This window comes from Pseudoalteromonas rubra, from assembly GCF_005887095.1.
GTDB classification, from domain to species: Bacteria; Pseudomonadota; Gammaproteobacteria; order Enterobacterales; family Alteromonadaceae; genus Pseudoalteromonas; species Pseudoalteromonas rubra_E.
The window spans coordinates 1-57,671 of the sequence record NZ_PNCI01000043.1 but is presented as its reverse complement, the minus strand read 5'-3'; the positions used below and the strand labels follow the sequence as shown (position 1 = coordinate 57,671).

The following is a 57,671-nucleotide window of genomic DNA, read 5'->3' as shown; positions in this document are numbered from 1 at the left end:
AACCAGCGCCAGCTTGTATAACAAACTGGCCGAACTGGGACCTGATGCATTAGTAGAGACACTAAACAAACTGGCCGAAGACAAGCTTAGTGCCGAGCCACAGGATGACGCTCAGGCCAATTACGCCAAAAAGCTGTCCAAAGAAGAAGCCAATATAGACTGGGCAATGGACGCGACACAAATTGAACGTAACATCCGCGCCTTCAATCCCTGGCCAGTTTGCTACACGCAGATGCAAGGCCAAACCGTGAAAATCTGGCAAGCAAGCGTAGTTGCACAGCAAGGCACACCCGGACAGGTGCTTAGTGCCGACAAAACCGGCATCACCATTGCCTGTGGTGAGCAAGCACTGACTATCACACAACTTCAGCCTCAAGGTAAAAAGCCCATGTCGGCACAAGACTTTTTAAATGGCCGAAGCGACTGGGTAACCCCTGGTAGCCAGGTGGGTGCCTGATGGCCAACGTACGCGCGCTCGCCGCGCAAACCCTGTTTCAGGTTGTTGATAAAGGCCAGTCTCTGACGGCCCAACTGCCCTATGCCAGCCGTCAGTTGCCGGTAAAGGATCGCGCCCTGTTACAACAGATCTGTTATGGTGTTTTGCGTTATTTGCCCAGCCTGGAGCACTATTGCCAGCAACTTCTAGAGCAACCGCTTAAAGGCAAGAATCGGGTTTTTCAGTTTTTATTGTATGTCGGTATTTATCAGCTACAACATATGCGAGTGCCCGCTCACGCAGCCGTCGCCGAAACGGTCAATGCGGCCAATAAGCTGCAAGCGCCGGGCCTGAAGGGACTGATCAACGCGGTATTGCGTAACTTTCAGCGCGCTCAGGACACGTTAGAAGCCAGCGCCGACGCCATCCCGGTATGCAAATACAACCACCCGGGCTGGTTTATCAAAAAGCTACAGGCAGCTTACCCGGAGCATTGGGAAGAGATTTTAACCGCTAACCAGCAACAGGCTCCCATGTGGTTACGTGTCAACCAGCGTCAGTCGAGCACCACAGACTATGCCGAACGACTCAATGCTGAAGGCATAGCCCATACCCTGGACTCAGACTTTGTGGATGGCATTTTGCTGACCAAACCTGTGGATGTGCAGCAGCTACCAGACTTTGCTCAGGGTGCCAGCTCAGTACAAGATGCCGCAGCGCAAATGGCAGCCCGTTTACTAGACCCACAAGATGGCGAGCACATTCTGGATGCGTGTGCCGCACCTGGTGGCAAAACCTGCCATATTCTGGAATTGGCCGATGCCAATGTGATTGCTTTAGATGCCGATGGTGAGCGCCTGAAACGTGTCGACGAGAACCTTAACCGTCTGCATCTCAGCGCCCAATGCCTGGAAGCCGATGCCGCAAATCCGGATACCTGGTGGCAGGGCGAGCAATTTGACCGTATTTTGCTAGACGTACCTTGCTCGGCAACCGGTGTGATCCGCCGCCACCCGGACATCAAATGGTTACGTCGTGCAACCGATATCGATGAACTCGCAGCGCTACAGGCCAGCATTTTAGATGCCATATGGCCTCTGCTGAAGCCTGGTGGTACGTTAGTGTATGCAACCTGCTCCGTACTGCCCCAGGAAAATGCTGAGCAAGTTACGGCGTTTTTAACACGTACCCAAGGTGCTCAGCTTATGCCTCTGCATGACCAAGACACGCCGGAAAAACCAGGGCTGCAACTGTTACCAGGCCAGACCGATGGCTTTTATTACGCACGGCTGAAAAAACAATAATAGCGCTAGACTAGCTTATGAAAATCATCATCTTAGGCGCCGGACAAGTCGGCGGTACACTGGCCGAAAACTTGGTCGGCGAACAGAACGAAATTACCGTCGTAGACATTGACGGAGAGAGACTGAGGGAATTGCAGGACAAATATGATCTGCAAGGCGTAACGGGACACAGTGCACATCCAGATGTCCTCAGGCAAGCCGGTGCCGAAGATGCCGATATGGTCATTGCGGTGACCAGCTCGGACGAGGTCAATATGATCGCCTGTCAGGTGGCCTACAGTATTTTTAATACGCCCACCAAAATTGCCCGGATCCGCTCTGAGCAATACCTGAAGTATCGGGAAAAGCTCTTTCATAACGACGACCTGCCGGTTGACCACTATATAGCACCGGAGCAATTGGTTACCCGTTATATTCGTCGTCTGATCGATTACCCAGGTGCATTGCAGGTGCTGCAGTTTGCTGATGGTATGTTATCGCTGGTTGCCGTTAAAGCCTATTATGGTGGCCTGTTGGTTGGCTATGCCCTGTCTGCGCTGAAAGAGCATATTCCCAATGTTGATACTCGGGTGGCAGCGATTTATCGTCAGGGTAAAGCCATCAAACCTTTGGGTACCACAGTGATAGAGGCCGATGATGAAGTATTCTTTATCGCGGCAACCAAGCACATTCGTGCAGTTATGAATGAACTGCAGAAACTCGAACGTTCGTATCGAAAAATTATGATTGCCGGTGGCGGTAATATCGGCGCGGGATTGGCGAGATCGTTGGAGAAAAATCACAGCGTTAAGCTGATTGAGCGTAATCTTGACAGGGCCTCTTCTCTGTCTGAAATGCTCGACAATACGGTGGTGTTCTGTGGAGATGCTTCAGATCAGGAGTTGTTATCCGAAGAGCACATCGAACAGGTCGATGTCTTTATTGCCGTCACCAATGACGATGAAGCGAACATCATGGCTGCCATGCTCGCTAAACGTATGGGTGCCCAGAAAACCATGGTTCTCATTCAGCGAGGTGCTTATGTTGACCTGGTGCAGGGAGGAGAAATCGACATTGCTATCTCACCTCAGCAAGCGACTATTTCGGCTTTGCTCACGCATGTCAGACGTGGTGATATAGTAAACGTTTACTCACTACGTAAGGGTGCTGCTGAGGCCATTGAAGCGGTAGCTCATGGTGACGAAAACACCTCAAAAGTGGTGGGCCGTGCGATTCGGGACATCAAGCTACCAGCGGGCACTACCATTGGCGCTATCGTCCGTGACGACGAAGTACTGATCGCCCACGATGACACCATTATCCTGTCGGGCGATCATGTCATCATGTTCCTGATCGACAAAAAGCAGATTGGCGTGGTTGAAAAGCTCTTCCAGGTCAGCGCACTGTTTGTGTAAGCGGTTAGCTATCTAGCTGGTCTGGCTTTATGCCGATCAGCTAGCTCTCACCTTCATCAGACAAAATCGACAAATCGATCAAATAGTCTTTTAGCACTGCTTTAATGGTCGTATCCGGACCCACAACCTGGATACCTAAAGACACATTACCCTCTGCACTTTCTATAATACGACACACTTTGCCTTTTATCGCGGAGGCATTGTCGTCTTTGCCCTCAATCAGCACTTCACAGTTTTCTGACTCCAGATCGTCGGGCAAATGCTCTTTTTGAATATCAAACATCATGCCTGACAGAGAAATGTCTTTTATCACACCCACTTCATTGTAGTCTGACAACTGTAATATGGCGGGTATAAGGGCAGGTACACGGGTTTGGGCGCGCAGCTGATAAGTTTGTACTTCATGAGGGTAATAAAGAAAAATAAGCCGCGCGGGGTGATTACTAATGGCTTTAATGTTCTCTTTGAAAGCAATGATCTGACCATCGCTGTCTTCTGGCAGGGCCCGGACAATGATTTCCGTTCCTGTCTTCACATAATCTGCCGCCGCGCCGAGTCGCTTAGGGTTGGGATAGTTTAAAATAATATACTGGTCTTCAAGCACCCCGATAAACTCTGTACGGACGCGTTTGCGACTCGCTGGCATCACAATTTCAATATCAATCAAACTGCCTGCCGGGATCTGCGATAAATGCTTCCTGCTCCGCTGCGTTTTACGCCTTAACATCTTGTAACCCTACTAACGACACTGCCCATAGTGTAGCAGTAAAATCCCTTTTAGATAACGGCAAGTACCCTATAAAGGGGCTGCTTTAGTCTTATTGCAAGTATCCTTTCAATAATACAGCAGCATCTCTGAGCGACATCATACGGCTTTGCGCTTCCAGCGTGCTTAACGCCAGGTGCTGCTCATAGTGCTCAGTGAAAAACAGCATAGGTTCGCCATTGCGCTTCGTGATAAAGGTAATCCCGAGCGTCTGCTCATGTGCACTGGGTGTCAGACGACCAGTTTGGTCTTTCATAACCAAAGGTGGCAAAGTACGCGTTTGCCACAAGGCATTCTCGGAGATAATACCAATCACACACTCGCTGACTTCGACACCATCATAGCGCAAAAGTGGTACACTGCCGTGGGCCGACGGAAGACAATGATCATACTGCAAACACCCAGCCCCACTCATATACTGATTTAGCTGAGCCACACAGTTGGTTAAGTCGCTGGCGCCGTCGGTCAGATTTACCTGGCTGACTATCCCTGCTTGTATTGCTTTGTATTTATTTTGATGTGACATGGCAAACATCTCGGCCATTCCTCATAGTTTTGTTATCTGGCAACACCCACCTTCCTGTGTGGGTAGACTATAAAAATAGGGATTTAACCCTGACGATACAAATATGACATCAGCGCTAATGAAAAAATGCATTTTTTGCGTTTTTTGATATATTTTTTTAACCGGAGTTAACCAAAGAAAGGTAGAAATTTACACAGCATCTTCTAACCCTCTGATTTGTAGTCACTCTTATTATTTTAAAGATTATGCATACAGATGAAAAAAGTGCGTTTAATTTACAAATATACCTTTATCAGGTTCTATCAGTTTAGGAGGTCATCAATGTTCGGGTGAGCAAGCGATAGGTATCCAATGCCACCCATGGCTGTATTGTAGCTCGACCATCCAAGGCTCAGCGCCCCCGGCCTCGCGTTCGGCCAGCTAATTTAGATTGGTGCAGAAAGCCATCCGTGGCGGTGTATTCCGGCTCGACCGTCCAAGGCTCGGCGCCCCCGGTCTCGCGTTCGGCCAGCTGCGATATGCCACTGGCATATCGGTCTGACCTCACCCACGCCAGAACGTGGGGGTGAACAGAACCAGTAAGGTGAAGATCTCGAGGCGGCCGAAGACCATAGCGATGGTCAGGATCCATTTAGCAGAATCAGGAATGTCCCCATAATGTGCGGCTACATCGCCCAGGCCCGGACCCAAATTATTCAGACAGGCCGCAGTGGCAGAGAAAGCTGTGATGTTATCCAGTCCGGTACCCAGCAGTGCAATCATGATGATCACAAATACCAATGCATAGGCTGAGAAAAAGCCCCATACCGCTTCGACAACCTTGTCGGGCAACGCTTTACGACCTAACTTAATAGAATAGATAGCACGCGGATGAACCAGGCGATTAAGCTCCCGGATCCCCTGCAGATAGAGTAAAAATACCCGCACTACTTTCATACCGCCGCCCGTGGAGCCCGCACAGCCTCCAATAAAGCTGGAAAAAATCAGCAGAATTGGCAGGAACAAAGGCCAGGCTGCAAAGCTGTCGGTGGCAAAGCCGGCGGTGGTGCTGATAGAGACCGCCTGAAACAAAGCATGATCCAGGGTTTCATCCCCATTGCTGTATACCTGCTTGGACGACAGCACCGCAAAACACAGCACCACCAGCGCCAGCTGAATAAACAAAAAGACTTTGAGTTCAGGATCTCTGAAATAGACTTTGATATTCCGACCCGCCACGGCCGCATAATGCAAAGAGAAGTTAGCCGCAGCAATAAGCAGGAAGAACACACAAATGGCATTGATCATTGGGCTGTCGAAGTAGCCTATCGAGGCGTCATAGGTTGAGAACCCCCCAATGGCGATGGTCGCAAAGGCATGACAAATGGCATCAAACCAGCTCATGCCTGCCCAGGCATACGCCAGCGTACAGGCCAGAGTCAGCGTCACATAGATATACCATAAATGCTTGGCGGTATCGGCAATGCGCGGCGTCATCTTGGAATCCTTGACCGGCCCTGGCGTTTCTGCCCGGTACAGCTGCATGCCACCTACGCCGAGCATAGGCAGTACGGCAACGGCCAGTACAATGATCCCCATACCGCCGAGCCACTGCAGTTGCTGGCGATAGAAAAGCACCGACTTAGGTAAATACTCGATACCTGTCAGGACCGTCGCGCCTGTGGTTGTCAGACCGGAAAACGCCTCAAAGACGGCATCGGCAAACGACAAATTAGGTTCGCTTAAGAAGATCAGCGGCACGGCCGCGAAGGCGCCCAGTACCAGCCAGAACAAAACCACGATCAAAAAGCCCTCTCTGGCTTTCAGATCGCCCTGCTCTTTGCGGTTTGGGTAGTAGGCCATCAGGCCAATCAGGACACTAAAGATAAATGCCAGAACAAACGGCACACCGCCGCCGTCCTTATAGATCAAAGACACCAGCGCCGGTGGCACCATAGTCAGACTAAAGAGCGCAACAAGCTGTCCGAGTATCTTTATAATGGTACGAAATTGCATAGCGCGATTCGCGAGTTATTGTAATTACACCTGATTGTCTAATACATCACTCGGTTAGTAAACCGCGAAACCCCGCTCAGGGCTCTTTGAGGGTCAGAGAGACTGCTCCATGAGTAAGATCATATACTGACGCGATGGCGGCTTTGGCCTCTCTGCTGTCGAGTTCAATTTCCCACTGAATCGTTGCGCCATACTGTTTATCTATACTCAGCACGGTGTACTGGCTACTGAAGTGCTGCTCTATGTTCCCCTGTAGCGCATAGTCAGATTCACCTACCAACTTGCTTGCGGGGATCTTTATTTGAGTAGGTAGCGTATTCAGGGCATTGTTGAGCGTCCCGCCATAGGCTCTCACCAAGCCGCCTGTTCCCAGCTTAATCCCGCCAAAATAACGGGTTGTGACCGCGGTGATCTCACCTAACCCGGAGCCAAGTAGTACGTTCAGCATCGGCTTTCCTGCCGTCCCATTGGGTTCCCCATCGTCTGAAAAGCCCAATACATGGCTGCCGCCCGGCGCTCCCGCTATATGAGCCCAGCAGTTATGTCGCGCATCCGGATACTGCTCGTTAATAGAACGAATAAATGCCTTGGCATCAGCGATTGTCGGGGTATGGGCAATATGCACAATAAAGGTGCTTTTTTTGATTTCTTCGTGATGGGAAATAGAACTGCTGGGAATGGCGTATTCAGACATGAGTATTCAACAAAAACACAGGGAGCACTTGGCTCCCAGTTTAACATAGTTCAGTTTGGTGCAGGGCAAAGCTTAATCCAGCGCCAGATCCCGCGTCATATTTTCCAGATGGTCATCATGAACAATAATATTGTCCTCGATGCGAATGCCGCCAAACGGCTTAAACGCGTCAACCTTGTCCCAGTTTACATACTGTTTGTTGTCGGTCTGTGCCAGGTCGCCCAGCAGTGAGTCAATAAAGTACAGGCCAGGCTCAATGGTAAAGACCTGGTTGGCTTCAATCTTACGCGTACAACGCAGGAATGGATGCCCTTCAGGCGGTGCCTGATGCGTACCCAACTCATCTGCCATAAAGCCACCCATATCGTGAACCTGTAAGCCAAGATGGTGACCCAGACCATGCGGGAAGAAAGTCGAAGTAATGCCCTGCTCCAGGATCCCTTCCACACTCAAACCACGCACAATATCGAAATCGATCAGCACCTGCGCAACGCGCTTGTGGCAATCCAGATGTAGCTCGCCATACAGTTTACCTGGCTGTAATGCCTGCCCCAGTTCAATCTGGTGGGTGTTCATTACCTTGATCAGATCGGCAAACTCGCCTTTGCGCGAAAAGTCGTAGGTACGGGTAATATCCGATGCATAGCCATTAAAATTGGCACCGGCATCGATCAAAAACGACACATGCTGCTGCGGGGCGCGGCGCTCAAAATGGGTGTAATGCAAAATGGCACAGTTCTCGTTCAGTGCCACAATGTTGCCGTACGGCGTGTCGTTTTCCATATGCTCAGTGGCCTGCAGGTAAGCCTGCTGAATCCCATACTCAGACTCTTTGGCATAAAAAGCGTCACGTGCAGCCTTGTGGCCCAACACGGCAAGGCGGTTGGCTTCACGTAAACAGGTCAGTTCATAACTGGTCTTGTAGGCACGGTGAAAGTGTAGGTAGTTCATCACCGGCTCTGGGTTCATCTGCGTAAAGCCCAGAGCCTGCGCCACTTCCAGATATTCGCCAATATACGCCAGACTGGCTTTGTCGTACGGTAAGAACTGCTCAACCTGATCGGGCTGCAGCAGCAGTTGAATATCAAAGTAATCGGCCCAGAAATCGCTCGGCTCATCCGGTACTTTGTGCCAGAAATCCACCGGACGGTAGAAGATCAGCTTAGGCTTGTCTGTGCCATTAACCACCAGCCAGCAGTGCGGATTATCGATGACCGGTAACCACGCTTTGAATTGAGGGTTCACCTTGAACGGATAATACATATCATCCAGAAACTGGCGTTTGGCTTGTCCTGAGTGGATCACGAGTCCATCCAGGTTCTCACGTTCAATAATGGTCTTCGTACGCTGTTGCAGCGTTGCAATATGCTCGGCATACAAGTTTGCTAATTGTTCCATTGGTGTACCCATTTTTATTTAATTCGCTTGTGACTGAGTCTAACATAGCGCTACCGATTTAAAGAAGTAAAGTGGGCTGCGGTCGGCCTCGCTGTTGCGAGACAGACCAACAAATCTGTGTTTACTTACCACCGATCTGCATATCCAGGATCCCGGCCAGGATATTACCATCCCGCCCCAGTTTAGTGTGATAAACCTGGCGGTACGCCATCACATTCTTCACGTAATCACGGGTTTCCCGGTATGGGATCAACTCTATCCATAACTCCGCTGGCATGGCTTCTTGTGGGATCCAACGTTTCACCCGATGAAAGCCAGCATTATAAGAAGCCGTAGCGAGGATCTCATTGCCCTTGTTCTTACCTTTAAGATAATCGAGGTAATCTGTACCAAGGCGAATATTGGTGGCGGGCTTCATCAACTGACGCGTAGATACCCTTGATTTAGCAACATATTTAGCCGTACTCGGCAAAAGCTGCATCAGCCCATATGCATCTGCATGTGAGCGGGCATCCGGGGCAAACGAACTTTCTCTGCGGGCGATCGCAAAACTCCAAGCCAGGTCCACGTCATTGCGCTCACTGTAACGTTCAAACAAATCATCGAACGCCATTGGGAAACGCAGGTCGACATAGTTCCAGGCCTTGATCTGCGCCAGAGTATAAATGGTGCTGTCATACCAGTCGAGCTCGGCCGCCAGTACCGAGGCCGCCAGCTTTTCAGCTGTACTTGAGGTATTGGTCAGATAATTCCACTCACGCCGTGCAGCGGTGAAGCGATCCAATTCATACAGCGCCTTCGCCCGCTTAAACCCGGGCGCCTGCGACACTTTCGCGACGATACTGGGCGGCACATTGAGTGGCTCAGCATTGAGTTGCGCAGGTAAGTCCAATCGCGCAGCAGCAAGGAAACCATAGTAGTCACGTTTTGGTGCAATCTCCTGCCACAAGGCCTGAGCCTTCTCCATCTGATTACGTTTGGCATAACTGTAGCCCAGCCAGTATATTTGCCCGTTACTTAAGTTATCCATACCCGTGAACAACACCGCGATCCCTTCCCAGTCCTGTTCTTTGAGCATGTTACTCATCAGCCACTGGCGTAGCTTCTTATCTTGCATCTCCTTAGGGACTTTATTCAACCAGAACTTCGCCTGCTCATGTCCTTTGGACGCCAGCGCCAAAGCAAAGCGATAGGCCACACTATCGTGCTGCGCCTGAGTAAAGGTAAACATCTCCTGCAACTTGTCCCAGGCCCGCAGTGCCAGCTTAGGATCGCGCCAGATCAAGCGGCGCACACCATACACGGCAATTTCAGCCTCTCTGGCGGTACGCTTCTTGTAGCGGTACAAGCCTGCTGAGGCGCTGGGATCGCGACGCACCTTAAGATACAGATCGGCCAGATAGGCTTCATTGCGCGGCAGCAGGGTTTTCAGATACTTCAGCAAAGAGGCCTGGCCACCCTGCGCTGCGTGGGTGATCCTTTGCCATACCAGGTCTTGTGTCCGATACCCGGCTTTTTGCCATTGACTAAACAGCTTGTCACAGGCTTTTGGCTGTGATTTACCGACCACCCACAAAGGCTCCACCTGATCCAGAATGGCTTTTTCCGGCGCGCCCAGATCAAGTTGAAACTGTAAATAGGTACATTTCAGTTCCGCATTGCTGGTGTCCTGATAATGCTCAATAAACAAGGCTTTTTTGTTGCGCCGCTTAAGGTAGCTCAGCCAGCTCTTGCGTACCATCCAGTCCAGTGGGGTATGATCATATATTGACAAAAAGCGCCCAATCTCTTCCTGATACTTAAGTTTTGGATGACGCTTATAAAAAGTAGCCTCAACATAAGGCTTTAGAGGATGATCGAGTTCTGCAAGCGATCTCTTAAACGCCTGATAGTTACCACTCCAGGCCACCCGCTCCGCATCTTTAAACGCCTGGTGTGAGTCAGCTGCATACCCTAAGTGACTCCAGGCCCCACCACACACCGCAAGGCAAGTGGCAGCTAAACGATTAAACCATAGTTTCATCATGCTTTAACTTTCATTCTCTTCGTTGGCAGTCAATGTTCTGGGGTGTCTAAATTGCTTGAGGAAAAGGCTCACTCCAAAACACCTTCCTTTCTCTGAGTTCCCTGCCCGGGCGCACTATGTGCAGTCTGAACAGCCATATCAATAGCATCAGACTATTATGGCGCAACTTGCCCGTGGCTTAACGTCCGGACGGACAACACCACCCGGAAAATATTCAGCGAATCCACCTTAGCATTGTGCCTAACCCTTTGCAGTAAACCTGCGGTAAATTTTTCATTGCAATTTTCTTTTAAAGACGCCACACTGGATGAAATGACAACTCATCGTACCAGTGTAAAAACACGGGAGAACATGTATGTTAATGAAACGCGAGTCCTTTGTTGTGGATTTCTGCAAAGGCAAAATCGCTGAGTTTAAGTTTTGTATGCCAGGTTCGGTCAACAAATTATCTCAGCAAACCCTGCAAGATTGTCATGCGGCGCTCAAAGAGCTGGCGCAACGCGATGACATCGACGGCCTGATCTTTAGCTCCGACAAAGACCACTTTATTGTTGGCGCAGACATCTTCGAATTCCTGCCTACCTTTGACCGCCCTGAAGCAGAGCTGGTTGAGTGGATCAAAGCGGCCACTGACGTATTTGACGCGTTAGAAGATTTACCTTTCCCTACCTTGTCTGCGGTCAATGGCCTGGCACTGGGTGGCGGCTGTGAGTGGGTACTTGCTACTGATTATCGTATTGCCTCTGACAGCGCCAAGATTGGCCTGCCAGAAGTGAAGCTGGGCATTATGCCGGGCTTTGGTGGTACCGTGCGTCTGCCACGCCTGATTGGTGCAGACAACGCGATGACCTGGATCACCACAGGTAAAGAGAACCGCGCAGCCGATGCCCTGAAAGTAGGCGCCGTGGATGCGGTGGTTGCTCAGGATAAGCTGATGGACGCGGCACTGCGTACCATGGAACAAGCGGCAGCTGGCAAGCTGGACTGGCGTGCTAAACGTCAGGTTAAGCTTGACCCGCTGAAAATGAACCGTGTTGAGCAAGGCATGAGCTTTGCAATGGCTGAAGGCATGGTGATGGCCAAAACTAAAGGTCACTACCCGGCTCCTGTGATGGCGGTTAAAACCATCAAGACTGCTGCCAATATGGGTCGCGATGAAGCCATGGCCGTTGAGAACGCGAGCTTCGCTAAGCTGGCCAAAACCGCTGAAGCGGCGGCACAAACCGGGATCTTCCTGGCCGATCAGTACATTAAAGGTGTTGCCAAGAAACAAGCGAAGCAAAGCCAGACTGACATCAAACAAGCTGCGGTACTGGGCGCGGGCATCATGGGCGGCGGTATTGCTTACCAGTCAGCGTACAAAGGCACGCCGATTGTCATGAAAGACATCAGCCAGGGTGCACTGGACTTAGGTATGGGCGAAGCGGCCAAGCTGCTGGGCAAAAAAGTCGAGCGCGGCCACATGAAGCTGGACAAAATGGTTGGCACACTGGCGCAGATCAAACCAACGCTTAATGACCGTGACCTGGAAGGCAGCGACATCATCGTTGAAGCGGTTGTCGAGAATCCGCAGATCAAGAAAACTGTACTGGCGGGTCTTGAGAAACAATTACCACAAGGCACCATCCTGACTTCAAATACCTCAACCATTCGCATTGATGAACTGGCTGAAGGACTGGAACGCCCAGAGCACTTCTGTGGTATGCACTTCTTTAACCCGGTGCCTAAGATGCCACTGGTTGAAATCATTCGTGGCGCAAAAACTTCGGATGAAACCGTCGCCGCTGTTGTCGACTACGCACTGAAACTGGGCAAGTCGCCGATTGTTGTGAACGACTGCCCAGGCTTCTTCGTGAACCGCGTACTGTTCCCTTACTTTGCCGGTTTCAGCCAGCTCGTCGTGGAAGGTGCTGACTTCACACAAGTCGATAAAGTGATGGAAAATGTCTTCGGCTGGCCGATGGGTCCGGCGTACCTGCTGGACGTTGTTGGGATCGACACAGCCAACCACTGTACCGGCGTGATGGCGGATGGTTTCCCAACCCGCATGGCACGTCAGGAAAAAGATCCGGTTGCCCACCTGGCCAACGCCAATCGCTATGGACAGAAAAACCAGAAAGGCTTCTACCAGTATGCGCCTGATCGCAAAGGCCGCCTGAAGAAGAGCAAAGACGCTGACGCCGTTGCCCTGCTGAGCGAGATTTGTGATGCACCGGCACAGTTTGACAAACAAACCATCATCGAGCGCTGTATGGTACCGATGATCAACGAAGTTCTGCTGTGTCTGCAAGAAGGCATTGTAGCCTCACCACAAGAAGCCGATATGGCGCTGATCTACGGCATTGGCTTCCCACCGTTCCGTGGTGGAGCATTCCGTTATCTGGATCAACTGGGTCTGGCAGAATTCGTGAAAATCGCCGATAAGTACGCACATTTAGGCGAAATCTATCAGGTGTCGGAGCAAACCCGTGAGTGGGCAGCTGCCGGTAAAGTATTCTACAAAGTGGAGGGTCAGTAACATGGAACAGGCAGTAATCGTAGATTGTATTCGTACGCCGATGGGCCGCTCCAAGGGCGGTGTGTTCAAACACAAACGTGCTGAAGACCTCAGTGCCCACCTGATGAAAGGCCTGCTGGATCGCAATCCGGCAGTGGCACCGGATTCTATCGATGACATTTACTGGGGGTGTGTACAACAAACCCTGGAGCAAGGCTTTAACGTAGGTCGTAATGCCGCCCTGCTGGCAGGTATTCCACACACAGTACCAGCAGTCACGGTAAACCGTTTATGTGGTTCATCCATGCAGGCACTGCATGATGCGGCACGTGCAATTATGACTGGCGCTGGCGATACCTATCTGATCGGGGGGGTTGAGCACATGGGCCACGTCCCTATGACGCACGGTAACGACTTCCACCCGGGTCTGTCGACGTCGGTTGCTCAAGCGGCCGGTGTGATGGGTCTGACTGCGGAATATCTGGCCACCCTGCACGGTATTAACCGTGAGCAACAGGATGCCTTTGCAGTGCGCTCACATCAGCGCGCCCACGCAGCCACGGTTGAAGGCCGTTTTGCGCGTGAAATTTTACCAATGGAAGGTCATGACGCCGATGGTGCGCCTGTGCTGGTTGAACACGACGAAGTGATCCGTCCAGAAACCACCATGGAAGGCCTGAGCCAGTTACGCCCTGTATTTAACCCGGCTTCGGGCACAGTGACCGCAGGTACGTCATCGGCTCTGTCGGATGGCGCTTCAGCCATGCTGGTCATGAGTGAGTCGAAGGCTAAAGAACTGGGCCTGCCAATTCGTGCACGCGTTAAGTCGATGGCGGTTGCAGGTTGCGATCCATCTATCATGGGTTACGGTCCGGTTCCTGCCAGCCAGAAGGCACTGAAGCAAGCTGGCCTGAGCATTGAAGACATTGATGTGGCAGAACTGAATGAAGCCTTTGCGGCACAGTCTTTACCGGTACTGAAAGATCTGGGTTTACTGGATGTGGCTGATGAGAAAGTGAACCTCAATGGCGGCGCCATTGCGCTGGGTCACCCGCTGGGCTGTTCAGGCTCACGGATCAGCACCTCTTTGATCCATATTATGGAAGACAAAGGCGCGAAGTATGGCCTGGCGACCATGTGTATCGGTCTGGGCCAGGGCATTGCGACCGTCTTCGAGCGTGTTGAAGACTAAGCTAAACGACATTCCCTAAGATTTAACTTGGTGACCAAGGCAAACTGCTTCGTGTAGCTTGCCTTTTTTCGTGATCGGGTATCTGAACTTGCATATTTATTTGTCACTTCAGGCACGCTAGAATAGGCGCTTTATTTTTAAAGGGTACTGCCATGAACTTTGACAACACTGACCACACTCTCGACGCGATTGGCTTACGGTGCCCTGAGCCCGTGATGATGATCCGTGGCAAGGTGAGGAAAATGCAGGAGGGTGAAACCCTGTTGATCCTGGCAGACGACCCGTCTACCACCCGGGACATTCCCAGTTTCTGCGAGTTTATGGATCACACTCTGGTGGCAAAAGAAGTGGATAGCGTCCCTTATCGCTATCTGGTGAAGAAAGGGAGATAACCGGCAAAGCTGGTGCAACAACCCCACCAGCTATTTTAATTCCCGGACTACACGAGAATTGGACATTCAACGCAAGAGTACCAACCACGATGCCAGGTCGCTAATTCTTGTTGCGGATTACCACCATTGATCGCCGGTGTCGCCTGCTCAGCCAGAACTTGCTTGCCAGAAAGTTGTTTGACTGCTTTTTTATTTAGTTTGATTTTCATTGAATTTCCTTTTTCTTATATTTTTCAACTCGGAATTAACAATAACAAGACAATTCAAAAAGCTCAATATTCGAGCAAAATAAATTACGCAACAAATTTACCTTTCCCGATATTAACTGAAATTGGTATTAATCACGCTGCACTATGATCTGTGGCGTAGCGCCTCTTAAATCCAGTGAAATTCGATACCACCCCTTTCTGTCGGGCATAAATCCAAAGTAGTTGTACACAGTGTCACAATCCGCAATAACCGGTTTACCCAGGCTCACTTTGCCATCATAGCGAAAACCACAGTTATATCCTGGTGTCCATTTCGCATCGGCAACTTTAAATTCGTACACTTTTCCAGGACTCATAAAGCGCACCCGTACACTGTACAACCCCGTCTGAGTCTGTGTTAGCCGATAGACTTCGTCAGCATCCCACAAAGTAAAATCGCCACGTAAATACATCGGCCTGTCCATCACAAGAGACGCATTAGTGCTTGTTGTCGTTTGCCCAGAGTTGCTATCCGCTGGCTGATGTGGGGCCGTCGAACAGGCGCTTAAACCCAATGCCATTACTAATGCAATGATATGCTGTTTCATTGTTAATCCCGATCACAAAAATAAAAGCCAGCACGAATGCTGGCTTGTTTTAAAGATTGGCTGCCTTAGTTTTGTAAGACAGAGATATCCGCCGTGTTGAGAAACAAACGGCTCAGCTGGCTAAGCAGTGCAAGGCGGTTTTGTTTAACCGCTTCATCATCTGCCATGACCATGACATTATCAAAGAAGTTATCGACCGCTTCACGCAGACTTGCCAAACGCGTCAGTGCTTGCTGATAATCACCTTGTGCATAGACTGGAGCCAGTTCGGCAGTCAGTGCAGCCACTTCTTTCGCCAGTTGCTGCTCGGCGGCTTCTGACAACAACGCCGTATTGATTTCAGCGTCGCTGGTCACATTGTTTTTCGCCAATATGTTGTTAACGCGCTTATTTGCTGCGGCCAACGCTTCTGCCTGATCTAACGTTCTGAAGTGGCTTACTGCTTTCACACGGCGGTCAAAATCAACCGGCTGAGAAGGACGACGTGCCAGTACAGCCTGGATCACATCAACAGCGATCCCCTCATCCTGATACCAGGCACGGAAACGGCCCAGCATAAACTCAAACACATCTTCACCAACATTGTCGTTGCTCAGCTTGTCGCCGAACAGTGTACGAGATTTTTCAACCAGCGCATGAATGTCCAGCTCGAGCTCTTTTTCAACCATGATACGCAGTGCACCAATGGCAGCACGGCGCAGTGCAAACGGGTCTTTGTCGCCTTTGGGGATTTGGCCAATGCCAAAGATCCCAACCAGGGTATCAAACTTGTCTGCCAGTGCCACGGCACAACTGATCGGGTTTGACGGCAAGGCATCGCCCGCGAAGCGTGGCATATATTGCTCATTCTGTGCAACAGCGACCTCTTCCGCTTCACCGTCGATGCGCGCATAGTGCATACCCATCACGCCCTGTACATCGGTGAACTCCATGACCATTTCAGTCATCAGATCGGTTTTACTCAACAAGCCAGCGCGTTCAGCCAGTGCTTTATCGGCACCCAATTGCTCAGCAATAAAGCCAGCCAAAGCAGCAATACGCTCAGACTTGTCTTTTAATGTGCCCAGCTGTTTTTGGAACAAGACCGTGCCCAGTGACTCCAGACGACTCTCCAGGGTTTTCTTCTTATCTGTCTCAAAGAAGAACTGTGCATCCGCCAGACGCGGACGAACCACTTTCTCGTTACCTGAAATAACAACGCTCGGATCTTTACTTTCAATGTTTGAAACAAACAGGAACTTGTTGATCAGCTTGCCCGCTTTATCCAGTAGCGGGAAGTATTTCTGATCGTCTTTCATGGTGTAGATCAGCGCTTCCGCAGGGACCGACAGGAATTCTTCCTCAAACGAGGCCACCAAAGTCACTGGCCACTCAACCAATGCCGTCACTTCTTCCAGCAGGTCTTCATCCATCGCCACAACCGCGCCCAGCTTGTCAGCCTCTGCGTTGATCTGTTCACGGATAAGCGCTTTACGCGCTTCGTAGTCGGCAATAACGTACGCCCCTTTGAGGGTCTCAAATGCGTCATCGGCGTGCTTAATGCTCACCCGTTCAGGATGGTGAAAACGGTGACCCTGTAGCTGGTTTGAAATGGTTTTACCTAATACTTCGCCAGATACAACTTCACTGCCAAGTAACGCAGCCACGGTGTGTACCGGGCGGATAAATTGCGTTTTATTAGCGCCCCAGCGCATGGGTTTTGGAATAGGTAATTTGGCCAATGATTTAGCAATGGCATCAGACAACAAAGCGCTTGCCTGCTGACCCGCAACAGTTGCGCGATGTAGCAACCAGGCACCTTTATCGGTTTCCAGTGTCTCGGCTTCTGATACTTCAATACCACAACCACGTGCCCAGCCCATCGCTGCTTTAGTCGGATTACCGTCGGCATCGAACGCGGCTTTCGTTGCCGGACCGCGCTTCTCAACTACTTTGTCCTGTTGCTGGGTTTGCAAGTTCGCGACTTTTAAACCCAGACGACGTGGTGACGCGTACCAGCTAATGTCTTCAAATGCCAGCTCAAGGCCGGTCAGTTCCGCCTGCATATTCTCGGCAAATGATTCTGCCAGCTTGCGTAAGGCTTTTGGTGGTAACTCTTCAGTACCAATTTCAACGAGTAGATTTTCTGTGGTCATGATTAATCCTTACAAAGCGGGAATCCGAGTGCCTCACGGGCCTCATAATAAGCCTGGGCACACGCCTTAGACAGCGCACGCACGCGTAAAATATAACGCTGACGTTCTGTAACAGAAATCGCATGACGCGCATCCAACAGGTTGAAGGCATGCGATGCTTTCATCACCTGCTCGTAAGCTGGTAAAGGTAATCCCGCTTCAATCAGCTTCTGACTTTCCAGTTCACACTGATCAAACTGCTTGAACAGCGCATCCACATCCGCATGTTCAAAGTTGTAGGTCGACTGCTCGACTTCGTTCTGGTGGAACACGTCGCCATAGGTTACACGACCCATAGGACCATCAGTCCAGACTAAGTCATAGATGCTATCCACACCTTGTATATACATTGCAAGCCGCTCTAAACCATAAGTGATTTCGCCCGTAACCGGCGAACACTCCAGGCCACCGACTTGCTGGAAATATGTGAACTGAGTCACTTCCATACCATTGAGCCAGACTTCCCAACCCAGACCCCAGGCTCCCAGAGTTGGTGATTCCCAGTTGTCTTCAACGAAACGCACTTCATGAGTCAGGGTATCGATACCAAGTGCTTCCAGTGATCCCAGATACAGCTCCTGAATGTTTTCAGGTGACGGTTTCAATACCACCTGGAATTGATAGTAGTGCTGCAGGCGGTTTGGGTTTTCACCGTAACGACCATCAGTCGGGCGACGACATGGTTGTACATACGCGCTCGACATTGGCTCAGGGCCAATCGACTTGAGGAAAGTCAGCGGATGAAACGTCCCCGCACCCACTTCCATATCCAGTGGCTGCGCGATCACACAGCCTTGCTGTGCCCAATAGTCCTGTAAAGCCAGGATCAACCCTTGGAAGGTTTTGATATCGTATTTTTGCATAGTTGGCTTATTTTTGTATGGTACATGGAACCCGATTTGCTCAATAAATACCGCAAAGTATCGGGCTAATTATGTCTGAAAATTATGCTCAGTATACCGCGAGCGCCGCGCTGTTTTAAGCGTTATCACTAAAAAAGCGCGTAAAAATACCGCTCACCTGCACTCAAAATTATGTCGGGTTTGAGAAGCTGTGCTTCTCTCCTTTGTCACAATGCTCTTCCCAGAACGCAAAAAAGCCACCCTGTGAGAGGTGGCTTTTTGTCGAGTGTCATGAATTGTGAGAATCTATATCATCAATGATGAGAACTCACACACACACTTGTTTATACATCCAAGTTCACAACACGTAGCGCGTTTTGCTCGATGAAGTCGCGACGAGGCTCAACCTGATCACCCATCAGGGTTGCAAACAATTGGTCGGCCGCAATGGCATCTTCAATAGTCACTCGTAACATACGACGTGCCGTAGGATCCATGGTGGTTTCCCACAACTGATCAGGGTTCATCTCACCCAATCCTTTATAGCGTTGTGTATACAAGCCACGCTTGGACTCTGCAATCAACCAGTCCAGTGATTCTGCGAATGTTTCGACAGGCTGGGTCTTTTCACCCCGCTGTACATAACCACCTTCGCTGATCAGATTCGCTACGGCCTTACCTGTATTCACGATACGCACATAGTCTTTTGAGGTAATGAAGTCATAGTTCAGTGTATATGCTTTATCTACGCCGTGCTGGCGGATATTGACCACTGGATAGTACATATGACGCTCATCATCGTAACTCACTTCAGCGCTGTAGATAGTGGCGTCCTCATCATGATGATCCAGGTCAGCGACAAACGTTTGTATCCATTCCGTCACCTTAGCTTCATCACTCAGTTCTGATTCGCTCAGCTCGTTCTGATACAAGAGACGAGACATCATCGCACGCGGATATTTACGCGTCAGGCGGTCGATGACATTCAGGGTTTTCTGATAATCATGCACCATATTTTCCAAACGATTACCTGAGATGGCCTCTGCACCTTCACTGGAATAGATGCTTGCCCCATCCAGCGCCAGGGTCGTCAGGTAATCTGTCAGTGCGTGATCGTCCTTAATATAACGCTCTTGCTTGCCTTTTTTCACTTTATAAAGTGGTGGCTGTGCAATATACACATAACCACGTTCGATGATCTCAGGCATTTGACGATAGAAGAAGGTCAACAGCAGCGTACGAATGTGCGAGCCGTCGACGTCCGCATCGGTCATGATAATGATACGGTGATAACGGAGCTTTTCTGGATCATATTCATCACGGCCAATACCACAACCCAATGCAGTGATCAGGGTAGCAACTTCCTGAGAAGACAGCATCTTATCGAAACGTGCCTTTTCAACGTTCAGGATTTTACCTTTCAATGGCAAAATAGCCTGGTTCTTACGGTTACGGCCCTGTTTGGCCGATCCGCCCGCTGAGTCACCCTCCACGATGTAGAGTTCAGATTCAGCCGGATCGCGTTCCTGACAGTCTGCCAGTTTGCCCGGTAGGCCCGCCAAGTCCATTGCGCCCTTACGGCGTGTCATTTCACGCGCTTTACGTGCAGCTTCACGAGCACGTGCCGCATCAATAATTTTGCTGACAACTGTTTTAGCATCACCCGGGTTTTCTAGTAGATACTCTGTTAGTTTTTCAGCCATTGCTTGTTCAACTGCGCCTTTCACCTCACTTGAGACAAGCTTGTCTTTAGTCTGAGATGAAAATTTTGGATCAGGTACTTTAACACTCACGACAGCCGTCAAGCCTTCACGCGCATCATCACCTGTCGCATTGCTTGCTGTTTTCGCTTTCTTGTTAAAGCCTTCTTTTTCCATGTAGTTGTTTAGCGTACGAGTCAGGGCACTGCGGAAGCCCGCTAAATGTGTTCCGCCATCGCGTTGAGGAATGTTGTTAGTAAAACAGTAAATATTTTCCTGGAATCCATCATTCCACTGCATGGATACTTCAACACTAATGCCGTCTTCACGTTCTGAAGTGAAATTGAATACATTTTGATGAACAGGCGTTTTTTTACGGTTCAGATATTCAACGAATGCCTGAATACCCCCTTCGTATTTAAAGTGGTCTTGCTTATTTTCTTCACGCTCATCATTAAGAATGATGCTCACACCAGAGTTTAGGAAAGAAAGCTCGCGCAGTCGTTTTGCTAAAATATCGTAATGGAAGTTTGTATCAGAGAAAGTCTCCGCACTTGGCCAGAATCTCAGTTCAGTTCCGCTACTTTCAGCTTCACCAATCACACCCAGTGGCGCATCTGGGACACCCATAGTGTATTTCTGCTGATGCACTTTGCCATCGCGACGGATTGTTAGTTGTAGTTTTTCTGAAAGTGCGTTAACAACAGAGACACCTACGCCGTGTAGGCCACCTGATACCTTATATGAATTATCATCAAATTTACCGCCTGCGTGCAGTACGGTCATGATGACTTCAGCCGCAGACACCCCTTCTTCAGGGTGTAGTTCCGTTGGGATACCACGGCCATTGTCTCGAACTGACACGGAACCATCAGTATGGATGGTAACGAAAATATCGTCACAGTGTCCTGCTAACGCTTCGTCGATGGAGTTATCGACGACTTCGAAGACCATGTGATGTAGTCCAGTACCATCATCAGTGTCCCCGATATACATTCCCGGACGCTTCCTTACCGCATCCAATCCCTTCAGTACTTTAATACTCGATGAATCGTAATTATCAGACATGGTGTATTCCAATTATTTTGTTATTAAGCGGCCATGTTCCACGTGGAACATCTCAACATTTCGTTTCATGGGTTCCACAATGGCCTGGATACTTTCGGAGTTTATTGCAGTAATAAACAGCTGTGACTGACATTCTGCAAGTAAGTGCGCGATGCTGAGCATCGTATCCTGGCTTAGCTCCGAAGGTAAATCGTCGATCAGCAATATGGATTGCTTCTCGGTCTCAGCCTCAATTAAGTTATTTTGTGCAATCTTTAACGCATAAAGAGTTAACTTTAACTGACCCCGAGACAGTATATTTTCAACCCCGTGACCATTAGCATAAAAATTAAAATCGGCTTTATGCGGCCCCTTAGTTGTATAGCCAAGCTTGCTATCCCGCTCCAACTGGGCGTTTAGCACATCAGCCAGATCCCCTTTCCAGCCTGCGTCATAACGCATTTCAAGGCCTTTAAAGATGGGGCTTATATCCCCTATCTTATCAAAAAAATGACGCTCAAACCTACTTATATACGTCTTTCTGAACATATTTATTTGCTCTGCCAGACGTATAAACTCTCGGTCCCAAGTACGTATCTGAAGCTGATACTGAGGCGGCTTAGTTTTGAGTAACGCATTGCGCTGCTTAAGTACCTGATTGAAGTTTTTCCAGACGCTATAAAATTGATGTTCCACGTGGAACACCCCGAGATCTAGAAACTTTCTCCGCTCTTTTGGACCACCAAAAAACAATTCATAGCTTTCCGGTGTAATCACCTGTGTTGGTAATATCTGCGCCAACTCTGCAATTTTTCTACTCGATTGCCCTTGGATCCGTAACTGAGTTTCGCCTTGCAGATCTTTGCTAATGCCAATGGGAATAGACAAGCTATGAAGTTGCTTTTTTCCATGAACGATGCATTTATCCTGCTCATGGCGGATCATAAGCTTGTGTTTGTTGGTTCTGAATGAACGTCCATTGGATAGGAAATAAATGGCTTCAAGCAGACTGGTCTTTCCGCTGCCGTTCTCACCGAGAATAATATTGACCTGATCGCTTGGCGAAAAAGAAAGGGCCTCAATATTACGAAAATTATTGAGGCTAATTTGATTTAAACTCATTTAAGAGTGCACACCTAACTTCTAAAGGCGCATCGGCATAACGACATACATTGCTGAATCGTCGCTTGCCCCTTCAATCAAGGCGCTGCTGTTGGTATCAGCCAATGTAAACTGCACATCTTCCGTTTTAAGCGTATTTAATACATCCAGCAAATATGACACGTTAAAGCCAATTTCCAGGTCATCCCCCTGATACTCAACTTCTACGGTTTCTTCCGCCTGCTCTTGCTCAGGGTTGTTCGCACTGATCTTTAACATGCTATTCGACAGGTTAAGACGAACACCACGAAACTTTTCATTCGACAGTATGGATACACGCTGAAATGCACTGCGCAGCCATTCGCGATTCGCATTCACCAGCTTGTCTCCACCGCGGGGTAACACACGACGATAGTCTGGAAAGCGTCCATCCACCAGCTTACTGGTCAACGTAAACTCTGGATCTAAAATACGAATATGATTACTACCAAATTGAATGGTCAAAGGCTCATCGTCAGCTGGCAACAAACGCATAATCTCTTGAACACCTTTACGCGGGATGATCAACTGACGTTGTGTATTAAGTGATTCCGATAACTGATGTTGCGCTATTGCCAGACGGTGACCATCGGTCGCAACCGTTTTAATTTCACTGTTGTCGACTTCAAAGGACATACCGTTCAGATAGTATCGTACGTCCTGATTGGCCATTGAAAAATGTGTTGCTTCCAGCAATTGGCGTAGTTCCAAGCGCGTGATCTGAAATTCAACCTCACCATCCCACTGTTCAAGATTGGGAAAATCTTCCGCAGCCAAAGTTGTCAGAGAGAAACGGCTTTGGCCACTGGTCAAAAGCAATTGATGCTCCTGACTGCTTAATTGCAGCAAAGAGCCATCCGGCAAACTCTTACAGATATCGAGCAGTTTTTTTGCAGGCAAAGTAATACTCGCGTCTACAACCTGCTCTTCCAACGTGACGTTCGCAACCAGTTCAATCTCTAAGTCAGTGCCAGTCATAGACAACACACCTTCTTTTACCTCAACCAACACGTTGGATAAAATAGGCAGTGTGTGCTTTCGCTCAATGGCACCCGAGACCTGCATCAAGGGTTTTAAAAACTGTTCTCTTGAAATCGTAATTTGCATACTAGGCCCTTAAGACGACAATGTTCTGATCAGGTTTTGATAATCTTCTTTCACTTCGTGACTTTCATCTCGCAGTGCTTTTACTTTACGGCACGCGTGTAGCACGGTTGTGTGATCACGCCCGCCAAAAGCATCACCAATTTCAGGTAAACTGTGATTGGTTAGTTCTTTAGACAACGCCATCGCCACTTGTCTTGGTCGAGCAACCGATCGACTCCGACGCTTAGACAGTAAATCAGATACACGGATCCGATAATACTCGGCGACAGTGCGTTGAATATTATCAATTGTGACAAGCTTATCCTGAAGTGCGAGCAAATCGCGCAGTGCTTCTTTTACGAACTCGATGGAAATAGGCCTGCCGGTAAAGTTCGCATTAGCAATCACCCGGTTCAGTGCCCCTTCCAATTCACGCACGTTAGAGCGTAATTTTTTGGCAATAAAAAAGGCCACTTCATGAGGCAGATTGATATTGCTCTGCTGTGCCTTCTTCATTAGAATCGCAACACGCGTTTCCAATTCGGGTGGCTCAATAGCAATCGTCAGCCCCCAGCCAAAACGAGACTTAAGTCGATCTTCAACCCCTTCAATTTCTTTTGGATATCTGTCCGACGTAAGAATGATCTGCTGATTACCCTCTAATAAGGCATTAAAAGTGTGAAAGAATTCTTCCTGCGACCGCTCTTTATTGGCAAAGAACTGAATATCATCGATCATCAGCGCATCAACACTGCGGTAGTAACGCTTAAATTCTTCAATGGCATTGTTCTGTAGCGCTTTAACCATGTCCTGAACAAAACGCTCAGAATGCATATAAACAATCTTGGCATCAGGCTTTTTGTCTATGATGCCGTTGCCTACCGCATGTAACAGGTGGGTTTTACCTAAACCTGTACCGCCATATATAAAGACGGGATTAAACGCAGAGCCCGGGTTATCCGCAACCTGAGTAGCAGCAGCCTTTGCCAGCTGGTTCGATTTACCCTCAACAAAGTTATCAAAGGTATAGTTTTCTTTGATGTTAGACTTCACCCCAGCAGATTTTGGGGCAGGCTCCACTTTAGTCGAGCTAGAGGTACCCGCAGGGGATGTAGCCGGTTTAGTCACCGTCCCTGCTTGCGTATTCTGACTACTCTCACCTGAGGCCAGCGCATTATTGACCGCGCCAATAGGTTTACTACCTACATCAAATCGCAGTTCAGGCGCTTCGTCACCACAGATCTCTGTGAGCAGCTCGCTGATGCGGTTTAAATACTTTTCTCTCACCCAGTCCAAAACAAATCGATTTGGCGCATAGATGGTCAAGGTATCTTCGGTACTTTCTGCTTGTAGTGGTCGCACCCACATATTGAACTGCTGAGAAGGCAGTTCATCCTGCAAAACATATAAACAACTTTGCCAAACCGACAGATACACGTCGCACTCCGAAATAGTTAATATTCCCGTTCATAAAAACTCAGGATATCGCCAGATTTACCAACAAGGTTATACACAGCTAATCCAAAGGATCGACGGAAATGCTTGTTTATTATCATAAATACATAGGTGGAAGCCGGGTATTATGAGGGGATCTTATCCACAACATCAATATTGACTTTTTTAAAATTCAGGATCTTTCCTAGAAACAAACGCACCTGCTTGTTTTTATTGATATTTTATTTTTCACCCTGTTTACTGATCTTAGCAAAAATACGCCAAGATCTCATCAAAAAAACTCGATCATTTTAAGTTTTCCAGAGGATGTTGCCACTTTTCACCCAGGTCATGTGGAAAACCCAGCATTGATCCGATCTGAGTTGATCACACACATGCACCGATCAGATCCGATCAAAATACACTGCCGGATCGCTTATTTCAGGATTTAGATCCCACTCTATTCTTTATATAGGTATAATGTGGCCTGTTTATTTCGGGGGATAGCAGAGCGAATGACCGTTTTTTGTTATTTCTGGCTAAAATCTATGCTTGATGGCGCGATTATGATTGACTTTCCTACGTTGCGGCATTAATATCTCGCGCTCGCAATGGCACCTGTGCCAGGATCGCGACCTGCATAGGATGTTTTAAACTTTAACCGATCGGATGGATTAGTTATGAAAAGAACTTTTCAACCTAGCGTTCTTAAACGCAAGCGTACTCACGGTTTCCGTGCACGTATGGCAACGAAGAATGGCCGTAAAGTACTAGCGCGTCGTCGTGCTAGAGGCCGTAAAGTACTTTCTGCTTAATATATAAGTGGAAGACTTTAGCTTCAGCAGGGAGTTACGTCTGTTAACTCCCTCGCATTACTCCCGAGTATTTAACGAACCCGCTCGCGCAGCAACTCCCTATTTTACTTTGTTAGCTAAACCCAATGATGTTGGACACCCACGTCTGGGACTCACTGTCGCTAAAAAACGTTGTAAAAAAGCCTGCCAACGTAATCGCATTAAACGCCTTGCCCGTGAAAGCTTTCGTTTAAACCGTCATAAGCTGGATAACATTGATATCGTGTTGATGGTTAAAACCGGTGTTGATGAACAAACAAATGAAGAACTCAGCAAGCAATTGGCAAAATTATGGCGCAAAGTAAACGAGCGTTGTAAACCAGGTGCGCCTAAACCTCCAGCTCATAAACGCCACAATAAAAAGCGCCCGGCGTCTAAACAACGTAATCCCAAACAGTCTTAACATCATAGCAAGTAAACGTATGTTGATTTGACGTGCCTGCACGCTCTAAGTCTGCACAGTGTTTGCCGTGCAACGTACACGCTCACTTGGCACTACAGCACGTTATTCATTTGCATCATAAACCAGCGCAATAGACAATAAATCGAGTTCAACTGACTGTGAATTCGCTAAAATCGCATAGGGCTCAATGGCTATTTTGACCCCGATAAGGTAAAGTTAGCTCACCTTTTAATCGCCAACTTCCCTATTTTTTCGGTGGTTGGTTATCAGTCTGACGGCATCATCATGAATCACTCCCCTTCCACAGTATCATCGCGCCTGGTGCAGCGTTGCAAAACGTGGATCCAGTGGCCATTGTCGCTATGCCAGAGATTGACCAAAACACTGCTATTAGGTGTGATCCGTTTTTATCAGCGCTTTATTAGTCCGCTACTGGGACCACACTGTCGCTTTAATCCAACCTGCTCTCATTATGCAATTCAGGCAATTAATTTACATGGAATTGCAAAAGGGAGTTGGTTAGCGCTTAAACGCATATTAAAATGTCACCCTTTAAGTGCAGGCGGGTCTGATCCCGTGCCTGCTAAATCAACGCAAGATAAACAACACGAGAAATAAGAGCTGTTATGGAATCGCAACGCACGTTTTTATTTATCGGCTTGCTGCTGGTTACCTTTTTACTCTTTACAGAGTGGTCAAAGGAACAAACCGCAGCCAATGCTGATACCAGTGCCGTCACACAACAAGTGGCCGGCCCCGCAAACAATGACCAGGCCGATGTACCGGCTTCCAGTCAGGCTGATGTGCCAATGCAGGCCACTGTGGCTACTCGCTCAGTCATTTCGGTAACCACCGATGTACTGGCAGTAAAAATCGACACCCGAGGTGGTGACATTGTTGAGGCGAAATTGCTACAACACGCCGAAACCCATGGCAGCGACCAGCCTTACCTGTTATTGGGTGAGTTCGAGGGGAAAGAATACTTTGCACAGAGCGGTTTGATTGGCCTGAATGGCCCGGATGCATCAAGCCAGGGTCGCCCGGTCTATCAAAGCGAACAAACCAACTACACATTAAGCGGTGATGAGCTACGTGTGCCGCTGACTTTTGTTGACAGCAAAGGCGTACAGTTCAGCAAAACCTTTGTATTCAAGCCGGGCCAGTATGATGTGGCACTGGAATACGATGTGACAAACCCAACTACTGATCCAGTTCAGGTGCAACTGTATACCCAAATCAAGCGCACGGTTCAGGAAAAAGGCAGCATGGTTGACCAGACTTATCTGGGCGCAGCCTATGGCACCAGTGAAGAGCCTTATGAGAAATACTCTTTCTCTGATATGGCCGATGCTAACCTGAACAAAAATACTCAGGGTGGTTACGTTGCCTTTATCCAGCACTACTTTGTGAGTGCCTGGGTACCAGGTCAGGAAAAGAACAACACCATTTACAGCTCACTGCGCAATAACAACAGCATCATAGGTGTAAAAGGTGAAGCAACTAATATTCAGGCCAATGGCACTGCACAGCTCACCGCCACTTACTACATGGGTCCAAAAGACACTGATGCGCTGGAAGCGCTGCAAAAAGATCTCGACCTGACCGTTGACTACGGTTGGTTATGGTTTATCTCGCAGCCTTTGCTAGAGCTGCTGAAGTTTTTGTACTCTGGTGAAGGATCATTCTTTGGTCTGTTTGACATCAATATTGGTGGGCTGGGCAACTGGGGCTTGGCCATCATTGCTATCACCATTATTGTTAAGTCACTCCTTTACCCACTCACCAAAGCGCAGTATACCTCAATGGCGAAAATGCGTATGCTGCAACCAAAAATGCAGGCACTGAAAGAGCGCTATGGTGATGATCGCCAGAAATTCGGTCAGGCAATGATGGAGATGTACCGCAAGGAAAAAGTAAACCCTATGGGTGGCTGCTTCCCGCTGTTACTACAAATGCCTATCTTCCTGGCACTATTCTATGTATTCCTGGAATCTACAGAGCTGCGCCATGCCGAGTTTATGCTGTGGCTGACTGACCTGTCTTCAAAAGACCCTTACTACGTGCTGCCTATCCTGTTTGGTGCCAGTATGTTCCTGACTCAGAAGCTGCAACCTATGACAGTGACGGATCCTATGCAACAGAAGATGATGACCTGGATGCCGGTTATCTTCTCTGTGTTCTTTATCTGGTTCCCGTCTGGTCTGGTACTGTACTGGCTGGTCTCTAACCTGATCTCAATTGCCCAGATGCTTTATATCTATCGTGGCATGGAGAAAAAGGGCATGAAGGTCCGCGGTTAATACCGAATATAGATAAACAAGAAACGGTCCATCGCGGGCCGTTTTTTTATGTCTGCGATTACCACACAACGGCATATCGGTCTCACAGTCTCAGCTTAACCATTAAAATCAACGTTTTGATAAAATTTGAGGTGGATTTTATGCCACTTTGATAGGCAGGTTGAGGTCCATGTAGCACGCTGCTCAGCATCTTAACAACTTAGCGAGCACTGTATGTTGGAACCCCCTCTGTTAGACGCATTAAACACATCGCACCTCAGCTGGTGGCTGTTACCGCTGGCCTTATTCAGCGGTGTACTGACCAGCTTTACGCCCTGCGTATATCCTCTGCTGCCCATTACCCTGGCTTCACTGACCAGATACCGCACCCAGGCATTGGCACCGCTGCAGTATTGCCTTGGCTTTGCTGCTGTCTATGCCCTGCTGGGTGGCGTTGCCGCTTACAGTGGCAGCCTGTTTGGGGTAGTGGCCTCCAACCCCTGGGTACAAGTTGGTTTTGCCAATCTGCTCATGTATCTGGCCCTGGTCAATAAAGGCTGGCTGACTTTCCCGCGCTTACCGGGCCCTGCATTTCAGAGCTCGCAGGGGGCGCTGCTGATGGGCATGACCAGTGCACTGGTGGCAGCACCTTGCACTTCTCCAGTGCTCGGCGGCTTGCTGCTGTTTGTGGCCACCAGCGGGCAGCCGATATTTGGTGCGCTGCTGTTATTCAGCTTTGCGCTGGGTATGAGCACCCTACTGTTGCTGGCCGGACTGAGCAGTCAATTTGTGACACGTTTGCCTCGCGCTGGCGCCTGGCTCAATCACGTGCCCACTATCAGTGCGCTGTTACTGCTCATCATGGCGCAATATTTTCTTATTCAGGCCGGCAAAAGCTGGCTATAACGCAAGGAGACCATTATGGAGACGATTATGAAGACATACCTCACAGGCATCGTGCTACTGGCACTATCGGCCACGGCCTCGGCAAAACCTTACCCCCCTTTGCAGGCCAGGACAGTGGCCGATCAGCCAATCTCAAGCAGTGGCAAAGTCACTTACCTTAAATTCTGGGCCACCTGGTGCGCCTATTGTGTAGAAGAGATGCCCCTGCTCCAGCAGGCCTTCGAAAACAGCCAGGAAAGTTATCAGGTCATCGCCGTCAATGTGGGCTTTAATCAGACCGTAGAGGGCGTAAAAACCTATTTAAACCGCTATGGCTATCAGTTTCCCACGGTGTTTGATGCAACAGGTAGCATTACCCGCCAGTACCTAGTAACCGGCACACCTCAGCATATTTTGCTTGATGCCAGTGGTACAGAGATTTACCGCAGCGCCCTGTTCACCGATGAGCTCAGACAACACCTGGCGACACTGACAGGAGGCAAACTATGAAGTTACAAAACCCGATCACCCTATTACTGAGCCTGTCTGTACTTTTGCTCAGCCAACAGTCAATCGCAGCCCCGGTTGAGTATATCTTTATTACCCTCTGGGATGAGTACGCGCAGCAAACCCCCTTACCCGAGCCACACCCCAATATCGAGCGCCGCTTCCTTCACCCGGACATCAACATAGATAAACCCAGTGTGGATCAGTTTACTGCGCTTTTCCCTGTCTATGACGGTCTGCAAATAGACACATACAATCAGCTGGCGATCCGCTATGGCGTGAGACAAACCCCTTATCGGCTGGTGGTTGAGGGTAACCAAGTGCGCCAACGGGAGGTGCTAAGCAAGCTCCCAACAGTGGCACACTCAGACCTGCCCGCTCAGGATAAAGCGCTTCAAACCTTGTCCGGACAACCCTTTGATCCCACCCGACCGGGTGCGGGCTTTCGGGTATTGTTCTTCAGCGACAGCCTGTGTCCGTTTCAGCATATCCCGAATTGCGAGCGCAGGATCGCACAGAATAACCGCCTGTCAGCCAATATCGACTACCCTGTGGTGAGCGTGATCAAACCGTTCTATGTGGATCCAACTCAGGTCAGTGCCTATCAACAACGCTTTAACGTTAATCATGAGATCGTTTTTGACAGCCACAATCAGCTGTTCAGGCGTTTTGAAGTGACAGACTTACCCTACTGGGTAGTGCAAAACAGGCAAGGCAAGGTGATTTACCGCGCAAATCAGGTGCCGCCTTTTCCTTTATAGCGCCCAGTTGCTCTGACAATACACGCTGTAGGGTTTGTCGATAACAGCCGTAACCAACTCAAATGGCGGCACTATTGCAGCTCTGATCCAGGTAAGTTGATTGATCAGTGCTGCACTGTTGGGGCGTCTGGCCAGTTGATCACTTAACTGCTTTGACAAGGCATGATCATGAACCAGAAAAGCCGCCACCGCACCATATAAAAGCTCCAGATGACTGGCCTGCTCTGGTGCAGACAATAAAGTCAGTGCCTGTTTCGCCTCACCCCGACGTAAATGAATATACATACGTGTATAACGGGCATAACCTTCAGTCTCAACCAGATTGAGCTGCTGATATACCGCCTGTGCGCTTCTCACTAACGCGTCGGCCCGTACCAGTTCATCTCGCTTTATCAGACTCCACCCCAGCATCAACTGGGCATGCGCAGCGGTGAGGGTGGATACCTGCTCCCAGCCTAACAACTGCTCGAAGGTCTCTATGGCAGTCGCGAGTCCCGGCGCGCCATCCCGATTCAGTGCGCCGTCCATAATCGCCATACCGCGCAGTAGCCAGTGTAATTCATAATGAGGAATAAACTGCGGATCAGGCTCCACCTGTGCCAGATAAGCCTGTGCCTTGTCGCGCTGATGCAGCTGAATATAGTAAAACCCCAGGTAAGTGAGTATTTGCTTTTGCAAGTAGTTATCACCCAGTTCCGATGCAATATCCAGCGCTTCTAACAAGCTCGGTTCACTCTGCGCAACCGGCACCAGATAGTTCTGCCCATAGGCAAATAAGGCCCGCGCCAGTAAATTGCGCCGAGGCGACTGGCGGTAATAAGCTATCGACTGTGCTAGCACCCGCTTGCTGCGTTCCAGATCCAGTAATCGCTTGGTTTCGGGCCCGACGGCTGGCGGATTGGCCAGATAAAAAGCCTGTTGCGCGTCGCGATACGCCAGAGCACGGCTGCCGATCAACGCATATGCTGAATTCAGCGCCCTGGCGTAGTTATCCCACTGCTGAGTGAGCCAGAACAGATCGGCCTGTAACTGATACGCTGTGGCCAGTTGCTCCAGCAACTGGTGACGCTGCGCAAGTACCAATCCTAACTGCACCGCACCCTGCGCCTGCGCATAATCGCCCAGGGCTTTATAAAACTCCGCCTGATACAGATAATGGCGCACCCGTATGGCAGGCTCTGCAGCATTCAGATCCATCGCTGTAAATAAGGTTTTTGCCTGAGTCAGATCACCTTGCTGCCAGGCAATGCGCGCCAGTTCAAGTTGCGCAGCCAGATGCTGCGGATACTGGATAAGGGTTGCCTCAAAATAGGATTTAGCCAGTCTGTTGCCCTGCTCGTCCAGCGCCTGTAGTCCGCGATAATAGTCTTGCGAAGCAACCTGCTCCGGCTTAGGCGCATTTTGCCCATCGGGTAGTAAAGCCAGTGCCCTAATGATCTGCTCAGCGACGTCATCAAACCCCATATCCAACTGTTCAACCACGAGCTTTTGCTGTTGCCGGGCGGTATGAATGGTCAGCACATAACGCTGTTGCTGGCGTGATAAGGTAAGCGCCACCTGCCTGCTATTATCCTCTTGCGTCGACTGCGCAGCCGGGATCAAACGGTATTCGGATTGCAATCGTGTCGTCAATGCCGCATGCAGCGCATAGCCCCACCAGGCATTGGTGGCGACCCCGGTTTGGTTGTCCAGAGGCAAAATTGTTAAAGCGGGATGAGCAAGTTGCGCCGACACAGGCGCAGAGTCTGTTTGAGTGAACTGGGCAATAACACCGCCGCCAATCAACAAGGTGGCACTCAACAACGCAATCAATAACCCCCTGTGCTTGTTGTGCTTTGGCTGTGTCAGCGGGCAGATCCATTGATAGCCCCGCTGCGGTACGGTGCGGATAAACCTCGGCTGCTGCGCATCATCACCCAGTGCCTGACGCAGCTCCGCCATACTTTGCGTTAGCGCCGCATCGCGAAACTCACCGTGTTGCCACAGCGCCTCCAGCAATGCCTCGCGGGATATTACTTGCAGCGGTCGGGCCAATAAATACTGCAATAACTGGGCAACTTTAGGGCGCAGCATCACCTCTTGCTGATCTTTTTTTAATACCAAGCTGTCGCTGTCAAAGCGATACTGAGCAAATACCACCACAAGCTATATCCTTATCTCTGAACCGCCTCTACTATACCTCACAGCGCGCGTTTGCTGTACACTTAGCGCTAATTAGAGTTTGCTTTCAAGGGTCATCATGATCGCACAAGACACCATTGCAGCACAGGCAACCGCACCAGGTCGGGGCGGCGTCGGCATAATCCGAATTTCAGGTACTCTGGCCGAACAAGTTGCCCACACAATTCTCGGCAGATGCCCAAAAACCCGCTACGCAGAATATCTGCCATTCCAAACCCTTCAGGGAGAACAACTCGATCAGGGGATCGCCTTGTTCTTTAAAGGCCCGAACTCCTTTACCGGCGAAGATGTGCTGGAGCTGCAAGGCCATGGTGGTCCGGTGGTGTTGGATATGCTGCTTAAAGAGATCAGTCAGATTGACGGTGTACGGCTGGCAAAGCCCGGTGAATTCTCCGAGCGAGCCTTTATGAATGACAAGCTGGATCTAACCCAGGCCGAAGCCATTGCCGATTTGATCAATGCCACCAGTGAACAGGCCGCCAAAAGCGCCCTGCATTCTCTGCAGGGAGACTTTTCAAAGCACATCAATGCGCTGGTGGAACAGGTGATCCATCTGCGCATGTATGTTGAGGCGGCAATTGACTTTCCGGATGAAGAAATCGACTTTCTTTCCGATGGCAAAGTGGCTGGCGATTTGAGCGCCATCATAGAACAGCTGGGCGTGGTGCGCCAGCAAGCCAAACAAGGCAGCATCATGCGTGAAGGCATGAAAGTGGTGATCGCGGGTCGCCCGAATGCTGGTAAGTCTTCATTACTCAATGCGCTGGCAGGTCGGGAAGCCGCCATTGTGACCGATATCGCCGGCACCACCCGGGATGTGCTCAGAGAGCATATCCATATTGATGGTATGCCGCTGCACATCATAGACACCGCAGGCCTGCGCGACAGCCCGGATAAGGTCGAGCAAATTGGTATTGAACGTGCCTGGGATGAGATCCGTGCCGCCGATCACGTGCTATTTATGGTCGACGGCACCGAAACTGATGAAACTGATCCAGCCCGGATCTGGCCGGAATTCATCGAACAGCTGCCACAAGGCATGGACATCACAGTGATCCGCAACAAGGTCGATCTCAGTGGTGAACCCACAGGCACCAGCCACGACCATGGTCATGCCCTGATCCGCCTCAGTGCCAAAGACAGTAGTGGTATAGATCTGCTGCGTGAACACCTTAAGGCCTGTATCGGCTTTACCGGTGCAACCGAAGGCGGCTTTATGGCGCGTCGCCGTCACCTCGACGCGTTGGAGCGTGCCGCAGAGCACCTGGAGATTGGTCAGACTCAGTTAGAAATGCACATTGCCGGCGAGATCCTGGCCGAAGAACTGCGCCTGACCCAGCAACACCTCAATGAGATCACTGGTGAATTCACCTCCGACGACTTGCTCGGTAAGATCTTCAGCTCTTTCTGTATCGGTAAATAATACAATACTGGGACGCACCGCTAAGGTGCGTCTCACCCTTTCGTCACTGAGTCTCTTTAGTAAGCGGCGCCACCCCTTTCAAGCCCAGTTCGTGAAATAGCGCAATGGCAGCTTGCTCGAATTCATAAAAGCTATCCTGATTGAAATCTATCAGGGCCTGTATACCTGGGATCACGCCTTGATCGGCATCATAGGTTTGTTGCAATAAGTCATCGAGTTGCACAAAAACAGTCTCTTGCAGCGACTGAACAATCACAGTGAAGCGTTTATTATGATAGACATCGAACGTATCCGTTGCTGTGATCTCAAACGTATACTCACCCGCAGCAGTGGGAAGCTGCACACCGATACTTTGTGCCTTATTGCCCGCTACGCTCAGCACAGCATTGCCAGGTCCGGAAACCTGACGCCACGCAATCGACTTCAGGTTATCATCCTTATCAGTGACCTCAGCTGTCAACGTAATCTGAGTTGTCGCTATCGCAGTCAATTGAGGTTGCTCAATCGTGATAGACGGTCGTTCATTACTACTGCCACATGCGCTCAACACACTGAGACAGATCAGTGCAGCGCCCAAGTTGAGTGATTTCATCCGTTTGCTCCTTTGAAAACTGCGCCTAGGTTATGCTGAGGCCACGGCGCAAACTGTGAGTAATTGATGAAAAACCGCGCATTTCTGTCAAAATATGTATTTCATAAAGGAACATTGGTGTGGCAACCCGTGCTCTGACGAGCAAAATTACTTTCATCACACCAACATTTAAAGACAGCTGTACAACATAAACAGCTATGCCAATCACCCGATCCTGTCAGTTATGTGAAAAAGATCGTCATTTTTTAGATTATTTCATTATATAGATCAAACTTTATAGATCCTCTTTCCTATCATGAAAAGACGATCAGATCGTCTTCTGCACCAGAATCTATCCACAAGTTAAAAATCGTCCTGACTATGACCCTTTACAGCCATTCCCGCAAGGCCTGATAACCCCAAAAAACATCAGGATATTCGCGGTTTATCCACAACAAGCACACCGGATTAGCATTTGGAATATTTTATTAAGGCATTGATTAATATAAATTTGCTTTGAACTTCTGCGTATTGACTACTAATTGTGCTAGATTTTTTTATCCCAAACTTGGATCAAGTCTTTACTTCTGTGTAGAGGTCATTAAGATGTCGCGGATACGTCTAGAATCAGTAATCAGGATCCATCGCTTCATGCGTAACATAGAGATCATCATAGGCAGCCAGATGGGCTCCGCAGAATACGTCGCAGAACAGCTTGCCGAACAACTCGATGCCAGCGAATTCAGCACACACCTGCATGAACAACCGGAACTGAGCGCCTGTCAGCATTCTTTGTGGCTGGTGGTCACATCGACTTATGGTGCCGGCGACTACCCAGATAACCTGTTGCCTTTTATAGAGCAATTGTCTGATCATGAAGATCTGAGCCATATTCAGTTTGCTGTGGTGGGTATTGGGGATTCTAGCTATGACACCTTTAATCTGGCTGCCAGTAACTGTGCGCAGCTACTGACAGACAAAGGCGCACAGCAGCTTTTACCAGTATTAAAGATAGATGTACAAGATGAAGCACTACCGGAAGATGCCGCCATTGCCTGGTTGCCAGCATTAAAGCAGCAACTGGATCAGGCCTGCTAGCCCGGCTTAACGATCAGGTGAGAGATCTTTTACACAGAAGTTATTCACAAAAAAGCTCATTCTCAGATCGCACTGTGGATAACCATTGATCTAACTGCGGATCTACGCATACTTATCCATTGGATAGTTTTCATCGGATCTAGTCCTGTGAATAAATAGCCACTTTGATCAAAGCTTTTCATCGCGATGATCCGATCTAATTCACATTATATGATCTGATCTAACTCTTTGGATCAAATCAGGAATACGCTGTTATTCACAGATCCGGGTTGATCTAATAATAAGATCTAATAAAAGATCTTTAAAAAGATCCTTATATATTATTAAGTGATCCTTTTACTCTGATTAAAATTTAAACGTTTCACTTCTGCGTTTTTCTGGGTAGAATACGCACCCTTTCGAAATTTGCTGGTTGTTTTTAAGTAGGATCCCGTAAATGATTTATCACGAACATTTTGACGTTATCGTTGTTGGTGGTGGTCATGCCGGTACTGAAGCAGCGTTGGCTGCAGCACGTATGGGCATGAATACCTTATTGTTAACACACAATATGGACACCCTGGGACAGATGTCCTGTAACCCAGCGATCGGCGGGATCGGAAAAGGTCATCTGGTTAAAGAGATCGATGCTCTGGGTGGCGCAATGGCCAAAGCGATCGACAAAGGCGGGATCCAGTTTCGTACTTTGAACTCTTCCAAAGGTCCAGCCGTACGGGCAACCCGTGCTCAGGCGGATCGCGCTCTGTATAAAGCGGCGATCCAGGAGATCTTGCAAAACCAGGATAACCTGAAGATCTTTCAGCAATCTTGTGATGATCTGATCGTTGAACAAGATCAGGTTAAAGGGGTTGTCACCCAGATGGGGCTGCGTTTCAGTGCAGAAACCGTAGTATTAACAGTCGGTACTTTCCTGGGTGGTCAGATCCACATAGGTCTGGAGAACTTTAAAGGTGGCCGTGCAGGCGATCCACCCTCGATTGCTCTGGCACAGCGTTTACGTGAATTGCCGTTCCGTGTTGATCGGCTGAAAACCGGTACACCGCCACGTATTGATGCGCGTACTGTCGACTTTTCAGTGATGCAGGCACAACCAGGTGATACACCAACGCCGGTATTCTCATTTATGGGTAAAGCATCGGATCATCCACAACAGATCCCTTGCTATATCACTTATACCAATGAAAAAACCCATGACGTGATCCGCGATAATCTGCACCGCTCGCCAATGTATGCCGGTGTCATTGAAGGGATCGGACCGCGTTACTGCCCTTCCATTGAAGACAAGATCGTCCGCTTCGCCGATAAAGAAAAACATCAGATCTTTGTTGAGCCTGAAGGGCTGACTTCCTACGAATTGTATCCGAACGGTATTTCCACCAGCCTGCCATTTGATATTCAGCTGGAGATTGTGCGTTCAATCCAGGGCTTTGAAAATGCGCATATTTGTCGTCCTGGGTATGCGATTGAATATGACTTTTTCGATCCACGTGACCTGAAACAATCTCTGGAAACCAAATTCATTAATGGTCTGTTCTTTGCTGGCCAGATCAATGGTACCACCGGATATGAAGAAGCCGGTGCACAAGGTCTGATCGCAGGTATGAATGCGGCCTTACAAGTAAAAGGTTTGGAAGCCTGGACACCACGCCGCGATCAGGCGTACACAGGTGTACTGATCGACGACCTGGCTACTTTAGGGACCAAAGAACCCTACCGTATGTTTACCAGCCGTGCTGAATACCGCCTGCTGTTGCGTGAAGATAACGCCGATCTGCGCCTGACTGAAAAAGGCCGTGAGCTGGGTCTGGTTGATGATGAGCGCTGGGCGGCATACAACAATAAGCTGGAAGTGATGGAACAGGAAACGCAAAGACTGCGCAATACCTGGATCCACAAAGATCATCCGGCGCTTTCGCAGGTGAATGAATTACTGAAATCGCCGTTAACCCGTGAAGCCAGTTTAGAGGATCTGATCCGTCGTCCGGAAGTCAGTTACAAAGAACTGATGCAGATCGAAGGCCTGGCCAGTGAGCAGGACAATACTCAGGCACTGGAACAGGTTGAGATCCAAACCAAGTACGCGGGCTATATTGCGCGTCAGCAGGATGAGATCAACAAACAACTGCGTCATGAAGAAACCTTACTCCCTGGAGAGTTCGATTATGCTCAGGTCAGTGGCCTGTCTAATGAGGTGGTGGCAAAGCTCTCAGAAGCCAGACCGCAAACAATCGGCCAGGCGTCTCGTATTTCTGGTATCACCCCTGCTGCGATTTCGCTATTATTAGTGTATCTGAAAAAGCAAGGGTTGTTGCGCAAGTCCGCGTAACAACAAACGGAAGACTGTGTTATTAGAACAACTTACAGCCCTGTTAGCCCACACGGACATCGCGCTAACTGAACAGCAAAAGCAGCAGCTCGTCGACTATGTCGGGCTGCTCGATAAATGGAATAAAGCCTACAACCTGACCTCAGTGCGTGATCCGCAGGAAATGATGGTCAAGCACATCATGGACTCGTTAGTCGTTGCACCTCACCTGAGCGGGAAACACTACATTGATGTGGGTACCGGACCAGGATTGCCTGGGATTGTACTGGCCATTGCCCTGCCCGATACACACTTTGTTCTACTCGACAGCCTCGGTAAGCGTGTACGTTTTTTAACCCAGGTAAAACATGCGCTTGGACTGGAAAACGTCACACCGGTTCAGTCTCGTGTTGAAGAATATCAGCCAAGTGTTAAATTAGACGGTGTACTGAGCCGTGCATTTGCTTCTTTGCAGGACATGGTTCAGTGGTGTGGACATCTGGTCGATGACGAAAGCCGCTTTCTGGCATTAAAAGGTCAGTTTCCGCAGCAGGAACTGGATAGCCTGCCTGCCGGTGTGACTCTGGAACGTGATATTAGTTTACAGGTCCCCGAGCTGGATGGTGAACGTCATTTAATCATTCTGAAAAAAGACTAGTATTCGAGGACATAGTGGCTAGAGTCATTGCGATCGCAAACCAAAAAGGCGGTGTGGGAAAAACCACCACTGCAGTTAACCTGGCAGCTTCCATGGCTGCGACCAAACGCAAGGTCCTGCTGATTGACCTGGATCCACAAGGCAATGCGACCATGGGCAGCGGTGTTGACAAATATGGCGAAGTAGCAACCATTTACGATCTTTTGATCGAAGAGACCCCCATTCAGGACGTGATCAGTAAAGAAACGTCCGGCGAATACCACTTAATCGCTGCCAACGGAGATGTGACCGCGGCAGAAGTTAAGTTGATGGAATTGTTCGCTCGCGAAGTGCGTTTGCGTAATGCACTGGAATCGGTGCTGGACCAGTACGATTTTATTTTTATTGATTGCCCGCCTTCATTGAATATGTTGACGGTTAATGCAATGGCGGCGGCTGACTCTGTTATGGTGCCTATGCAGTGTGAGTATTATGCACTGGAAGGACTAACGGCGCTGATGGATACCATCACGCAGCTTTCTAAGCTGGTCAATCCACATTTACAGATCGAGGGGATCTTGCGTACTATGTACGATCCACGTAACCGCCTGGCGAATGATGTATCTGAACAGCTGAAACAGCACTTTGGTGAAAAAGTCTACCGCACCGTGATCCCACGCAATGTGCGTCTGGCAGAAGCGCCGAGTTTTGGTGCACCAGCGATGTACTATGACAGAGCATCCAGTGGTGCCAAAGCCTATCTGGCATTGGCCGGAGAAATGCTCCGCCGTCAGGAAAAACAAGCAGCTGCTGTTGCCTAAGAGGAAGAAAAAATAATGTCGGTGAAAAAACGCGGTTTGGGTCGAGGTCTGGATGCCCTGTTGAGTTCAGCAAAACCTGCTGCGCCTCAACCTGCTCAGCCTGAAGTCACACAAACCCAGGGCACCGAGCGTGCCGTTGAACCCGAGCAGACGTCGCAAAGCCATGAGGTGACCGATCAGGAATTACAACGGTTGCCCATCGAGTATTTGCAACGTGGCAAGTATCAGCCGCGCAAGGATATGTCAGAGCAAGCACTGGAAGAGCTTGCCAGTTCGATCCGGGCACAAGGTGTATTGCAACCAATCGTGGTGCGCCCGGTCGCTGAAAACCAATTCGAAATCATTGCCGGTGAACGACGCTGGCGCGCTGCGCAGCTTGCTGAGCTGGATGTGGTGCCCTGTATCATCAAAGATGTTGCGGATGAAGCCGCAGTGGCCATTGCGCTGATTGAGAACATTCAGCGTGAAGATTTAAACGCCATGGAAGAAGCGGTTGCACTCGACCGGTTACTGAACGAGTTTGAACTAACCCATCAGCAAGTTGCTGACGCCGTTGGCAAATCACGTACCACTGTGACCAATTTACTTCGTCTCAATAATCTCAATGATGATGTAAAAATCTTGTTGGAACATGGTGATATTGAAATGGGTCATGCGCGTTGTCTACTGGCACTGACTGGTGAGCAGCAATCTGAAGCGGCCAGAACTGCGGTTGCTAAAGGGCTGACCGTACGCGAGACCGAGAAACTGGTGCGTGCAATGCTGGAGCCTGTGGAGCGAAAACCAGCAAAAGAGAAAGATCCGGACGTTAAACTGCTTGAGCAACAGCTGGCAGAGAACCTGGGAGCCAAAGTGGAGATAAATTATAACCAAAAAGGCAAAGGCAAGCTGGTGATTTCTTATGCAAATTTAGATGAATTAGATGGAATTTTGGGGCGTATCCAGCCTGATTTTCAACAACCCTCGTAATCTTACCTTTTAAGGCGAAATGGGCGCTCGAAAAGCGTTACATTTCGTCTCGTCAAGTTGCAAATTGAGCAGAAATAAGTATAATTTCGCCAGTTTTCTAGCCCTGATAAAATTTAGCGTCATTAAGGTTAAATATAAGTGACTCATTCGTTAGCAAGCCCATATCGGCGTGCCGCATTAAAAGGTGTTTTGTATCAGGGTCTCGTAGCTATCATTGCTGCAGTAATAGTTTTTATTGGTTGGGGAGTGGAAGCAGGCCTGTCGGCGTTGGCTGGCGGTGCGGTGCTGGTACTCCCTAATTTTGTATTTGCCGCTTATGCATTCCGATTTATGGGGGCGAGCAAGGCAAATCAAGTGTATTCCTCTTTGAAACGAGGAAACGGATTAAAATTTTTGCTAACTGTTGTGCTTTTTGCGCTGATTTTTAAGCATTTTTCAGTGGTTATGCTGCCGTTTTTCGGCACTTACATGCTGGTGATGCTGACACAATGGTTGGTTCTGATTTTTTTTAATCATTAACTTTTAGGATAAAACAATGGCTGCAGAAGAAGTGACTCTATCGAGCCATATTCAGCACCACTTGACCAATGCCAAGATGTGTTCGACCGATGCCGGTCTGGCCTTCAATAAAGCATGTGCGGACAGTGGTTTCTGGACATGGCATATAGATACCCTCGCATGGTCCATCGGTTTAGGTCTTATATTCTTATGGATCTTCCGAAGTGCCGCTAAAAAATCCACCACAGGCGTTCCTGGTAAATTCCAGTGCTTTATTGAAATGGTTGTTGAGCTCGTTGGTGATAACGTGCGAGACACTTACCATGGCAACAGCAAACTGATCGCGCCTTTGGCCCTGACTATCTTTGTCTGGGTATTCTTAATGAACTTGATGGATTTGGTTCCAGTTGATTTCCTACCTGCTTTCGCCGGCTTCGTTGGTGAGCAAGCATTTGGTATGGACCCACATGATGTTTACATGAAGATTGTACCGACTACAGACGTGAATATGACTGCTGCTCTGGCACTGGGTGTATTTATTCTGATGATCGGGTATTCAATCCGTATTAAAGGTCTGGGCGGCTTCATTGGTGAGCTTACGCTGCACCCGTTCAGCTCTAAGAACAAATTAGTGATGGTTATCCTGATCCCATGTAACTTGCTACTTGAAACAATCGCGTTGGTTGCTAAGCCTTTCTCGCTGGCACTGCGTTTGTTCGGTAACTTGTATGCAGGTGAGATGATCTTCATCCTGATCGGTGCAATCGGCCTGATGCAGCTGCCACTGCACTTTGTATGGGCTGTGTTCCACATCATGGTAATCGTGCTGCAAGCATTCGTATTTATGATGCTGACCATCGTTTACCTCAGCATGGCTAGTACAAAAAGCCACTAATTAGCTGAAAGAAAAGAATTTTTTAAACTTTAACTTTAATTTACTATTGAAACTTTGGAGATAAAAATGGAAATCGCAGTTGCTATTAAACTTATCGCTGTTGCTCTACTAATCGGTTTTGGTGCAATCGGTACTGCACTAGGCTTCGGTAACATGGGTGGTAAGTTCCTAGAAGCATGTGCTCGTCAGCCTGAGCTTGCGCCTCAACTACAAGTTAAAATGTTCATCCTAGCTGGTCTTATCGATGCCGTAGCAATGATCGGTGTAGGTATCGCTATGTACATGTTGTTCGCTCTTTAATATTGCAAAATACCTGAAACGAACAACTGTCAAGTAAGGAGGAGCGGTCGTGAACTTAAACGCCACTCTAATAGGTGAATTAATCGCGTTTACGGTGTTTGTACTTTTCTGTATGAAGTACGTATGGCCACCGCTAAATGGTGCGATTGAAGCTCGCCAGAAGAAAATCGAAGATGGATTAGCTGCCTCTGACAAAGCTGAAAAAGATCTTGAGCTAGCGCGCGAAAAAGCGGCTGAAGAACTGAAAGAAGCGAAAACTCAGGCTGCTGAAATTATCGAACAAGCTAAAAAGCGTGCAACGCTGATTGTTGACGAAGAGACAACTCGGGGTCAGCAAGAGCGTGAGAAAATCATTGCTCAGGGACACTCTGAGATCGAATCTGAGCGCAACCGCGTGAAAGAAGAGCTACGTCAACAAGTAGCGACTCTGGCTGTGGTAGGTGCAGAGAAGATTTTAGAGCGTGAAATCGATCAAGCCGCACACAGTGACATCGTTGAAAAACTTGTCGCTGAGCTTTAAGTAGAGGGTATGAGCATGTCTGAATTGACTACTATCGCTCGCCCATACGCTAAAGCGGCTTTTGAACTTGCCGTTGAGAAAGGCACAGTTGAAGCTTGGAATGAAATGCTGTTCTTCGCAGGCCAGGTGGCCCGCGATGAACAGGTTCAGGCACTGTTAGGTGGCATTGCCACCGAAGCAGAACAGTCTGATGTATTCATCAAGCTATGCGCTGAGCAACTCAACGAACAAGGCCAAAACCTTATCAAGCTGATGGCCGAAAATGAGCGTTTAGCCGCCATGCCAGCTGTTGCAGATTTGTTTGCTGAATTAAAAGCAGACTATGACAAAGAAATCGACGTTAACGTCGTTTCAGCAGCAGCGCTTGCCGAAGATGCGCAAGCAAAATTGGTCGCGGCACTTGAGAAACGTTTCGCACGCAAAGTTAAGCTGAATTGTAGCATCGACGAAACCATCGTAAGTGGTCTGGTCATTAAAGCCGGCGACACCGTTATCGACGGGTCTATTCGCGGCAAGTTAGATCGTCTTGTGACGACGCTGCAATCGTAATTGGGAAAAAGAGCATGCAACTTAATTCCACAGAAATTTCTGCACTGATCAAGCAACGCATTGAGCAGTTTGAAGTTGTAAGTGAAGCGCGTAACGAAGGTACTATCGTATCTGTTACCGACGGTATCATCCGCATCCACGGTCTTGCTGACTGTATGCAGGGTGAGATGATCGAGCTTCCTGGCAACCGTTATGCTATCGCATTGAACCTTGAGCGCGACTCAGTAGGTGCGGTAGTAATGGGTCCATACGCTGACCTTAAAGAAGGCGTAAAAGTTAAATCAACAGGTCGTATCCTTGAAGTACCAGTAGGCCGTGGTCTGCTAGGTCGTGTTGTTAACACACTAGGTGAGCCGATTGACGGTAAAGGCGCGGTAGACAACGATGGTTTTGAGCCAGTTGAAAAAATCGCACCGGGCGTAATCGAGCGTCAATCAGTAGACGAGCCAGTACAAACTGGTTATAAGTCTATCGACTCTATGATCCCAGTTGGTCGTGGTCAGCGTGAGCTAGTGATCGGTGACCGTCAGACTGGTAAAACAGCACTGGCTATCGATGCTATCATCAACCAAAAAGACACAGGCGTTAAGTGTGTGTACGTTGCGGTTGGTCAAAAAGCTTCTACCATTGCTAACGTAGTACGTAAACTAGAAGAGCACGGCGCTCTTGAGAACACCATTGTTGTTGTTGCATCAGCATCTGAGTCTGCTGCACTTCAATTCCTGGCTCCGTTCTCTGGTTGTACTATGGGTGAATACTTCCGTGACCGTGGTGAAGACGCGCTAATCGTATATGATGACCTGTCTAAGCAAGCTGTTGCTTACCGTCAGATCTCACTACTACTTAAGCGTCCGCCGGGCCGTGAAGCTTACCCAGGTGACGTATTCTACCTTCACTCACGTCTGCTAGAGCGTGCATCACGCGTTAACGCTGATTACGTTGAGAAATACACTAACGGTGAAGTGAAAGGTCAAACAGGTTCATTGACGGCATTGCCAATCATTGAAACTCAAGGTGGTGACGTTTCTGCATTCGTACCTACCAACGTTATCTCAATCACCGACGGTCAGATCTTCCTGGAAACTGACTTGTTCAACGCAGGTATCCGTCCAGCGGTTAACGCTGGTATCTCGGTATCTCGTGTAGGTGGTGCAGCGCAAACTAAAATCGTTAAGAAACTAGGTGGTGGTATCCGTCTAGCGCTAGCTCAGTACCGTGAACTAGCGGCGTTCTCTCAGTTCGCTTCTGACCTTGACGATGCAACACGTGCCCAGCTTGAGCACGGTGAGCGCGTAACAGAGCTAATGAAGCAGAAACAGTACGCACCAATGTCTGTTGCTGACATGTCTCTGTCTCTATTCGCTGTTGAGAAAGGCTACCTGAAAGACATCGAAATCAACAAAGTACTTGATTTTGAAGCAAGCCTTATCGCATTCGCGAAAAGCGAATACGCAGCGCTAATGACTCAAATCAATGAAACTGGTAACTACAACGCCGAGATCGAAGCGCAGCTGAAAGAACTTCTTGAGAAGTTCAAGTCTACGCAAACTTGGTAATGTGTTATGAAGGTGAGTAGTTAGCTACTCACCCAGATTCGGAGAAAGAGTCATGGCCAGCGGAAAAGAGATAAAAAGCAAGATCGGGAGTATCAAGAATACTCAAAAGATCACCAGCGCAATGGAGATGGTTGCCGCTTCTAAAATGAAGAAGGCACAGGAACGCGTCGCGTCCAGCCGCCCATACGCTGAAAACTTACGCAAAGTGATCGGTCGTATTGCTCAGGCTAACCTTGACTTCCAACACCCGTTCTTAATCGAACGTGAGGTGAAGCGAGTAGGTTACATTGTTATCTCTACTGACCGTGGTCTTTGTGGCGGCTTGAACTCAAACGAGTTTAAGCGTGTAGCGAAAGACGTTAAAGCGTGGAAAGAAAAGGGTGTTGATGCAACATTTGCAACCCTGGGTGGCAAAGCTGCCGGTTTCTTTAAACGTTTTGGCGGTGAGCTTGAAGCCAAAAAAGCCGGGTTAGGAGATGCGCCTTCTGTTCAGGACGTAATCGGTCCTGTATCTGTGATGCTAAAAGCATACGAAGAAGGCAAAATTGATCGCTTATTCGTTGTGTACAACAACTTTGTCAACACAATGAAGCAAGAGCCTGTTATCGATCAGTTATTACCTTTGCCAAAAGCTGAAGAAGAAGTATCAGCTCACGCTTGGGATTACTTATATGAGCCAAACCCAGAGGCGATTCTAGAGACACTACTAGTGCGCTTTATTGAGTCTCAGGTTTACCAAGGTGTAGTTGAGAATGCTGCCTCTGAACAAGCTGCCCGTATGGTTGCGATGAAAGCCGCAACAGATAACGCAGGTGGCCTGATTGATGAGTTACAGCTGGTATACAACAAGGCGCGTCAGGCTGCAATCACACAAGAGATCAGTGAGATTGTATCTGGTTCAGCTGCCGTGTAACGCTTCGGCAAAGTTTAACGAGAGGAATAGACATGAGTTTAGGTAAGGTCGTCCAAATTATCGGCGCCGTTGTGGACATCGAGTTCCCACAAGACAACGTGCCAGCCGTATATGACGCACTAAAAGTTACAGAAGGCGACCTGGCTGGTTTGACACTAGAAGTGCAACAGCAGCTAGGTGGCGGTGTGGTACGTGGTATCGCACTAGGTAGTACTGACGGTCTGCGCCGTGGTACTTCAGTAGAAGGTACAGCTGAGCCAATCAAGGTTCCAGTTGGTACAGCAACACTTGGTCGTATCATGAACGTACTGGGTGACGCAATTGATGAAGCCGGCCCAATCGGTGAAGAAGAGCGTTGGTCAATCCACCGCGCTGCGCCTTCATACGAAGAGCAAAGCAGCTCAGTTGAGCTACTTGAAACAGGTATCAAGGTAATCGACCTTGTATGTCCATTCGCTAAGGGTGGTAAAGTTGGTCTGTTCGGTGGTGCCGGTGTAGGTAAAACCGTAAACATGATGGAACTTATCCGTAACATCGCAATCGAGCACAGCGGTTACTCAGTATTCGCCGGTGTTGGTGAGCGTACTCGTGAGGGTAATGACTTCTACCATGAGATGAACGACTCAAACGTACTAGACAAAGTATCGCTAGTATACGGTCAGATGAACGAGCCACCGGGTAACCGTCTGCGTGTTGCTCTGACTGGTCTGACTATGGCAGAGAAGTTCCGTGACGAAGGTCGTGACGTACTGTTCTTCGTAGATAACATCTACCGTTACACGCTGGCGGGTACTGAGGTATCTGCACTACTAGGCCGTATGCCTTCAGCGGTAGGTTACCAGCCAACTCTTGCTGAAGAGATGGGTGTACTACAGGAGCGTATCGCGTCAACTAAGACTGGTTCAATCACGTCAATCCAGGCCGTATACGTACCTGCGGATGACTTGACTGACCCGTCACCAGCAACCACGTTCGCGCACCTTGACGCAACCGTTGTACTTTCACGTGACATCGCATCTCTTGGTATCTACCCTGCGGTAGACCCACTGGATTCAACTTCTCGTCAGCTTGACCCGCTAGTAATCGGTAACGAGCACTACGAGACTGCACGTGGCGTTCAGACTGTACTTCAGCGTTATAAAGAGCTGAAAGACATCATCGCGATTCTAGGTATGGACGAGCTATCTGACGAAGATAAGCAAGTTGTATCTCGTGCACGTAAAATCCAGCGTTTCCTGTCTCAGCCGTTCTTCGTTGCTGAGGTATTCACAGGTGCACCTGGTAAATACGTTTCACTGAAAGACACTATCTCTGGCTTCAAAGGCATCTTAAACGGTGAATACGATGACATGCCAGAGCAGGCTTTCTACATGGTTGGCTCAATCGACGAAGCGATCGAAAAAGCCAAAAACATGTAATTAGGGGGTTGTTATGGCAATGACAGTACGCCTTGACGTAGTAAGCGCTGAAAAGAGTTTGTACTCTGGTGACGTGACTGCGATCCAAGTGACAGGTAGTGAAGGTGAGCTGGGTATTCACCCTGGTCACGCGCCACTGCTGACTGGCCTAAAACCTGGTATGGTACGTTTAGTAACAGAAGACAAAACTGAAGAGTTTATCTATGTTGCAGGTGGTACGCTGGAAGTTCAACCACAGACCGTAACTGTCCTTGCTGACGTTGCGATCCGTGCGGAAGAGCTTGACGAGCAAGCTGCTGAAGAAGCTAAACGTGAAGCGCAGGCGCAACTGGCTTCAGGCACCGCAGGCGAGCTGGATTACCAGCAAGCAGCGATGCAGCTTGAAGAAGCCCTTGCTCAGCTGCGTCTTCTACGCCAGCTGCGCAAATAAGCAGCCACCTATCTGGTTTAAAAAACCCACGCATTGCGTGGGTTTTTTTATGTCTGAAATTCTTTGCATATATAATGTTGTGTGAAATGAAATATTGACCAGGCTGAACTCAGCTTTTTCCTGGCCATCTTATTACAATATTTATAAGAAGAATCTAGTTAATTCATCAAGTTACCTTTGCATACGTACTAAGGCTTATCGAGCAGTGAGGTGACTCACTCGACGTACCTGAACGAGCTGATCATGCCGCGCAAATAAAAGTCTATACATTCATTCACTAACCTTAATGAAACAGAGTGTTTAACTCTTTAATTTTTTGCTTTAATATTGCCAAAGACGACTTGGTGTAGCTAAGTATCCGAGGCGGTGATTAGGTCTTATCATCTATGAAAAAACCGCCTATCTACTCAGCAGCTTTAATAAGAAGCCAGCCCTACTCATAAACTCTACAATTTAGTTTATTCCAATAGTATAAGGGCCTGATAATAAGCAGTTACGATATGAATGAAGTTAACTTTTCAAGGACTGTGAAAGCGGTAAAATTTGGATCCTGGACACTGGATCCAAAACGGCAAACCATCTCAGACGGTGAAGTAACCAGAGAACTTGAACCTCTGTTATTTAAAATCCTCTGCTACTTAATTTTGAACAATGATCAGATCATCACCAGGGACGATCTGGTCAATGATGTGTGGTGCCAAAATTACGTTGATAATAATGCCATCAACCGGGCAATGTCTGAGCTGCGCAAAGTGCTCAAATCAGAGAAGCAAAAAGGGTTGGTTGTTAAAACACACTATCGTAAAGGGTATAGCTTTTTCCTTGATCCTGAAATTGTGTATCAAGACCTTATTCCTCAGGCCAGTATTACACCTGTCACACGGCCTAGCACTAACACACCAGAACAAAATCCTGAGCCAGTAGCACAGAATAAAGCGGTTAACGGCTTTAAATTGCGTCTAGTCCTTATGGCGCTTGTATTAGCTGTGGGCGGCGGCGTACTGGGCCTGATGATGTCTACATCAAAGAATGGTCCAGAAGCATCACCTGTGCCTTCTGCTTTGGTTGAGGATGTGACCTATAAAGAACAGTTGTTGTCCTGGATGCCAGGTCGTTACATGGGTGCTAAAGTCTCCCCAGGTAATGAGTTTGTCGCGTTTTCTTTTGTACCTGAAGGTACAAGTAATCACAGCTTGATTATCAAGGAACTTAAAACCGGTCTTGAGAAAAAGATTAGTGAGGTGAATATCAATTTTTCCCCACTGGGCTGGACGGCTGATTCGAGCAAGCTTTTTTATCGCCTTGAAGAAGGTGATAAATGCGAGGTTTGGCAGACTGACAGAGACTTGGAAGGCAATAGTCGTTTTTTATTCAACTGTAATAGCCCCATTCAGCACGGTGCCGGTGTGGGGGGAAGTTCATTTGTATACTCTAAAGCTAATTATCGCGGACGAGATCAGTTATCTGTTCTGATGAACTATGACTATGAAACGGGGGAGGAGTTTCAGCTCACCTCTCCAAATTTAAACTCCTTTGGCGATATATTTTTATTGTATGAATCGTCTCTTGATAGCGTCTTTTTTACCCGCCGACAGTACGATTCCTATGAACTTTACATGACCGATATGGAAGGCAGTAAGCAAACAAAGCTGTACGAATCAAAAAACCCTATCTGGGAAGTGATGTATGAGGCTGAATCAGATACATTAATGTGGTTTTGCAATGCGACCAATAGGCTGTTTGAGTTCTCGTTAGAAGCGAACATACTTAAAAGTAAGACTCAGCTTACCAATAAGGGAAATTACGCCAACGGATTCCCATTGTCTAAGGACAAAGTGATCGCGATTAATTATCCCTACAAGCATAATATTTATGAGCTCAGTTTGTCACAGTTCACATTGTCACCGTTATTTACCAATGACGAGATTAAGTTTTCGGGGTTTGTGAAAAATGGGTTAGCCCATTATCTGGCTCTTGAGCACGAAAAGTGGATCCTGAAGCAAGGCATTGAACCTGACCAATTTAACACCATTTATACCATAGGCAGCCCGCAGGATAGCTTTCCTTTGCTTAACTATGATGCCCGGACGGAACAAACATTACTGGGATTTGGCGAGCAGTTAATTGTATTTGACAACCAGTTTAATATACAGCATATCGTCGAGGTAGAGAATGCGGTCTTAGCTGCGGATGTTCTGCCGGGTGGGGATATTGGATATATTGTTATCGATGAAAATCAAAAAAATAACCAGTTTTATATTTACTCAAAGCAGAGCAAGCAGTCAAAAAGATTACCAATAAAGGATGCAGTTTGGTTTGCTCAGTTCAGCGACAGTCAGTTAATTTACCAGTCGCGTAAAAATACGTTGCACTATTTTGACCTGTCTACAGGCGCTATAAGCGACGAAATATCGCTACCACACAGCGCTAATTCCCGGCTGGTAACTAATGACATGGGAGGCGTTTATTACTCTAATGGTAAGCAAGTTTATCAAATGAAAGAAGGTGGATGGCATCTGCTGAGCGATTTAGGTGATAAAACGGTGTACTCTTTGCGGTATTCAGTGGAGCGCAATTCACTCATTATGACGACGCTGGAGGGCGTAAACAATCATTTGATCCAGCTTGAGGCATCACGACAGGCCTCACCTCTATAGCTTTTTGTCAGTCAGTGGTATATCAAATCGTTATACCACTGACTGGCCATTGATTTGTGCAACTGTCTGCCACAAAACTTCCCATTCACCTTATACTTCTCGTATCACCCCTACTTTTTCCTTTGTAAAAGCGCTCGTTGTATTGCGCTGCTCAACAACCATGGCGATATGGCAATCTTGCAAAGTTGTTGCTAAGGAAGACGCATAAATTTTAGCTGATGAAGACATTATTATTTGCGATTTTTATAAATAAAATCATATAAAACAGATGGTTAATTTTGAAAGTTATATTTGCTATATAAGCTTTGATAACTTCCCATATTTTGAATCATGCGGTACTGTTTTAACATCAACACGGCAAATGTGTGGTTATCTATAATGTGTCTTACTGCAAGACGTGCTGACAATTGAATGACATCCTTTGATAATAAAAAGTGTGAGGAAACAAAGATGAAATTTAAAGTGAATAAAAAAGAGCTTAAAAACCTTCAAGATATAATGACACTAAATACTAAGCAGACACGAAGGATTGGTGGTGCAGGTAACTACGGTGCGCCACGTCCGAGAACTAACACAACTTACCCATCGTTTGACGGCTAATCGTCAACTTAAGAATGAAAAAAAAGGGCATGGATGAAATTCTTAGTATGTTTAATAGGTGGGCTAGCGCTCGTATCGACTGAGGCATCGCCTCTTAGCTTTGCAGGCAATCTAACTGTAGGCTCGCCCAGTTATCAATACCATTTTGCTACGTCAAGTGGTGCGGCGTTAAACCACCTTGTTACGCTTGATCAGGTTGTCTCAGAGGGAGAACCTTTGCTGAGTTACAAAGAGGCTGTTAAGGATAGAGTCAAGCTTATACTTGCTGGCTCTCAGGGGGTGGTGGCAGAGCTGAATTCCGATTCGTCTGTTGCCAAAGGGGAGCTGCTTGCCAAGTTGCTTACTCCAACGTTGCTCGGAATATTTGAACCAGCTCATGAGCAAACCAATACACCAAGAGAGCTCTGGTTTTGCCATGTCGGCAATGCATTTAAAGTAAAAGTAAGTTACGAGAGCCGCGAAAAAATGTTTATTACGCTGCACTTAAATGAGCATGTTACTAAGGTAAGTGAATCTTTCAGGAGTGCAAAGCCGACGACCTTATTTGTGGACAAAGCAGAGTGTATTGAGCAAGCGAGTTTAAACAAAGAGGTAGGGAAATTGCCCTAAGCATGGCGGTGCCTCGGGCATACATATGCGAGAAATGCAGATGTAATAAGGAAATTCCATACTACAGCGGAAGATTTAAAAAAACAATAGCTGATTTTGGGTATCGGCTCATGCTCTCGGGCACCTTTCCTATCTCCTTGACTTATAAGAGCTAGCTTTTGTTTCGACAGGCTAAAATGCAAGATCCTCAGTTTCAGCCCTGCATGCGGTTCGTCATCAACAGACCATCGATAGACCTGAGTAATCCACATCAATGCGTTCACACCTCTATGGAGTCCACCTTCTTTTGTGCTGCGTACGTCATATAGAATCCCATCCTCTTTTTTGCCGCTTGCCGCTTGCCGTTTTGAGCAATAGTTCAGTAAGGCCTGTTCGCCAGTAGTGTATCAGTACCGTCTTTTTGCTTCGCGATATGCTCAGGCACCAACTTTTATCACTCCCGCATTTATCAGCAAACTTCATATTCCGTCATTCTCAGAGCATGTAACGCTCCATATAAACAGGCACGAGCAGTATTCGATGATTATTACTACTGCTTAATATCCGCCCTCTCGCATGCAATGAGCAAGGGTTAATGGCGATCGTACATGGAGTATCTGAGTTAGCGGTGTGATTCCTTGTGCAGGACTGGGTTGTGTGGCGGGTGAAGAATGACAGGGTTGCTTCAACTGCTGTAAATCGACCTTTCACTGGCACGCTAAAAATACAATGTTACTCGAAGTAGTCACTTATATAGTAGTAATAATTCTATATAAGCTGCTGTAATTGTTAGTTAAACTTGTTTTTTATTAAGTTTGAACTCTACATTTTTGTATCGCACTATGAGCTCAACACAAGCAGCACCTCCAGAAACGTTTGGCGGTACTGACATTAGAATTGAATGAAATGGAGCGATACCCGATGACATTAAAAGAGTTCTTTGAGCGTTATTACGAAATCATTTGCTCGGGCAATCTCGACGACCTGGAGCCGTTTTATCATACCGGTTCAGGTGTGATGGCGGGTGCTAAGTCACAGTTTGAAAGTATGCGTAAGCAACTGAGCTTTAAGATGACACTGCGCAATGTAGAGCTACTTGCCAAGCGTGACGATTTGCTAATAGTACGGGACGTGATGACCATTGAGGGCGAAAAAGAAGGTCAGGCTCTTGATAAACGCTCCGAAAATATTCATTCATTGGCGAAAGAAGGTGGTCAGTGGCGAATTTTTTCGACGTCAACTTTTCCTGGTGGGGCGGAATAATTATGTCGGGGTTATTCAGAAAAGAAGCCATTGAACACCAGGGGCAAAAGTTAGATGGTGAGGTCTCCATTGCGACGCATATGTCTTTCAACTGGATCCTGTTAGTAATTCTGGCGACGGTATTGATTGGCATCACTTACCTGGTGGTTGGCGAGTATCACAGGAAAGAGATCGTTTCAGGTTATCTGAGGCCAACAGATGGACTGAGTAAGGTGTATCCCTTAGGTCAGGGCGTCATTGATGAAGTCTATGTTGAAGAAGGGCAAAAGGTCGAAAAGGGCCAAGTGCTTGTGCGGGTAAGAATGGAACGGATCCTGACCTCTGGCAGCGATATGAATGAAGCGATTTTAGCGGAACTCATTAAACAAAAGGATTTGGTAAAGAAAAATATAGAGAATCAGACGCAGCTGGCGAAAGTCAGTCAGGAGAAACTGGACTCTCAGATCAATAACACGGCATTTCAGCTGGCACAGACTAAAAAGCAACATGAATTGCTTACTCAGCGTGTCGAGCTCAGCGAAAAACGCTATCGGGATACGCTGGCATTGATTGAAAAAGACTTCGTCTCTCAATCTGATGTTGAAAGTGTCCGTGATGCCATGTTGGTTTTGCAACAGCAAGCGGAAGATCTGGAAGGGCGAGTATTGAGCCAGCAAGAGTCCCTCAGCCAGCTGCGTCTGGAGCGTCAGCAACTGCCGCTGACTTTACAGAAAACAGAAGCACAGCTGAGAACTCAGCTTGCCGATATTAATCAGCAGATCACTCAGGCCAGTGCACAGCAAAGTTACGATGTGCGTAGTCATAGAAGTGGTCGGGTCAGCAGCCTGATGGTTAAACCGGGCATGATTGCACAGAGCACCAGCCCTTTAATGACGGTCCTGCCGGAAAATGCGGCGCTGGAAGCTGTGCTGCTGGTGCCATCTCGCGCATTTGGCTTTGTACAGGAAGGGCAAAATACACGGATCCGTTATCAGGCTTTTCCCTATGCCCGGTTTGGTATCTATGAAGGCACGATTTCGAGCGTCTCAAAATCAATTTTACTTCCAAATGAGACAAGTTTGCCTGTGACACTCGCAGAGCCGGCTTATCAGGTGGTTGTCTCACTCAAAGCACAGCATGCCCATGCCTATGGTGCGTCTGTGCCTCTGCAGGCTGGGATGTTACTGGAAGCCGATATTATGGTTGATAAACGCACATTGTTTGAATGGCTATTTGAACCTCTTTACAGCATTAAAGGAGCAATCTGATGGAAAATCCAATGCACTTACTCCGGTTTAGCGCTGCCAAAAGGCTGCCTGTTATCTTGCAAACCGAGGCGGCGGAATGCGGGCTTGCCAGCCTGGCAATGGTTGCTGCTTATCACGGATATAAAACAGATCTGACGACATTGCGTCAGACCCATGAAATCTCATTGAAAGGGGCGAACTTAGAGGAGCTAATGCAAATTGCAGACAAGCTGAAGCTCAGCTCTAGGGCACTAAGATTAGACTTGGAACATCTGCCGCAATTAAAAACCCCCTGTATTTTACACTGGGACATGAACCACTTTGTTGTACTTAAAAAAGTGACTAAACACAGTGTTGAAATACACGACCCAGGCTTAGGCCATCGCAAATATGCCATGGATGAGTTCTCGAAACACTTCACTGGTGTGGCACTGGAGCTGAGTCCAACCGAAGAGTTTAAGTCTGAAGATACCCGGGTAAACCTTAAGTTATCCGATTTTTGGAGCAAAGTGACCGGCCTTAAATCCACATTGGGTAAAGTGTTTGTTTTGTCCTTACTGTTGCAGGCTTTCGCCATCGCCAGTCCATACTATATGCAACTGGTTGTTGATGAAGTCATTCTGAGCTTTGACCAAAACTTATTGGCTATTTTAGCCGTGGGATTCGGCTTATTGATGCTCATAGAAATGGTAACCGGTGCGGTACGGAGCGTGTTACTGCTGCACTTCGGTAACCTCATGAGTATTCAGCTTGGTGCAAATCTGTTCCATCACCTTATCCGTTTGCCACTGCAATATTTTGAAAAGCGTCATATTGGTGATGTGGTGTCACGCTTTGGCTCTTTACAACAGGTAAAAGAACTGCTGACCAAAGGCGTGATCGAAGCCTTAATCGATGGGGTTATGGCCATTGCTACCTTGATCATGATTTTTGTGTACAGCCCCAAATTGAGTGCCGTGGTCCTTGTTGCTACCGCAGTGTATGCCGTCATTCGCATTGCCATGTACAGACCGTTACGACGCATGTCGGAAGAAGTCATCGTCAACCAGGCCAAAGAGCAGTCTAACTTCATGGAAACGGTACGTGGTATCCAAACCATTAAGTTGTTTGGCCGCGAAGTGCAAAGGCAGAGTGTCTGGCATAACAAATACGCGGACAGTTTGAATGCCGGGATCCGGGTGGGTCATTTGAACATCGGTTATGAAGCAATCAATAAGGTGATCTTTGGATTTGAAAATGTGCTGGTGGTCTACTTTGCTGCAATGCTGGTTATGGAAGGCGATCTGACCGTCGGGATGTTATTCGCTTTCATGGCATATAAGCGTCAGTTTGTAGAGAAAATGGCGTCTCTTATCGAAAAGCTTATCGAGTTTAAGATGCTAAGTCTGCATTTTAACCGACTTGCCGATATTTCACTGACCGACAAAGAAGATCATATGCAGGGTAAAGCCAGCAGTGGGGAATTGACCGGAGCGCTTACACTTCAGGATGTCACTTATCGCTATAACAGCAAAGAAGCACCGGTATTCAAAAACCTGGATCTGACTATTGAGGCCGGTGAGTCCATCGCGATAGTCGGCCCATCCGGCTGTGGCAAAACGACGCTTGCCAAAATCATGCTGGGCTTATTTGAACCCGAAGCGGGTAAGGTATTAGTCGATGGGATCGACATCAAGCAGATAGGGTTATCAAAATATCGCTCCCAGATCGCGGCTGTGATGCAGGATGATCAGTTATTGTCAGGCTCCATCGCCGATAACATCTCGTTTTTTGACCCCGACCTGGATATGCGAAAAGTCGAGTGGGCCGCTCAGGTCGCCGCGATCGATAAGGATATTATGTCGATGACTATGGGATACAACACCCTGGTGGGAGATATGGGCGCTGCCCTGTCTGGAGGGCAGATACAGCGACTGCTGTTGGCCAGGGCATTGTATCGAAAACCCAAGATACTGTTTATGGATGAAGCCACCAGTAATTTGGATACCAAGCTCGAGTTTTCAGTCAATGAAGCGGTTAAGAATCTGGACATTACCCGAATAATCATAGCGCACAGGCCTGAAACCATTGCCAGTGCAGATCGTGTCATCGAGTTGAGATATGGGCAGGCTGTTGCGGTAGATAAGCCGGATATTAGCCTGAGGCGGCCTAAGCCTGCAGATGTCTCCTTGTGTATAGATAGCACACCATATACTGAAACAGGTGCGACGAGTGAGTTTAATATGGCTTAGTATAAGTTATTATAATAAGTGTTTGGTTTATGTTTGAGTGCGCCCTTATTAATTTAATGGCTTGTGTTCTTGGTTGTGGTGCGCGCTCAGTTTACTTTTTAATTGTTTTTATTTTATTTTTTAGTTTTATTTTTTTAATATGTTTTGTTGACATTTAATTTTTTAGTGTTAACTTATAAATCAAGCTTAAATCTTGGCGGAGATAAGCTTAAATCAAAAAGTGTAATAAGGTTTGCGAGATTAATACTCTCTTTAATTTGAAAGTTCTATTTTTAATTTGGATTTTTAAATTCTTTGAGTTCTCCATTAAATTTAAAAAATAGAGTTTGTTAAATACAGCCAGAGAATATTTTACTGTTAAGTTAAAGTTGCTTTGGGATGTTGCAAACCTCTTTCTGCTCTCTGGCTTTATCGTTTTAGTTGTTAAGTCTTTAAGAAAAAAGATAAAAATCTGATATTGACGACTGTGGCCGTTACATGAAAATAGGAAAAATTATGAAAAATCTAAATGCTAAAGACCTGGTTCTGATCGCTGGTGGTGAAGAAGAAGTACCTATGTGCCCTGATATCGATCAATATATCAACTAATAGAGGAAATAAACGTGAACGAATTAAATAAGTATGAAGTGGAAAATGTAACTGGTGCTGGCCGCGAATATGATGACCCGTGTGACCCTGAACTTTTTTTCAAAAAATAGGAAGTTAAAAATGAAAGAAATAAAAGAACTGACAGCTGTTTTTGGTGGAAGCTTATGCGAGCATTGCGCTGAAGAATTACGTGAACTTGAAAGCCTGAAATAAGAGTTAAAGGAAATAAAATGAAAGTTATTAATAATCCCAGCTTGGTTTCTGGTGCAGGTGACCCTTTTATCGATATGAGCTGTGATGTTATCGAACACCAAGATTGTAAATCTAATTAATTAAATATTTATATAAGGATTAAATGATGAAAGAACTAAACGCAATCCAAATGAACGCAATCAATGGTGCTGGTGGCTCTGTCTACGGCAAAGTAACCAAAGACGGCTGGGAAATCGGCTTCGAAATCAAGTTTTAATAAACACTAAAGGACAAAGATCATGAAAGAACTAAACGCAATCCAAATGAACGCAATCAATGGCGCTGGTGGCACTATCTACGGCAAAGTAACCAAAGACGGCTGGGAAATCGGCTTCGAAATCAAGTTTTAATAAACACTAAAGGACAAAGATCATGAAAGAACTAAACGCAATCCAAATGAACGCAGTAAATGGCGCTGGTGGCACTATCTACGGCAAAGTAACCAAAGACGGCTGGGAAATCGGCTTCGAAATCAAGTTTTAATATACACTAAAGGACAAAGATCATGAAAGAACTAAACGCAATCCAAATGAACGCAGTCAATGGCGCCGGTGGCACTATCTACGTCAAAGTAACCAAAGACGGCTATGAAATCGGCGTCAAGTACGAATTTTAATCGACCCTGAAAGGATAAAGATCATGAAAGAACTAAAC

Annotated in this window: 50 protein-coding genes (1 of these 50 running past the window's edge); 34 read left to right on the top strand and 16 right to left on the bottom strand. The window is 47.9% G+C overall.

What is annotated here, in order from left to right; genetic code table 11:
* The 3 genes in view from fmt to trkA are tightly spaced (at most 17 nt apart) and all read left to right on the top strand, a layout consistent with a single transcriptional unit that may run on beyond the window.
* Nucleotides 1-457: the end of a methionyl-tRNA formyltransferase gene (fmt, locus tag CWB99_RS18240; protein WP_138550123.1), read on the top strand. The gene continues 488 nt to the left of window position 1, outside the view; only the last 457 of its 945 coding nucleotides appear in the window; its start codon lies beyond the left edge, outside the window; it ends in the stop codon at nucleotides 455-457.
* Nucleotides 457-1,740: a 16S rRNA (cytosine(967)-C(5))-methyltransferase RsmB gene (rsmB, locus tag CWB99_RS18235; protein WP_138550124.1), complete on the top strand. Its 1,284-nt coding sequence runs from the start codon at nucleotides 457-459 to the stop codon at nucleotides 1,738-1,740. Before fmt ends, rsmB begins: the two co-directional genes overlap by 1 nt.
* Before the next feature lie 17 nt (nucleotides 1,741-1,757).
* On the top strand, nucleotides 1,758-3,134 hold the full coding sequence (gene trkA / locus CWB99_RS18230) for a Trk system potassium transporter TrkA (RefSeq protein ID WP_054016216.1): 1,377 nt from the start codon (nucleotides 1,758-1,760) through the stop codon (nucleotides 3,132-3,134).
* A gap of 40 nt (nucleotides 3,135-3,174) precedes the next feature.
* Here trkA and CWB99_RS18225 read toward each other — a convergent pair whose 3' ends face one another.
* From CWB99_RS18225 to CWB99_RS18200, 6 genes are all read right to left on the bottom strand, one after another.
* The gene (locus CWB99_RS18225; protein ID WP_138550125.1) at nucleotides 3,175-3,861 is read right to left on the bottom strand and encodes a flagellar brake domain-containing protein; all 687 of its coding nucleotides are present in this window, start codon (nucleotides 3,859-3,861) and stop codon (nucleotides 3,175-3,177) included.
* Nucleotides 3,862-3,952: 91 nt separating this feature from the next.
* Nucleotides 3,953-4,426 (bottom strand): hypothetical protein, encoded by a 474-nt coding sequence (locus CWB99_RS18220; protein WP_138550126.1) that lies wholly within the window; start codon nucleotides 4,424-4,426, stop codon nucleotides 3,953-3,955.
* A 543-nt stretch (nucleotides 4,427-4,969) separates the two neighbouring features.
* Complete coding sequence (locus tag CWB99_RS18215) at nucleotides 4,970-6,421, bottom strand: TrkH family potassium uptake protein (RefSeq protein ID WP_046004757.1); 1,452 nt, start codon at nucleotides 6,419-6,421, stop codon at nucleotides 4,970-4,972.
* 76 nt (nucleotides 6,422-6,497) lie between these two features.
* A complete protein-coding gene (locus CWB99_RS18210; protein ID WP_138550127.1) occupies nucleotides 6,498-7,115 on the bottom strand; it encodes a YigZ family protein in 618 nt (205 codons plus the stop codon).
* A 72-nt stretch (nucleotides 7,116-7,187) separates the two neighbouring features.
* The gene (gene pepQ / locus CWB99_RS18205) at nucleotides 7,188-8,513 is read right to left on the bottom strand and encodes a Xaa-Pro dipeptidase (protein WP_138550128.1); all 1,326 of its coding nucleotides are present in this window, start codon (nucleotides 8,511-8,513) and stop codon (nucleotides 7,188-7,190) included.
* 121 nt (nucleotides 8,514-8,634) lie between these two features.
* Nucleotides 8,635-10,536, bottom strand: a complete 1,902-nt coding sequence (locus CWB99_RS18200; RefSeq protein WP_138550154.1) for a transglycosylase SLT domain-containing protein — start codon at nucleotides 10,534-10,536, stop codon at nucleotides 8,635-8,637.
* Nucleotides 10,537-10,894: 358 nt separating this feature from the next.
* Between CWB99_RS18200 and fadB the strand changes: the two genes are divergently transcribed.
* The 3 genes from fadB (at nucleotide 10,895) to tusA (ending at nucleotide 14,620) form a co-directional block, all read left to right on the top strand.
* A complete protein-coding gene (gene fadB / locus CWB99_RS18195) occupies nucleotides 10,895-13,057 on the top strand; it encodes a fatty acid oxidation complex subunit alpha FadB (protein WP_130245867.1) in 2,163 nt (720 codons plus the stop codon).
* 1 nt (nucleotide 13,058) lies between these two features.
* Nucleotides 13,059-14,228: an acetyl-CoA C-acyltransferase FadA gene (gene fadA / locus CWB99_RS18190; RefSeq protein WP_046004753.1), complete on the top strand. Its 1,170-nt coding sequence runs from the start codon at nucleotides 13,059-13,061 to the stop codon at nucleotides 14,226-14,228.
* A 152-nt stretch (nucleotides 14,229-14,380) separates the two neighbouring features.
* Nucleotides 14,381-14,620 (top strand): sulfurtransferase TusA, encoded by a 240-nt coding sequence (gene tusA, locus CWB99_RS18185; protein ID WP_138550129.1) that lies wholly within the window; start codon nucleotides 14,381-14,383, stop codon nucleotides 14,618-14,620.
* A gap of 47 nt (nucleotides 14,621-14,667) precedes the next feature.
* Here the strand turns inward: tusA and CWB99_RS24175 are convergent, their stop codons facing one another.
* The 8 genes from CWB99_RS24175 to dnaA form a co-directional block, all read right to left on the bottom strand.
* A complete protein-coding gene (locus tag CWB99_RS24175; protein WP_160317403.1) occupies nucleotides 14,668-14,829 on the bottom strand; it encodes a hypothetical protein in 162 nt (53 codons plus the stop codon).
* 128 nt (nucleotides 14,830-14,957) lie between these two features.
* Nucleotides 14,958-15,416 (bottom strand): hypothetical protein, encoded by a 459-nt coding sequence (locus CWB99_RS18180; RefSeq protein WP_138550130.1) that lies wholly within the window; start codon nucleotides 15,414-15,416, stop codon nucleotides 14,958-14,960.
* Between the two features lie 65 nt (nucleotides 15,417-15,481).
* The gene (gene glyS, locus CWB99_RS18175) at nucleotides 15,482-17,551 is read right to left on the bottom strand and encodes a glycine--tRNA ligase subunit beta (protein WP_138550131.1); all 2,070 of its coding nucleotides are present in this window, start codon (nucleotides 17,549-17,551) and stop codon (nucleotides 15,482-15,484) included.
* Between the two features lie 2 nt (nucleotides 17,552-17,553).
* The gene (gene glyQ / locus CWB99_RS18170; protein ID WP_054016205.1) at nucleotides 17,554-18,453 is read right to left on the bottom strand and encodes a glycine--tRNA ligase subunit alpha; all 900 of its coding nucleotides are present in this window, start codon (nucleotides 18,451-18,453) and stop codon (nucleotides 17,554-17,556) included.
* Between the two features lie 323 nt (nucleotides 18,454-18,776).
* On the bottom strand, nucleotides 18,777-21,200 hold the full coding sequence (gene gyrB / locus CWB99_RS18165) for a DNA topoisomerase (ATP-hydrolyzing) subunit B (RefSeq protein WP_138550132.1): 2,424 nt from the start codon (nucleotides 21,198-21,200) through the stop codon (nucleotides 18,777-18,779).
* A gap of 12 nt (nucleotides 21,201-21,212) precedes the next feature.
* Nucleotides 21,213-22,301: a DNA replication/repair protein RecF gene (recF, locus tag CWB99_RS18160; protein ID WP_138550133.1), complete on the bottom strand. Its 1,089-nt coding sequence runs from the start codon at nucleotides 22,299-22,301 to the stop codon at nucleotides 21,213-21,215.
* A gap of 21 nt (nucleotides 22,302-22,322) precedes the next feature.
* Complete coding sequence (dnaN, locus tag CWB99_RS18155) at nucleotides 22,323-23,426, bottom strand: DNA polymerase III subunit beta (RefSeq protein ID WP_138550134.1); 1,104 nt, start codon at nucleotides 23,424-23,426, stop codon at nucleotides 22,323-22,325.
* A 9-nt stretch (nucleotides 23,427-23,435) separates the two neighbouring features.
* Entirely contained in the window at nucleotides 23,436-24,842 is a 1,407-nt protein-coding gene (dnaA, locus tag CWB99_RS18150; RefSeq protein ID WP_138550135.1) for a chromosomal replication initiator protein DnaA, read from the bottom strand.
* A gap of 677 nt (nucleotides 24,843-25,519) precedes the next feature.
* Here dnaA and rpmH point away from each other — a divergent pair.
* The 7 genes from rpmH to CWB99_RS18115 all read left to right on the top strand — a co-directional run bounded on the left by rpmH (nucleotide 25,520) and on the right by CWB99_RS18115 (nucleotide 30,528).
* Nucleotides 25,520-25,654, top strand: coding sequence for a 50S ribosomal protein L34 (gene rpmH / locus CWB99_RS18145; protein WP_010384852.1), 135 nt, complete (start codon nucleotides 25,520-25,522; stop codon nucleotides 25,652-25,654).
* Between the two features lie 7 nt (nucleotides 25,655-25,661).
* The gene (gene rnpA, locus CWB99_RS18140; protein ID WP_138550136.1) at nucleotides 25,662-26,096 is read left to right on the top strand and encodes a ribonuclease P protein component; all 435 of its coding nucleotides are present in this window, start codon (nucleotides 25,662-25,664) and stop codon (nucleotides 26,094-26,096) included.
* 285 nt (nucleotides 26,097-26,381) lie between these two features.
* Nucleotides 26,382-26,714, top strand: coding sequence for a membrane protein insertion efficiency factor YidD (gene yidD, locus CWB99_RS18135; protein WP_249331994.1), 333 nt, complete (start codon nucleotides 26,382-26,384; stop codon nucleotides 26,712-26,714).
* 8 nt (nucleotides 26,715-26,722) lie between these two features.
* Nucleotides 26,723-28,396, top strand: coding sequence for a membrane protein insertase YidC (gene yidC / locus CWB99_RS18130; protein WP_138550137.1), 1,674 nt, complete (start codon nucleotides 26,723-26,725; stop codon nucleotides 28,394-28,396).
* 213 nt (nucleotides 28,397-28,609) lie between these two features.
* Nucleotides 28,610-29,281: a cytochrome c biogenesis protein CcdA gene (locus tag CWB99_RS18125; RefSeq protein ID WP_138550138.1), complete on the top strand. Its 672-nt coding sequence runs from the start codon at nucleotides 28,610-28,612 to the stop codon at nucleotides 29,279-29,281.
* A gap of 27 nt (nucleotides 29,282-29,308) precedes the next feature.
* A complete protein-coding gene (locus tag CWB99_RS18120) occupies nucleotides 29,309-29,770 on the top strand; it encodes a TlpA family protein disulfide reductase (RefSeq protein WP_249331992.1) in 462 nt (153 codons plus the stop codon).
* A complete protein-coding gene (locus CWB99_RS18115; protein ID WP_138550140.1) occupies nucleotides 29,767-30,528 on the top strand; it encodes a TlpA family protein disulfide reductase in 762 nt (253 codons plus the stop codon). The genes CWB99_RS18120 and CWB99_RS18115 overlap by 4 nt, the downstream gene beginning before the upstream one ends.
* On the opposite strand, the gene CWB99_RS18110 is transcribed toward CWB99_RS18115, so the two are convergent.
* Nucleotides 30,523-32,670, bottom strand: coding sequence for a winged helix-turn-helix domain-containing protein (locus CWB99_RS18110; RefSeq protein ID WP_138550141.1), 2,148 nt, complete (start codon nucleotides 32,668-32,670; stop codon nucleotides 30,523-30,525). The two genes, CWB99_RS18115 and CWB99_RS18110, sit on opposite strands and share 6 nt — an antisense overlap.
* A gap of 97 nt (nucleotides 32,671-32,767) precedes the next feature.
* Here CWB99_RS18110 and mnmE point away from each other — a divergent pair, with 97 nt between their 5' ends.
* Complete coding sequence (gene mnmE, locus CWB99_RS18105) at nucleotides 32,768-34,132, top strand: tRNA uridine-5-carboxymethylaminomethyl(34) synthesis GTPase MnmE (protein ID WP_138550142.1); 1,365 nt, start codon at nucleotides 32,768-32,770, stop codon at nucleotides 34,130-34,132.
* Nucleotides 34,133-34,175: 43 nt separating this feature from the next.
* On the opposite strand, the gene CWB99_RS18100 is transcribed toward mnmE, so the two are convergent.
* The gene (locus CWB99_RS18100) at nucleotides 34,176-34,724 is read right to left on the bottom strand and encodes a PKD domain-containing protein (protein ID WP_138550143.1); all 549 of its coding nucleotides are present in this window, start codon (nucleotides 34,722-34,724) and stop codon (nucleotides 34,176-34,178) included.
* Between the two features lie 630 nt (nucleotides 34,725-35,354).
* Between CWB99_RS18100 and mioC the strand changes: the two genes are divergently transcribed.
* The 20 genes from mioC (at nucleotide 35,355) to CWB99_RS18005 (ending at nucleotide 56,177) form a co-directional block, all read left to right on the top strand.
* Complete coding sequence (gene mioC, locus CWB99_RS18095) at nucleotides 35,355-35,801, top strand: FMN-binding protein MioC (RefSeq protein WP_138550144.1); 447 nt, start codon at nucleotides 35,355-35,357, stop codon at nucleotides 35,799-35,801.
* A gap of 436 nt (nucleotides 35,802-36,237) precedes the next feature.
* Nucleotides 36,238-38,127 (top strand): tRNA uridine-5-carboxymethylaminomethyl(34) synthesis enzyme MnmG, encoded by a 1,890-nt coding sequence (gene mnmG / locus CWB99_RS18090; RefSeq protein ID WP_138550145.1) that lies wholly within the window; start codon nucleotides 36,238-36,240, stop codon nucleotides 38,125-38,127.
* A gap of 16 nt (nucleotides 38,128-38,143) precedes the next feature.
* Complete coding sequence (rsmG, locus tag CWB99_RS18085) at nucleotides 38,144-38,764, top strand: 16S rRNA (guanine(527)-N(7))-methyltransferase RsmG (protein ID WP_138550146.1); 621 nt, start codon at nucleotides 38,144-38,146, stop codon at nucleotides 38,762-38,764.
* A 14-nt stretch (nucleotides 38,765-38,778) separates the two neighbouring features.
* Nucleotides 38,779-39,564, top strand: a complete 786-nt coding sequence (locus CWB99_RS18080; protein WP_010384867.1) for a ParA family protein — start codon at nucleotides 38,779-38,781, stop codon at nucleotides 39,562-39,564.
* Nucleotides 39,565-39,579: 15 nt separating this feature from the next.
* A complete protein-coding gene (locus tag CWB99_RS18075; protein ID WP_138550147.1) occupies nucleotides 39,580-40,533 on the top strand; it encodes a ParB/RepB/Spo0J family partition protein in 954 nt (317 codons plus the stop codon).
* Between the two features lie 138 nt (nucleotides 40,534-40,671).
* Entirely contained in the window at nucleotides 40,672-41,052 is a 381-nt protein-coding gene (locus tag CWB99_RS18070) for an ATP synthase subunit I (RefSeq protein WP_010384869.1), read from the top strand.
* 16 nt (nucleotides 41,053-41,068) lie between these two features.
* Complete coding sequence (gene atpB / locus CWB99_RS18065; RefSeq protein ID WP_054016190.1) at nucleotides 41,069-41,926, top strand: F0F1 ATP synthase subunit A; 858 nt, start codon at nucleotides 41,069-41,071, stop codon at nucleotides 41,924-41,926.
* A 66-nt stretch (nucleotides 41,927-41,992) separates the two neighbouring features.
* Nucleotides 41,993-42,226, top strand: coding sequence for a F0F1 ATP synthase subunit C (gene atpE, locus CWB99_RS18060; RefSeq protein WP_008222392.1), 234 nt, complete (start codon nucleotides 41,993-41,995; stop codon nucleotides 42,224-42,226).
* A 49-nt stretch (nucleotides 42,227-42,275) separates the two neighbouring features.
* Complete coding sequence (atpF, locus tag CWB99_RS18055; RefSeq protein WP_138550148.1) at nucleotides 42,276-42,746, top strand: F0F1 ATP synthase subunit B; 471 nt, start codon at nucleotides 42,276-42,278, stop codon at nucleotides 42,744-42,746.
* A 15-nt stretch (nucleotides 42,747-42,761) separates the two neighbouring features.
* Nucleotides 42,762-43,295, top strand: a complete 534-nt coding sequence (atpH, locus tag CWB99_RS18050) for a F0F1 ATP synthase subunit delta (protein WP_046004731.1) — start codon at nucleotides 42,762-42,764, stop codon at nucleotides 43,293-43,295.
* Nucleotides 43,296-43,309: 14 nt separating this feature from the next.
* The gene (gene atpA / locus CWB99_RS18045) at nucleotides 43,310-44,851 is read left to right on the top strand and encodes a F0F1 ATP synthase subunit alpha (RefSeq protein ID WP_046004730.1); all 1,542 of its coding nucleotides are present in this window, start codon (nucleotides 43,310-43,312) and stop codon (nucleotides 44,849-44,851) included.
* A gap of 52 nt (nucleotides 44,852-44,903) precedes the next feature.
* On the top strand, nucleotides 44,904-45,764 hold the full coding sequence (gene atpG / locus CWB99_RS18040) for a F0F1 ATP synthase subunit gamma (protein WP_054016188.1): 861 nt from the start codon (nucleotides 44,904-44,906) through the stop codon (nucleotides 45,762-45,764).
* Between the two features lie 32 nt (nucleotides 45,765-45,796).
* Nucleotides 45,797-47,182 carry a F0F1 ATP synthase subunit beta gene (gene atpD, locus CWB99_RS18035; protein ID WP_010384876.1) on the top strand — a complete coding sequence of 462 codons (1,386 nt, stop codon included), beginning with the start codon at nucleotides 45,797-45,799 and terminating at the stop codon, nucleotides 47,180-47,182.
* A gap of 13 nt (nucleotides 47,183-47,195) precedes the next feature.
* Nucleotides 47,196-47,612 carry a F0F1 ATP synthase subunit epsilon gene (locus CWB99_RS18030; protein ID WP_046004727.1) on the top strand — a complete coding sequence of 139 codons (417 nt, stop codon included), beginning with the start codon at nucleotides 47,196-47,198 and terminating at the stop codon, nucleotides 47,610-47,612.
* Between the two features lie 500 nt (nucleotides 47,613-48,112).
* Nucleotides 48,113-50,269, top strand: coding sequence for a winged helix-turn-helix domain-containing protein (locus CWB99_RS18025; RefSeq protein WP_138550149.1), 2,157 nt, complete (start codon nucleotides 48,113-48,115; stop codon nucleotides 50,267-50,269).
* Nucleotides 50,270-50,719: 450 nt separating this feature from the next.
* Entirely contained in the window at nucleotides 50,720-50,869 is a 150-nt protein-coding gene (locus CWB99_RS24170) for a hypothetical protein (protein ID WP_171045387.1), read from the top strand.
* Nucleotides 50,870-50,902: 33 nt separating this feature from the next.
* On the top strand, nucleotides 50,903-51,478 hold the full coding sequence (locus CWB99_RS18020) for a hypothetical protein (protein ID WP_138550150.1): 576 nt from the start codon (nucleotides 50,903-50,905) through the stop codon (nucleotides 51,476-51,478).
* Between the two features lie 900 nt (nucleotides 51,479-52,378).
* Entirely contained in the window at nucleotides 52,379-52,720 is a 342-nt protein-coding gene (locus CWB99_RS18015) for a nuclear transport factor 2 family protein (protein ID WP_138550151.1), read from the top strand.
* Nucleotides 52,721-52,722: 2 nt separating this feature from the next.
* On the top strand, nucleotides 52,723-53,967 hold the full coding sequence (locus tag CWB99_RS18010; protein WP_138550152.1) for an HlyD family secretion protein: 1,245 nt from the start codon (nucleotides 52,723-52,725) through the stop codon (nucleotides 53,965-53,967).
* Nucleotides 53,967-56,177 carry a peptidase domain-containing ABC transporter gene (locus tag CWB99_RS18005; protein ID WP_138550153.1) on the top strand — a complete coding sequence of 737 codons (2,211 nt, stop codon included), beginning with the start codon at nucleotides 53,967-53,969 and terminating at the stop codon, nucleotides 56,175-56,177. The genes CWB99_RS18010 and CWB99_RS18005 overlap by 1 nt, the downstream gene beginning before the upstream one ends.
* Nucleotides 56,178-57,671 lie beyond the last annotated feature (1,494 nt).

Coding starts and splice junctions, on each gene's coding strand:
- rsmB (WP_138550124.1), top strand. CDS start 457: ATGGCCAACGTACGCGCGCTCGCCGCGCAAACCCTGTTTCAGGTTGTT.
- trkA (WP_054016216.1), top strand. CDS start 1,758: ATGAAAATCATCATCTTAGGCGCCGGACAAGTCGGCGGTACACTGGCC.
- CWB99_RS18225 (WP_138550125.1), bottom strand. CDS start 3,861: ATGTTAAGGCGTAAAACGCAGCGGAGCAGGAAGCATTTATCGCAGATC.
- CWB99_RS18220 (WP_138550126.1), bottom strand. CDS start 4,426: ATGTCACATCAAAATAAATACAAAGCAATACAAGCAGGGATAGTCAGC.
- CWB99_RS18215 (WP_046004757.1), bottom strand. CDS start 6,421: ATGCAATTTCGTACCATTATAAAGATACTCGGACAGCTTGTTGCGCTC.
- CWB99_RS18210 (WP_138550127.1), bottom strand. CDS start 7,115: ATGTCTGAATACGCCATTCCCAGCAGTTCTATTTCCCATCACGAAGAA.
- pepQ (WP_138550128.1), bottom strand. CDS start 8,513: ATGGAACAATTAGCAAACTTGTATGCCGAGCATATTGCAACGCTGCAA.
- CWB99_RS18200 (WP_138550154.1), bottom strand. CDS start 10,536: ATGAAACTATGGTTTAATCGTTTAGCTGCCACTTGCCTTGCGGTGTGT.
- fadB (WP_130245867.1), top strand. CDS start 10,895: ATGTTAATGAAACGCGAGTCCTTTGTTGTGGATTTCTGCAAAGGCAAA.
- fadA (WP_046004753.1), top strand. CDS start 13,059: ATGGAACAGGCAGTAATCGTAGATTGTATTCGTACGCCGATGGGCCGC.
- tusA (WP_138550129.1), top strand. CDS start 14,381: ATGAACTTTGACAACACTGACCACACTCTCGACGCGATTGGCTTACGG.
- CWB99_RS24175 (WP_160317403.1), bottom strand. CDS start 14,829: ATGAAAATCAAACTAAATAAAAAAGCAGTCAAACAACTTTCTGGCAAG.
- CWB99_RS18180 (WP_138550130.1), bottom strand. CDS start 15,416: ATGAAACAGCATATCATTGCATTAGTAATGGCATTGGGTTTAAGCGCC.
- glyS (WP_138550131.1), bottom strand. CDS start 17,551: ATGACCACAGAAAATCTACTCGTTGAAATTGGTACTGAAGAGTTACCA.
- glyQ (WP_054016205.1), bottom strand. CDS start 18,453: ATGCAAAAATACGATATCAAAACCTTCCAAGGGTTGATCCTGGCTTTA.
- gyrB (WP_138550132.1), bottom strand. CDS start 21,200: ATGTCTGATAATTACGATTCATCGAGTATTAAAGTACTGAAGGGATTG.
- recF (WP_138550133.1), bottom strand. CDS start 22,301: ATGAGTTTAAATCAAATTAGCCTCAATAATTTTCGTAATATTGAGGCC.
- dnaN (WP_138550134.1), bottom strand. CDS start 23,426: ATGCAAATTACGATTTCAAGAGAACAGTTTTTAAAACCCTTGATGCAG.
- rpmH (WP_010384852.1), top strand. CDS start 25,520: ATGAAAAGAACTTTTCAACCTAGCGTTCTTAAACGCAAGCGTACTCAC.
- yidD (WP_249331994.1), top strand. CDS start 26,382: ATGAATCACTCCCCTTCCACAGTATCATCGCGCCTGGTGCAGCGTTGC.
- yidC (WP_138550137.1), top strand. CDS start 26,723: ATGGAATCGCAACGCACGTTTTTATTTATCGGCTTGCTGCTGGTTACC.
- CWB99_RS18125 (WP_138550138.1), top strand. CDS start 28,610: ATGTTGGAACCCCCTCTGTTAGACGCATTAAACACATCGCACCTCAGC.
- CWB99_RS18120 (WP_249331992.1), top strand. CDS start 29,309: ATGAAGACATACCTCACAGGCATCGTGCTACTGGCACTATCGGCCACG.
- CWB99_RS18115 (WP_138550140.1), top strand. CDS start 29,767: ATGAAGTTACAAAACCCGATCACCCTATTACTGAGCCTGTCTGTACTT.
- mnmE (WP_138550142.1), top strand. CDS start 32,768: ATGATCGCACAAGACACCATTGCAGCACAGGCAACCGCACCAGGTCGG.
- CWB99_RS18100 (WP_138550143.1), bottom strand. CDS start 34,724: ATGAAATCACTCAACTTGGGCGCTGCACTGATCTGTCTCAGTGTGTTG.
- mioC (WP_138550144.1), top strand. CDS start 35,355: ATGCGTAACATAGAGATCATCATAGGCAGCCAGATGGGCTCCGCAGAA.
- mnmG (WP_138550145.1), top strand. CDS start 36,238: ATGATTTATCACGAACATTTTGACGTTATCGTTGTTGGTGGTGGTCAT.
- CWB99_RS18075 (WP_138550147.1), top strand. CDS start 39,580: ATGTCGGTGAAAAAACGCGGTTTGGGTCGAGGTCTGGATGCCCTGTTG.
- atpB (WP_054016190.1), top strand. CDS start 41,069: ATGGCTGCAGAAGAAGTGACTCTATCGAGCCATATTCAGCACCACTTG.
- atpE (WP_008222392.1), top strand. CDS start 41,993: ATGGAAATCGCAGTTGCTATTAAACTTATCGCTGTTGCTCTACTAATC.
- atpH (WP_046004731.1), top strand. CDS start 42,762: ATGTCTGAATTGACTACTATCGCTCGCCCATACGCTAAAGCGGCTTTT.
- atpA (WP_046004730.1), top strand. CDS start 43,310: ATGCAACTTAATTCCACAGAAATTTCTGCACTGATCAAGCAACGCATT.
- atpG (WP_054016188.1), top strand. CDS start 44,904: ATGGCCAGCGGAAAAGAGATAAAAAGCAAGATCGGGAGTATCAAGAAT.
- atpD (WP_010384876.1), top strand. CDS start 45,797: ATGAGTTTAGGTAAGGTCGTCCAAATTATCGGCGCCGTTGTGGACATC.
- CWB99_RS18030 (WP_046004727.1), top strand. CDS start 47,196: ATGGCAATGACAGTACGCCTTGACGTAGTAAGCGCTGAAAAGAGTTTG.
- CWB99_RS18025 (WP_138550149.1), top strand. CDS start 48,113: ATGAATGAAGTTAACTTTTCAAGGACTGTGAAAGCGGTAAAATTTGGA.
- CWB99_RS24170 (WP_171045387.1), top strand. CDS start 50,720: ATGAAATTTAAAGTGAATAAAAAAGAGCTTAAAAACCTTCAAGATATA.
- CWB99_RS18020 (WP_138550150.1), top strand. CDS start 50,903: ATGAAATTCTTAGTATGTTTAATAGGTGGGCTAGCGCTCGTATCGACT.
- CWB99_RS18015 (WP_138550151.1), top strand. CDS start 52,379: ATGACATTAAAAGAGTTCTTTGAGCGTTATTACGAAATCATTTGCTCG.
- CWB99_RS18010 (WP_138550152.1), top strand. CDS start 52,723: ATGTCGGGGTTATTCAGAAAAGAAGCCATTGAACACCAGGGGCAAAAG.
- CWB99_RS18005 (WP_138550153.1), top strand. CDS start 53,967: ATGGAAAATCCAATGCACTTACTCCGGTTTAGCGCTGCCAAAAGGCTG.